General features: G+C 63.4%; 56 protein-coding genes and 3 pseudogenes (1 of these 59 cut by a window edge). 41 read left to right on the top strand and 18 right to left on the bottom strand.

What is annotated here, in order from left to right; translation table 11 throughout:
* Positions 1–1,066 carry the 5' portion of an acid phosphatase gene (locus A9K71_RS14645; protein ID WP_245299628.1) on the bottom strand. The gene continues 485 nt to the left of window position 1, outside the view, so 1,066 of the gene's 1,551 nt are visible here — the first part of the coding sequence; its start codon is at positions 1,064–1,066; its stop codon lies off the left edge, out of view.
* Positions 1,067–1,209: 143 nt separating this feature from the next.
* Between A9K71_RS14645 and A9K71_RS14640 the strand changes: the two genes are divergently transcribed.
* Positions 1,210–1,764 (top strand): HdeD family acid-resistance protein, encoded by a 555-nt coding sequence (locus A9K71_RS14640; protein ID WP_066996639.1) that lies wholly within the window; start codon positions 1,210–1,212, stop codon positions 1,762–1,764.
* A gap of 192 nt (positions 1,765–1,956) precedes the next feature.
* Here A9K71_RS14640 and A9K71_RS14635 read toward each other — a convergent pair whose 3' ends face one another.
* Positions 1,957–2,940, bottom strand: coding sequence for a bifunctional riboflavin kinase/FAD synthetase (locus tag A9K71_RS14635; RefSeq protein ID WP_066996636.1), 984 nt, complete (start codon positions 2,938–2,940; stop codon positions 1,957–1,959).
* Positions 2,941–2,982: 42 nt separating this feature from the next.
* Positions 2,983–3,843, bottom strand: coding sequence for a TIGR01459 family HAD-type hydrolase (locus A9K71_RS14630; RefSeq protein ID WP_066996633.1), 861 nt, complete (start codon positions 3,841–3,843; stop codon positions 2,983–2,985).
* Positions 3,844–4,141: 298 nt separating this feature from the next.
* On the opposite strand from A9K71_RS14630, the gene A9K71_RS14625 reads away from it, so the two are divergent.
* From A9K71_RS14625 to A9K71_RS31515, 4 genes and pseudogenes are all read left to right on the top strand, one after another.
* Entirely contained in the window at positions 4,142–6,103 is a 1,962-nt protein-coding gene (locus A9K71_RS14625) for a TadE/TadG family type IV pilus assembly protein (RefSeq protein WP_066996631.1), read from the top strand.
* A gap of 26 nt (positions 6,104–6,129) precedes the next feature.
* Positions 6,130–8,103, top strand: a complete 1,974-nt coding sequence (locus tag A9K71_RS14620) for a pilus assembly protein (protein WP_066996696.1) — start codon at positions 6,130–6,132, stop codon at positions 8,101–8,103.
* A gap of 100 nt (positions 8,104–8,203) precedes the next feature.
* Complete coding sequence (locus A9K71_RS14615) at positions 8,204–8,632, top strand: DUF4440 domain-containing protein (RefSeq protein ID WP_066996626.1); 429 nt, start codon at positions 8,204–8,206, stop codon at positions 8,630–8,632.
* Positions 8,633–8,775: 143 nt separating this feature from the next.
* Positions 8,776–8,862 (top strand): annotated as a pseudogene (locus A9K71_RS31515) (LysE family translocator); the annotation flags it as partial.
* A 76-nt stretch (positions 8,863–8,938) separates the two neighbouring features.
* On the opposite strand, the gene A9K71_RS14610 reads toward A9K71_RS31515, so the two are convergent.
* On the bottom strand, positions 8,939–10,054 hold the full coding sequence (locus tag A9K71_RS14610) for a site-specific integrase (protein ID WP_066996623.1): 1,116 nt from the start codon (positions 10,052–10,054) through the stop codon (positions 8,939–8,941).
* Between the two features lie 13 nt (positions 10,055–10,067).
* Positions 10,068–10,481: a hypothetical protein gene (locus A9K71_RS14605; protein ID WP_156752677.1), complete on the bottom strand. Its 414-nt coding sequence runs from the start codon at positions 10,479–10,481 to the stop codon at positions 10,068–10,070.
* Positions 10,482–10,812: 331 nt separating this feature from the next.
* Here A9K71_RS14605 and A9K71_RS14595 point away from each other — a divergent pair, with 331 nt between their 5' ends.
* From A9K71_RS14595 to A9K71_RS31490, 19 genes are all read left to right on the top strand, one after another.
* On the top strand, positions 10,813–10,998 hold the full coding sequence (locus tag A9K71_RS14595; protein WP_066996613.1) for a hypothetical protein: 186 nt from the start codon (positions 10,813–10,815) through the stop codon (positions 10,996–10,998).
* Positions 10,998–11,879 (top strand): hypothetical protein, encoded by an 882-nt coding sequence (locus tag A9K71_RS14590; protein WP_066996610.1) that lies wholly within the window; start codon positions 10,998–11,000, stop codon positions 11,877–11,879. The genes A9K71_RS14595 and A9K71_RS14590 overlap by 1 nt, the downstream gene beginning before the upstream one ends.
* Positions 11,876–12,148 carry a hypothetical protein gene (locus A9K71_RS31510; RefSeq protein WP_156752676.1) on the top strand — a complete coding sequence of 91 codons (273 nt, stop codon included), beginning with the start codon at positions 11,876–11,878 and terminating at the stop codon, positions 12,146–12,148. The genes A9K71_RS14590 and A9K71_RS31510 overlap by 4 nt, the downstream gene beginning before the upstream one ends.
* On the top strand, positions 12,145–13,401 hold the full coding sequence (locus A9K71_RS14585) for a bifunctional DNA primase/polymerase (protein WP_066996607.1): 1,257 nt from the start codon (positions 12,145–12,147) through the stop codon (positions 13,399–13,401). The genes A9K71_RS31510 and A9K71_RS14585 overlap by 4 nt, the downstream gene beginning before the upstream one ends.
* A complete protein-coding gene (locus A9K71_RS31505) occupies positions 13,398–13,670 on the top strand; it encodes a hypothetical protein (RefSeq protein WP_156752675.1) in 273 nt (90 codons plus the stop codon). Before A9K71_RS14585 ends, A9K71_RS31505 begins: the two co-directional genes overlap by 4 nt.
* Positions 13,667–13,918 carry a helix-turn-helix transcriptional regulator gene (locus A9K71_RS14580; protein ID WP_066996604.1) on the top strand — a complete coding sequence of 84 codons (252 nt, stop codon included), beginning with the start codon at positions 13,667–13,669 and terminating at the stop codon, positions 13,916–13,918. The genes A9K71_RS31505 and A9K71_RS14580 overlap by 4 nt, the downstream gene beginning before the upstream one ends.
* Positions 13,915–14,121 (top strand): hypothetical protein, encoded by a 207-nt coding sequence (locus A9K71_RS14575; RefSeq protein WP_066996602.1) that lies wholly within the window; start codon positions 13,915–13,917, stop codon positions 14,119–14,121. Before A9K71_RS14580 ends, A9K71_RS14575 begins: the two co-directional genes overlap by 4 nt.
* A complete protein-coding gene (locus tag A9K71_RS14570) occupies positions 14,118–14,390 on the top strand; it encodes a hypothetical protein (protein WP_066996599.1) in 273 nt (90 codons plus the stop codon). The genes A9K71_RS14575 and A9K71_RS14570 overlap by 4 nt, the downstream gene beginning before the upstream one ends.
* A gap of 80 nt (positions 14,391–14,470) precedes the next feature.
* Positions 14,471–15,019 (top strand): hypothetical protein, encoded by a 549-nt coding sequence (locus A9K71_RS31500; RefSeq protein WP_156752674.1) that lies wholly within the window; start codon positions 14,471–14,473, stop codon positions 15,017–15,019.
* The gene (locus A9K71_RS14560) at positions 15,016–15,222 is read left to right on the top strand and encodes a hypothetical protein (protein ID WP_066996594.1); all 207 of its coding nucleotides are present in this window, start codon (positions 15,016–15,018) and stop codon (positions 15,220–15,222) included. The genes A9K71_RS31500 and A9K71_RS14560 overlap by 4 nt, the downstream gene beginning before the upstream one ends.
* A gap of 124 nt (positions 15,223–15,346) precedes the next feature.
* A complete protein-coding gene (locus tag A9K71_RS14555) occupies positions 15,347–15,991 on the top strand; it encodes a hypothetical protein (protein ID WP_156752673.1) in 645 nt (214 codons plus the stop codon).
* The gene (locus A9K71_RS14550) at positions 15,988–16,218 is read left to right on the top strand and encodes a hypothetical protein (protein WP_156752672.1); all 231 of its coding nucleotides are present in this window, start codon (positions 15,988–15,990) and stop codon (positions 16,216–16,218) included. The genes A9K71_RS14555 and A9K71_RS14550 overlap by 4 nt, the downstream gene beginning before the upstream one ends.
* A complete protein-coding gene (locus A9K71_RS31495) occupies positions 16,215–16,373 on the top strand; it encodes a hypothetical protein (protein ID WP_156752671.1) in 159 nt (52 codons plus the stop codon). Before A9K71_RS14550 ends, A9K71_RS31495 begins: the two co-directional genes overlap by 4 nt.
* A gap of 382 nt (positions 16,374–16,755) precedes the next feature.
* Positions 16,756–17,097, top strand: coding sequence for a P27 family phage terminase small subunit (locus tag A9K71_RS14545; RefSeq protein ID WP_066996585.1), 342 nt, complete (start codon positions 16,756–16,758; stop codon positions 17,095–17,097).
* Positions 17,097–18,881 carry a terminase TerL endonuclease subunit gene (locus A9K71_RS14540; RefSeq protein ID WP_082980517.1) on the top strand — a complete coding sequence of 595 codons (1,785 nt, stop codon included), beginning with the start codon at positions 17,097–17,099 and terminating at the stop codon, positions 18,879–18,881. Before A9K71_RS14545 ends, A9K71_RS14540 begins: the two co-directional genes overlap by 1 nt.
* 5 nt (positions 18,882–18,886) lie before the next feature.
* The gene (locus tag A9K71_RS14535; protein WP_348626989.1) at positions 18,887–19,225 is read left to right on the top strand and encodes an HNH endonuclease; all 339 of its coding nucleotides are present in this window, start codon (positions 18,887–18,889) and stop codon (positions 19,223–19,225) included.
* Positions 19,225–21,012 (top strand): hypothetical protein, encoded by a 1,788-nt coding sequence (locus tag A9K71_RS14530; protein ID WP_156752670.1) that lies wholly within the window; start codon positions 19,225–19,227, stop codon positions 21,010–21,012. Before A9K71_RS14535 ends, A9K71_RS14530 begins: the two co-directional genes overlap by 1 nt.
* 117 nt (positions 21,013–21,129) lie before the next feature.
* Positions 21,130–21,810: a hypothetical protein gene (locus A9K71_RS14525; protein WP_156752669.1), complete on the top strand. Its 681-nt coding sequence runs from the start codon at positions 21,130–21,132 to the stop codon at positions 21,808–21,810.
* 521 nt (positions 21,811–22,331) lie between these two features.
* On the top strand, positions 22,332–22,484 hold the full coding sequence (locus A9K71_RS31490; protein WP_156752668.1) for a hypothetical protein: 153 nt from the start codon (positions 22,332–22,334) through the stop codon (positions 22,482–22,484).
* 193 nt (positions 22,485–22,677) lie between these two features.
* Here A9K71_RS31490 and A9K71_RS14520 read toward each other — a convergent pair whose 3' ends face one another.
* From A9K71_RS14520 to A9K71_RS14510, 3 genes are read right to left on the bottom strand one after another with little or no spacing between them, the layout of a single operon-like run.
* Positions 22,678–22,911, bottom strand: coding sequence for a hypothetical protein (locus tag A9K71_RS14520; RefSeq protein ID WP_066996572.1), 234 nt, complete (start codon positions 22,909–22,911; stop codon positions 22,678–22,680).
* Positions 22,912–22,930: 19 nt separating this feature from the next.
* Positions 22,931–23,224, bottom strand: a complete 294-nt coding sequence (locus A9K71_RS14515) for a hypothetical protein (RefSeq protein WP_245299627.1) — start codon at positions 23,222–23,224, stop codon at positions 22,931–22,933.
* Positions 23,224–23,586, bottom strand: a complete 363-nt coding sequence (locus A9K71_RS14510; protein WP_156752667.1) for a hypothetical protein — start codon at positions 23,584–23,586, stop codon at positions 23,224–23,226. The genes A9K71_RS14515 and A9K71_RS14510 overlap by 1 nt, the downstream gene beginning before the upstream one ends.
* A gap of 409 nt (positions 23,587–23,995) precedes the next feature.
* Between A9K71_RS14510 and A9K71_RS14505 the strand changes: the two genes are divergently transcribed.
* The 3 genes and pseudogenes from A9K71_RS14505 to A9K71_RS14495 all read left to right on the top strand — a co-directional run.
* Positions 23,996–24,670 carry a hypothetical protein gene (locus tag A9K71_RS14505; RefSeq protein WP_156752666.1) on the top strand — a complete coding sequence of 225 codons (675 nt, stop codon included), beginning with the start codon at positions 23,996–23,998 and terminating at the stop codon, positions 24,668–24,670.
* A 203-nt stretch (positions 24,671–24,873) separates the two neighbouring features.
* Complete coding sequence (locus A9K71_RS14500; protein ID WP_156752665.1) at positions 24,874–25,422, top strand: hypothetical protein; 549 nt, start codon at positions 24,874–24,876, stop codon at positions 25,420–25,422.
* 282 nt (positions 25,423–25,704) lie between these two features.
* Positions 25,705–26,259: pseudogene (locus tag A9K71_RS14495) on the top strand (LysE family translocator); the annotation flags it as partial.
* 25 nt (positions 26,260–26,284) lie between these two features.
* Here A9K71_RS14495 and A9K71_RS14490 read toward each other — a convergent pair.
* Positions 26,285–27,166 carry a dienelactone hydrolase family protein gene (locus tag A9K71_RS14490; protein ID WP_245299626.1) on the bottom strand — a complete coding sequence of 294 codons (882 nt, stop codon included), beginning with the start codon at positions 27,164–27,166 and terminating at the stop codon, positions 26,285–26,287.
* 55 nt (positions 27,167–27,221) lie between these two features.
* Positions 27,222–28,045 (bottom strand): annotated as a pseudogene (locus A9K71_RS14485) (DUF2189 domain-containing protein).
* Between the two features lie 168 nt (positions 28,046–28,213).
* Between A9K71_RS14485 and A9K71_RS14480 the strand changes: the two are divergent.
* The gene (locus tag A9K71_RS14480) at positions 28,214–28,720 is read left to right on the top strand and encodes a CAP domain-containing protein (protein WP_066996688.1); all 507 of its coding nucleotides are present in this window, start codon (positions 28,214–28,216) and stop codon (positions 28,718–28,720) included.
* 324 nt (positions 28,721–29,044) lie between these two features.
* Here A9K71_RS14480 and A9K71_RS14475 read toward each other — a convergent pair whose 3' ends face one another.
* From A9K71_RS14475 to A9K71_RS14465, 3 genes are all read right to left on the bottom strand, one after another.
* Positions 29,045–30,577, bottom strand: a complete 1,533-nt coding sequence (locus A9K71_RS14475; RefSeq protein ID WP_066996558.1) for a DHA2 family efflux MFS transporter permease subunit — start codon at positions 30,575–30,577, stop codon at positions 29,045–29,047.
* Positions 30,578–30,875: 298 nt separating this feature from the next.
* Positions 30,876–32,060: an HlyD family secretion protein gene (locus A9K71_RS14470; RefSeq protein ID WP_066996555.1), complete on the bottom strand. Its 1,185-nt coding sequence runs from the start codon at positions 32,058–32,060 to the stop codon at positions 30,876–30,878.
* Complete coding sequence (locus A9K71_RS14465) at positions 32,057–32,536, bottom strand: MarR family transcriptional regulator (RefSeq protein ID WP_066996685.1); 480 nt, start codon at positions 32,534–32,536, stop codon at positions 32,057–32,059. Before A9K71_RS14465 ends, A9K71_RS14470 begins: the two co-directional genes overlap by 4 nt.
* Before the next feature lie 273 nt (positions 32,537–32,809).
* On the opposite strand from A9K71_RS14465, the gene A9K71_RS14460 reads away from it, so the two are divergent.
* The 11 genes from A9K71_RS14460 to A9K71_RS14410 all read left to right on the top strand — a co-directional run bounded on the left by A9K71_RS14460 (position 32,810) and on the right by A9K71_RS14410 (position 45,631).
* Positions 32,810–33,418, top strand: coding sequence for a CDP-alcohol phosphatidyltransferase family protein (locus tag A9K71_RS14460; RefSeq protein WP_066996552.1), 609 nt, complete (start codon positions 32,810–32,812; stop codon positions 33,416–33,418).
* 36 nt (positions 33,419–33,454) lie between these two features.
* A complete protein-coding gene (locus A9K71_RS14455; protein WP_066996682.1) occupies positions 33,455–35,242 on the top strand; it encodes a bifunctional alpha/beta hydrolase/class I SAM-dependent methyltransferase in 1,788 nt (595 codons plus the stop codon).
* Positions 35,243–35,254: 12 nt separating this feature from the next.
* Positions 35,255–36,586 (top strand): phosphatase PAP2/dual specificity phosphatase family protein, encoded by a 1,332-nt coding sequence (locus A9K71_RS14450; protein WP_066996549.1) that lies wholly within the window; start codon positions 35,255–35,257, stop codon positions 36,584–36,586.
* A complete protein-coding gene (locus A9K71_RS14445; RefSeq protein WP_066996547.1) occupies positions 36,583–37,026 on the top strand; it encodes a hypothetical protein in 444 nt (147 codons plus the stop codon). Before A9K71_RS14450 ends, A9K71_RS14445 begins: the two co-directional genes overlap by 4 nt.
* A complete protein-coding gene (locus A9K71_RS14440; protein ID WP_066996544.1) occupies positions 37,023–37,682 on the top strand; it encodes a lysophospholipid acyltransferase family protein in 660 nt (219 codons plus the stop codon). The genes A9K71_RS14445 and A9K71_RS14440 overlap by 4 nt, the downstream gene beginning before the upstream one ends.
* Positions 37,682–38,617, top strand: coding sequence for a phosphatidate cytidylyltransferase (locus A9K71_RS14435; RefSeq protein ID WP_066996678.1), 936 nt, complete (start codon positions 37,682–37,684; stop codon positions 38,615–38,617). The genes A9K71_RS14440 and A9K71_RS14435 overlap by 1 nt, the downstream gene beginning before the upstream one ends.
* Positions 38,618–38,832: 215 nt before the next feature.
* Positions 38,833–39,969, top strand: a complete 1,137-nt coding sequence (locus A9K71_RS14430; RefSeq protein ID WP_066996540.1) for an efflux RND transporter periplasmic adaptor subunit — start codon at positions 38,833–38,835, stop codon at positions 39,967–39,969.
* 2 nt (positions 39,970–39,971) lie between these two features.
* Complete coding sequence (locus A9K71_RS14425; RefSeq protein WP_197504230.1) at positions 39,972–41,552, top strand: FAD-dependent monooxygenase; 1,581 nt, start codon at positions 39,972–39,974, stop codon at positions 41,550–41,552.
* Between the two features lie 120 nt (positions 41,553–41,672).
* Complete coding sequence (locus A9K71_RS14420) at positions 41,673–44,858, top strand: efflux RND transporter permease subunit (protein ID WP_066996533.1); 3,186 nt, start codon at positions 41,673–41,675, stop codon at positions 44,856–44,858.
* Positions 44,855–45,268, top strand: coding sequence for a hypothetical protein (locus A9K71_RS14415; protein ID WP_066996530.1), 414 nt, complete (start codon positions 44,855–44,857; stop codon positions 45,266–45,268). The genes A9K71_RS14420 and A9K71_RS14415 overlap by 4 nt, the downstream gene beginning before the upstream one ends.
* Before the next feature lie 30 nt (positions 45,269–45,298).
* The gene (locus A9K71_RS14410; protein WP_066996527.1) at positions 45,299–45,631 is read left to right on the top strand and encodes a hypothetical protein; all 333 of its coding nucleotides are present in this window, start codon (positions 45,299–45,301) and stop codon (positions 45,629–45,631) included.
* A 112-nt stretch (positions 45,632–45,743) separates the two neighbouring features.
* Here A9K71_RS14410 and A9K71_RS14405 read toward each other — a convergent pair whose 3' ends face one another.
* Positions 45,744–47,237, bottom strand: coding sequence for a winged helix-turn-helix domain-containing protein (locus tag A9K71_RS14405; protein WP_066996524.1), 1,494 nt, complete (start codon positions 47,235–47,237; stop codon positions 45,744–45,746).
* A 146-nt stretch (positions 47,238–47,383) separates the two neighbouring features.
* Here A9K71_RS14405 and A9K71_RS14400 point away from each other — a divergent pair, with 146 nt between their 5' ends.
* Positions 47,384–48,217 carry an AraC family transcriptional regulator gene (locus tag A9K71_RS14400; RefSeq protein ID WP_066996522.1) on the top strand — a complete coding sequence of 278 codons (834 nt, stop codon included), beginning with the start codon at positions 47,384–47,386 and terminating at the stop codon, positions 48,215–48,217.
* 164 nt (positions 48,218–48,381) lie between these two features.
* Here the strand turns inward: A9K71_RS14400 and A9K71_RS14395 are convergent, their stop codons facing one another.
* The 4 genes from A9K71_RS14395 to A9K71_RS14380 form a co-directional block, all read right to left on the bottom strand.
* Complete coding sequence (locus tag A9K71_RS14395; RefSeq protein ID WP_066996519.1) at positions 48,382–49,317, bottom strand: bifunctional helix-turn-helix transcriptional regulator/GNAT family N-acetyltransferase; 936 nt, start codon at positions 49,315–49,317, stop codon at positions 48,382–48,384.
* Between the two features lie 136 nt (positions 49,318–49,453).
* The gene (locus A9K71_RS14390; RefSeq protein WP_066996516.1) at positions 49,454–50,590 is read right to left on the bottom strand and encodes an alanine racemase; all 1,137 of its coding nucleotides are present in this window, start codon (positions 50,588–50,590) and stop codon (positions 49,454–49,456) included.
* Positions 50,587–51,867, bottom strand: a complete 1,281-nt coding sequence (locus tag A9K71_RS14385; protein ID WP_066996675.1) for a D-arabinono-1,4-lactone oxidase — start codon at positions 51,865–51,867, stop codon at positions 50,587–50,589. The genes A9K71_RS14390 and A9K71_RS14385 overlap by 4 nt, the downstream gene beginning before the upstream one ends.
* Positions 51,868–51,880: 13 nt before the next feature.
* Positions 51,881–53,065 (bottom strand): MFS transporter, encoded by a 1,185-nt coding sequence (locus A9K71_RS14380; protein WP_066996513.1) that lies wholly within the window; start codon positions 53,063–53,065, stop codon positions 51,881–51,883.
* Positions 53,066–53,175: 110 nt separating this feature from the next.
* Between A9K71_RS14380 and A9K71_RS14375 the strand changes: the two genes are divergently transcribed.
* On the top strand, positions 53,176–53,835 hold the full coding sequence (locus A9K71_RS14375; RefSeq protein ID WP_066996510.1) for a TetR/AcrR family transcriptional regulator: 660 nt from the start codon (positions 53,176–53,178) through the stop codon (positions 53,833–53,835).
* Positions 53,836–54,088: the final 253 nt, after the last annotated feature.

Genomic DNA, 54,088 nt, shown 5'->3' with positions numbered 1-54,088 from the left:
CGCGCCTGGCCTCGGTGCCCGGAGCGTAATTGGCGTAATAGTTGAACGGCTGATGATGATATTGGAAGTTCGGGATCGGTGTTTTGTTGCCGTGGTCGAGCGTGTACTGCCAGGCTCCGGAATACCACGCCCAGTTTATGTGCTTGAGGCTGAGCATGTCGCCGATGGTCGGTTCCGTCTGCGGCGGCAGCGTGGTGGGCTTGGTAGGATCCGCGAGCAGCCGATCGCCGCCGGGCGCCGGATCGTTGCCGCTCGGCTGGTATGGCGGCTGCATGGTGTTCACCGCGTAGAAATCCGGCGTCAGGTTGCCGTCGGAGACGAATTTCGGGATCCCGTCGCGCGCCGATTTCGGCGAATTGTCGGCGATCTTCAGCGCTGTGCCGCTGGCGTCCGTCACCGCGATCGACGGCTTGGCCGGGCTCTTGTCGGCATTCGCGTAGTACGGCGCGCAGGCGCAGATCAGCCACTGGTGATTGAAGAAGGAGCCGCCGAAGCCGCCCATGAAGAAATGGTCAGCGAGCACGTATTTTTGCGCAATGGCCCACATATCGGTCTTGGAGGCGTCCCAGTTGCTCATCGGCATGGCGCCTGAATCGGCCCAGGCGACGAACATGTCGTTCTTGCCACCGTTCATCTGCATCTGGTTCTGGTAAAAGCGATGCCACAGATCATGCGTCACGACGCTGAGCGGCACGTTGAACCCTTTCGGGTCGTTCACCGTGAACGGTTCGTTCGGAAGGTGCTCGGTCATTGCCTGCGTCACCGGCGGCGTGACGCCCTTGGCGGTCAGCCCGTCCCAGACCGGCGGCAGCTCTGACAGGACCGAGCCGTCACGGTCGCGCTGCTGCAAGCTTTCCTTGCTCGCCTTGTCGATGCCCTCGGCACCCGGAAAATGGCCAAAGAGATTATCGAAGGCGCGGTTCTCGGCGAAGATGACGACCACCGTCTCTATCTTGGCGATGCCGTCCGGCGGATCGCCGGGCTGCGCCGCGAAGGCGGGAGGCGAAGCGACAGTGGACAGGGCGAGAGCCGAGGAAAACAGGGCGAGCCCATAGGATCGCTTCATCGCCGTACCTCCATTGCGCAAAGTCAAATGACACCAGCTTCGGTGCATCTTGGCAATAGCCACCGCGCTGGACGGGTGATCACATCGGGATTACCTTCCTTCAACCGCAGGATGCGCGGCGAACTCTGCAGGGAGACGAAGCCATGAGCTTGCAAGGCAATACCCTGGAAGACGCGATCGGACGCACGCGCGACAAATGGGGATGGTTCGTGGCGCTCGGCGTGCTGCTGCTGATTTTCGGCGGCATCGCCTTCGGCAATCTCTTCATCGCCACCGTCGCTTCGGTCTATGTCGTCGGCTGGCTGATGCTGATGGCGGGCGTCATCGAGATCATCCATGCTTTCGGCGTCAAGACCTGGGGGCGCTTCTTCTACTGGTTGCTCAGTGGCCTGCTCTATGCCGTCGCCGGCTTTTTCGCGTTCTACAACCCACTGCTCGCCTCGGCGGTGTTGACGTTTCTGCTCGCCGTCGCCCTCATTGCTTCCGGGCTGCTGAGGGCCTGGGTCGCCTGGAACCACCGGCCGCAGCAAGGCTGGGGATGGCTGCTGGCAGCCGCGATCATCACCATCCTGCTTGGCCTGATCATCGCCATGGGCTGGCCGGTCAACAGCCTGTGGGTGCTCGGCATGTTCCTGGCCGTCGACCTGGTCTTCCAAGGCTGGAGCTTCATTGCCACCGGGCTGGCGCTCAAGCGGTAGGGAACTCGACCTTCGCGATCGGCCGAAGCCTGCCTAAGATCGTCATCCCAGGGCGAAGCAGGAGCGAAGCTCCGTCGCGAAGACCCTGGGATGACGACATGAGAGGGCGTTTCGCCAATCGCCAAGGTTTGCAATCTGCTAGCCGGACGCAGGCGCTCTGACGCTTCTCTTCGCCACCGCGCCTGCCAGACCTCAGCAACAGATGGCGGCGTCCAGCTCCGATAGCGGACGCACACCTGCAAGCAGCGCCCTCGCCTCGGCCTCGTCGCGCTTCATCTGCACGACCAGCGCATCGAGCCCATCGAATTTGAGCTCGGGGCGCAGATAGCTGAAGAACGACACCTGGCAGATCTCGCCGTAGAGATCGCCGGAGAAGTCGAAGACATAGGTTTCGAGCAGCGGCGCGCCATTATCGTCGACGGTCGGACGGCGGCCGAAGCTGGCGACGCCGTCATGGAGCGTGCCATCGGCGCGGCGCAAGCGGACGGCGTAAATGCCTTCCTTCAGAGTGGCTTCCGGCGAAAGTTTCATATTGGCGGTTGGAAAGCCAAGCGTGCGGCCGAGCTGCTGGCCGCCGATCACCTCGCTCTCGACGGTGAAGCGATAGCCGAGCAGGCCGGCTGCTTCCTCGACCTTGCCTTCGCAAAGCAGGGCGCGGATGCGGCTGGACGAGACCACCTCGGCACCCTCGTCGCGGAAGGCGTCGACCAGCGTGACGCCGAAGCCGTGGCGCTCGCCTGCCGCCATCAGGAAGGCCGGGCCGCCCTGGCGGTCCTTGCCGAAGTGGAAGTCGAAACCGGTGACGGCATGGCTGACGCCCAGCCTGTTTTCCAGCACATCGGTCACGAATGCCTCGGCCGAGAGCGAGGCGAAGTCGCGCGTGAACGGCTGCTCGACGAGGGCGGCAAAGCCGAGCCTGGCCAGGAGCCGCGCCTTCATCGGCGGCGGCGTCAGTACGAAGAGCGGCACGTCCGGTCTGAACACCTTGCGCGGATGCGGCTCGAAGGTAAGCACCAGGGCCGGCACGCCGCGGCGGCCGGCTTCGGCCAGCGCCCGCTCCAGCACCGACAGATGGCCGCGGTGGACGCCGTCGAAATTGCCGATCGCCACGACGCCGCCGCGCAGATGCCCGGGCAACGGCGTGACCGCCGAAATGCGTTCGAAATCGTGCGTCATGTCGACCTGCGTGATGTCGGGGCGCCCGTCATGGTCCGGCGCCTATTGCAGCCGCGGGATGACGGCGGCCGGCCGATATCCGTACGTTGCTAGGAATCCCGCCAGCCTTTCGGGATCCGGCCGCAGCGGGTCGCCATAGTCGCGGGCGTGAATCCCGCCCGAGACATAGAGCACGTCGAACCCGTTGTCGGCGGCACCCTTGACGTCGGTCATCATGCCATCGCCGATGGCGAGAACCTGTTTGCGCTCGACCGCGTGGCCGAGCAGCCCGGCGACCTCCTTCATGGCGAGGTTGTAGATCGGCGCGAAGGGCTTGCCGGCGATCAGCGTGCGGCCGCCAAGCTGCGCGTAGTCGCGCGCCAGCGCGCCGGCGCACCAGATGGTGCGCTCGCCGCGCTCGACCAGGATGTCGGGATTGGCGCAGATGAAGGGCAGATTGCGGGCACGCAGCCGCTGCAGCAGTTCCGCGTATTCGGCGGGCTTCTCCACCTCGTCGTCGTAGAACCCGGTGCAGACGACGCCGGAGGCTTCGAATTCCTCCACGATTTCGACGTCCAAGCCGTCATAGAGGGTGAAGTCGCGCTCGGGCCCGATGTGGAAGATCTTTCTCGGACCCTCGGCGATCAAGTCGCGCGTGACGTCGCCCGAGGTGACGACACGGTCGTAGGCTTCAGCCGGAACGCCGATCGCATGCATCTGCGCAACGACGTCGGCGCTGCGCCGCGGCGAATTGGTGATCAGCACCACCGGCACTTTTGCCGCGCGCGCCCGGGCAAGCGCCTCCGCGGCGACGGGGAAGTGCCATTCGCCATTGTGCACCACGCCCCATACGTCGCACAGGATGGCCGCGTAGTTTTCCGTCAGATCGGTGAGCGAAGCGATGATGTTTGGCGAGTCCGCCATGCCGTTATCCTGAGACTGGTCTAGGCAAAGCCGCGACAGCCATCCTTTTAGTTCGGAGGCCGCCACGGCCGGTCCCGCATAACCGAAGCGCTCCGTCCTGTCACCAGCTTTCGCCATCGCCGCCGGGACGAGCCGCGACCACGCCCGTTCGGAAGCGCAGGGTTAACACCCCGTCAAAATGGCGGTGCGTGCTTGAACGTTTCGGGCAAGCTGAAATTTAAGGATCTATGACCATGGTAGCACCGAACTAGGACCATGGTCGTATACCGGTATGGGTCTTTTGCGGGGGCTGAGCGCAATGATCGGCAGATTTATAGGCGACAAGCGGGGCAACTACGCCCTGTTGACAGTCATCACGATGGTGCCGCTGATGGGTGCCGTGGCACTGGCCGTCGATTTTACGGAACTGGTTAGAGAGAAGCAGGAGACGCTCAACGCCCTAGATGCTGCTGGGGTCGCGACAGCGCAACAGATCGTCAGCGGAGCGAGCGACGCGGACGCGAAGGCCTACGCCAAGCAGTTCTTCGAGGCCAATCTCAGGCACGTGTCTCCGGCCAACACGACGCTGACCGTCACGCTGCCCAACAACAATGCCGGCGGCGGCACCCTGGTCCTGGAGGCGTCCCTGAAATATCACCCCTATTTCCTGCCGGCGGCGGCGATGCTGCTCGGCGGGACTGCGGGCGACCACGTAGTCAATGTTTCGGCGAGGTCGGAAATCCGACTTAAGAACACGCTGGAAGTGGCGCTCGTGCTGGATAATTCCGGATCGATGTCGACCCTGGGCTCGGGAACCGGGCAGAAGCGTATTGACCTGCTAAAAGCCGCCGCCAAGCAGTTGGTCGACACGCTGGCGCTGCAGGCCCAGCAGATGAAGCAGATCTCCAAGCCAGTGCAGTTCTCGCTGGTTCCGTTCTCTGCCTCGGTCAATGTCGGGCCGACGCATGACGGCGACAGCTGGATGGATCAAGATGGTATCTCCCCGGTCCAGCACGAGAATTTCGACTGGACGACGATGAGCGCCGCCAACGATCCGAACAAGTACGCCGAGAAGGTCAATGGCGCCTGGTACAAACGCGGTGACGGTTGGGGCGATACCAAGGGTGAGCCCCTGACCCGCTTCAGCCTTTATGCCGACATGACCGTGGAATCGGGTCGCGAAGAGGTGCCGAACTCAAAGCAGTACATCTGCGACGCGTACAACAAAAAGGGCAAATGCACCGACGGACATTGGACTGACCCGCAATATGTCTACACCACCAGCCGCTATGCGAGTTGGCAGGGGTGCGTCGAAGCGAGGCCTTATCCCTACAACGACGACGACACGACGCCGACCACGTCCAATCCTGCGACGCTCTTTGTGCCCATGTTCGCTCCGGACGAACCCGGCACGCTGTGGCGCGACTTCAACCGCGACGGCACGAACGATGTCAACAGCTTGAGCTACGGCTACGAGAACAATTGGTGGGCAGACTGGCCCTATTCATTAAACCCAACCGCTGTTCAGCGGCAATCGGACATGCGGAAGTACTTTCTGGTGAAGCCTTACGGTTCGACTTCGGCCGGTGCTGGTGACGGCCCGAACGCAGCCTGCACCACCAGTCCAATCACGCCCCTCAAGGACGTCACGGTGAGTGCGCAGAAGCAGCAACTGACTGACGCCATCAATGCTATGGCGCCAACTGGCAATACGAACGTACCCGAGGGGCTCGCCTGGGGCTGGCGGACAGTCTCAAGCAACGAGCCCTTCACCGAAGGTCGGCCAAACAACGAAAAGGGCAACGACAAGGTCGTAATCGTGCTGACCGACGGCGCCAATACCTACAGCGCAATCAGCGATGGCAGTTACGCCAACAACCGTTCCACCTATGCGGCCTATGGCTATACAGGCAAAGTCAATTCCGCACTGGCAAGCGTCACGCGCCTGTTCATGAATACGAGCACCGCGGTGCCTAAGACCACCTATACGGACGGCAACTACACCGCCGCGCTTGACGAACAGATGCAGACGCTGTGCGCCAACGCCAAGGCGGCCGGGATCATGGTGATGACGGTCTCGCTCGACCTGGTCGACACCAAGGCGGACGAGAAGAAGGCCATGGCTGCGCTGAAGGCTTGCGCTTCCGACTCCCGCTTCCGCAGGGACCCGGCCGACCCGAGCAAGCCCGCGAAGCTATTCTGGAACTCGACCGGCGCCACGCTTTCGGACGACTTCAAGGCGATCGGCAACGAATTGTCGAACCTGCGCATCGTCAGTTGATCCGAAAGAGCAACCGCTTGCTGAAGATGCGCGAATTCTGGCTTCGCTTTTGCCGCGACCGGCGCGGCAACTATGCCCTGATGACGGCGATCGCCATGGTGCCGCTCATGGGCGCCCTGGCAATCGCGGTCGACTTCACCGAACTCAACCGTCAGAAACAGATGGTGCTCAACGCGCTCGATGCGGCGAACTTTGCCGCCGCGAGGCGGTTGGCGGAGGGCGCCACCGACGACCAGATCAAGGCTTATGCCGTCGACTTCTTCAACGCCAACCTCAACACCATCGACCCCGCGGACGTAGCGCTCAACATCACCCTACCCACCAGCCAGGCCGGCGGCGGCTTGCTGACAATGAGCGCCACGCTTACCTACCATCCCTATTTCTATCCGGCTTCGGCAATGCTCGTCGGCGTCGACGAAGTCGACGCGAAAAAGCCCGTTGAGCTCGAGATGAAGTCACAGGTGCGCTTGAAGAACACACTGGAAGTGGCGATGGTGCTCGACAATTCGGGCTCGATGTCGACGAAAGGATCCGGCACGGGGCAGAAGCGCATCGACCTGCTCAAACAGGCCGCCAAGCAGTTGGTCGACACGCTTGCGCAGCAGGCGGCGCAGATCAAGCAGATCGACAAGCCGGTCCAGTTCAGCCTGGTGCCCTTCGCGGCTTCGGTCAATGTCGGGCCGGACAACGACAACGCCTCCTGGATGGATGTCTACGGGCTGTCGCCGATCGCCAACGAGAATTTCGACTGGTCGACACTCAACGCCGCCGACAAGAACGCCCAGAAGATCAACGGCATCTGGTACAAGAACGGCACCGGCTGGGGGACCGAGGAAGGCCAGGCGCTGACCCGCTTTTCGGTCTATCGCGACATGAAGGTGGTCACCAGCCACGAGCGCATCGTCGGCAGCAAGCGCGTCGTCTGCGACGAATACCGGTCCAACAACACCTGCAAGCGAAGCCACAACGAATACGACTACAACGACACCTACGGCCCGTTCGCGAGCTGGCAGGGCTGCGTCGAAGTGCGTCCCTACCCTTACAATGTCGACGATACGCCTGCGTCCGGCGGGCCGAACAACACCGGCATCGGCGTCGGCGACCCGGCAACAATGTTCGTGCCGACGTTCGCGCCCGACGAACCCGGCAACCACTGGAAGGTGACGCAAGATCCCGACGAGCCGAACCCGGTGACCTACGGCGCTGCCAACAGCTGGTGGAACGACGATCCGTCGAGCACCACCGGCAAGACGCGCCAATCCAACATGGCGAAATATTTCATGCCGCGGCCGATCAATGCGCCTGTGCTGGCAACGGGCGCCGGTCCCAACTTTAGCTGCACCACGACGCCGGTCACGCCGCTCACCGACGTCACCACCGCGGACGGGCTGGCCGCGATCAAGGCGGCTGTCGACCTGATGCAGCCCAACGGCAACACCAACGTGCCGGAAGGCATGGCCTGGGGCTGGCGCACCGTGTCCAGCACGGCGCCGTTCACCGAAGGGCGGCCGGAGACCGAACGCGGCAACGACAAGGTCGTCATCGTGCTTACCGACGGCGAGAACACCTATTCGACGGTGAACTCCGATCCGGCCGGCAACAAATCGACCTATGCGGCCTACGGCTATACCGGCGTCGGCTACAAAGGCACCTCGGTCACCCGCCTGTTCGGCGGCACCTCCAGCGACATCGGCCAGTTCAACTATTCCTCGGGCAACTACACCAACGCGCTCAACGAGCAGATGGCCAAGCTCTGCGACCACGCCAAGGCGGCCAACATCATGGTGATGACGGTTGCGCTCGACATGTCCGCGACCGACGCCGGCGACAAGCAGGCGATGGACGCTCTGAAGACCTGCTCATCCGACTCCCGCTTCCGCAAGGATCCCGCCGACCCCAGCAAGCCCGCCAAGCTTTTCTGGAATGCAACCGGCGCGACGCTGTCCGACAATTTCAAGGAGATTGCGAACGAGCTATCGAATTTGCGCGTGGTGGGGTAAGGGACATAAACTGACACCGGCGCGCCAAGAAGCGAAAAGGCAGGATCAGGGGCTTGATTTCAGATAGTATTCTCTTTCCCCTTCATCGGAGGATGCTGAGATGCTGTCAGACCTCGCGAAACTCATCGAGCAGGATCATTTAGCCCTGGATGCCTTCGTCAAGGGCAATCCCGAACCATTGAAAAGTCTCTTCTCACAACGGGATGACGTCGTCATCGCCAATCCATTCGGCCCGCCGGCAAAAGGATGGAAGAAGGCTGCCGAAACGATGGACCGTGCCGCTACCAACTACCGAGACGGAGAGATTATCGGCTTCGACCGAATTTCCGAGTACGCAACGACCGACTTGGGTTACATCATCGAGATCGAGCGGGTCCGATCCAAGGTCGGCGGCAGCGACAAGCTGGTTCCGATCGCACTTCGAACCACCACTATATTTCGGCGGGAGAAAGGCGCGTGGAAGATCGTCCTTCGTCATGCCGATCCTATAACCTCGCCTCGTCCGGCAGCCTCGATCGTCGGTGAGTAGAAAGGCTGCCAAAGCCTGCGGCACTGCCCGCCCTGGCGCAACGAACGGCGCCGGCAAGTCCCTTGCGCTCGTGCGCGGCACAAGGCACATGTCCGTACCCGCCGGCATCGGGCCTTCCCTGCCGCAGGTGCTGGAGATCGAGCATGCCCAACGCCGCCAACCATTTGACCTTCGCGCTGATCTGCCTTGGCATGGTGCTCACACCCGGCCCGAACATGATCTATCTGATCTGCTCATGAGAGCGAAAAGCGCTTTGTTTTCAATGGCCATGTTGCAAAACAGGCCTTTTGTGTCGCAGTGAGTGTTCTACAGACGTTTCGCCAGGGCCTCGGCGCGGTCCTTCTGCTTGGCGTTGCTGTCCTTCGATCTGAGCAAATGGCCGTACAAGTCATAGGTCATCTGGATCGAGGAGTGGCCTAGCTCGGTCTGTATCTCTTTCGGATTCGCGTCACTGTCGATGAGCATGCTGGCATGGAAATGCCGCAGGCTATGGAAGCCGACAGGCTTGACCCCGGCATCCTTCAACAGCTTCGTCCAGACGCGGGCGTAGAAGTTCGACAACAGCCAGGGCGTACCGGCTTCAGTCGGGAACACCAGTTCGTTTTTGCCTGCCTGGAGCCTTAGCTCTTTCAGAAGCGACACGAGGTCGGCCGGCAGAGTGATGGTGCGCTTCCCTGCCCTCGACTTCGGCGGGCCGATGACGCCGTATTCGTCTGCGCGTTGTCGGACCTCGATCGTGCCGGCTTTCAGGTCGACAGCATCCCAAGGCAGCCCCCTGATCTCGGACGCGCGCATACCGGTGTGAATGGCCGTCTCGATCATGCCGCGGCGCACCAGCGGCAATTCCTTAGCCTTGGCGCGGATGAGCTTGATCTCGGCGATCGACGGGATCACAACCTCTTCCGCGTGACGGCCACCGATGCCGATCTTGACCGCAGACGCGATGTTAACCCCGACGCGATCCTGATGGACCATTTCCGACAAGAGACCCTTAAGGCTCTGCAGCACCTTCTTTGCCGTCGCGCGCGTCAGCTTGGTGAGCAGATCGTTGCGGAACGTTACGACATCGGCCTTTGCAAGGTCTGTGAGTTTCTTAGTGCCAATAGCGGGCGTGATATACGCATCGAGGTGATGCTTATAGCCTCGTAGCGTCGCCTTCTCTGCCGGCTCCCGATCGTCGCGGCCATGCTCGACCGCCTTCAGCCATTCGGCGCCGGCCTCTGCCACGGTCAACGATTTGGACGCGATGACGTGGCGCTTCTCCCTCACCTCCCCGCGCATGGTGGTTTCCCACTCTCGGGCTTCTTTGCGGGTCGCGAACGTCTTAATTGCGCGCTTCCGGTCCTGGTCGAAGTAATCGATGATCCAGGACTCTCTCATCTCGCCCTTGGTGGTCGTCCACGTCCGCTTGCGTATCGACATAGCTTCTACTCACCTAAAAAGGAATCTCGTCTGTGGTGCGGGTGCCGTCAGTGTTTATATTGAAGCTTCGCTTATGCCTGTCCTGCACAGAAGCGGTGCCGTCCTGATAGACGGTGACAACGTCGCCGGTCGTCATGCCGAACGTTATTGTGGACGTGGTCATCTTGATCTGATTTATCAGTGGGTGGCCCACTAATACGTCCTTCGCGATATCAGACATCATCCGCGTGTCCTTCAGGCGCTCGATAAATCGGCGCGTGATGGCTTCAGCATCGTCCCGGTGTTTCAGTGCCTCGTCTAGCAGACGACGTGCAGCCTCCACCTCTGACTGTAGCTTCATATCAGCCTGAAACTTGGTGATCCGCTCCACCAGTTCCGTGGGTAGGACGTACACCCGCCGTTGGGTGCTCTCTTTGTCAGCCGCCATTGCAATTATCCCCAGAAAGTTTCCGCAGTGGTTGCACACGCCTTGAACCATTGCAAGTGACTACTGTATGGTAACAGCAATTGACATTTATTGGTACATGAACAAAATAAGAATCGTTATCAAATGGTGAAAGGCGCAGGATGACGGCAGTGTCAGAGCCCAGCGGGATCGACGTAGTTTGGGGCGCAGTCGAGATCGGGAAAGAGATCAACAGGACGCCCCGACAGACCTTCCACATGTTGGAGCAAGGTTTGCTGCCGGCCAGGAAGGTCGGCAGTCAGTGGGTAGCTGAGCGCGGCAAGCTCCGGGCGTTTTTCACCGGGGATGCCGCATGAGCTGTCTCGACGAGGAACACAACCCGCGCATCGACGAGGCTGCCGTATGGCTGGCCTCCACTCCCCGGCGCCAGCGCGAACGGCCGACAGTGCCGCTGTTGAGAGAGCGCTTCGGCCTTTCGGCTTCCGAAGCCTGTAGGGCCATTGCCGCCGCCAACATGATCTTGGCGAGGGCGGCATAATGACGACGACCGAGTATTTTCAACCGGGATTGAAAAAAGGTCGCGGCATGGCGAAGGCCTCGCTCGATCTGATCGAAGAGATGCGGAACATCGCCGAGGCGGTGCAGCCGATCACCGGACGCGGCATCGGCTACAAGCTGTTCACGGCCGGGCTGATCTCGTCGATGTCCACCAACGACATGGCCAAGGTCTACCGCCTGCTGCGCATCGCGCGAGAACAAGGTGATATTCCCTGGGACTGGATCGTTGATGAGACGCGCGAGCTGGAACGCGTTTCGACCTGGGACGATCCTGCACAGTATGCCAGGGCGGTAGCGCGGTCTTACCGCCGCGACTTCTGGAACCAGCAACCCTATCGAGTCGAGGTGTGGTCGGAGAAGGGAACCGTTCGCGGGGTGCTTAAGCCGGTGCTCGACCACTACGCGGTCGGCTTCCGCGTCATGCACGGCTTCGCCAGCGCGACAGCCGTCAACGACATCGCCAAGGATGATGACGGGCGCGACCTGGTCGTCCTTTACTGCGGCGACTTCGATCCGAGCGGCTTGTACATGTCCGAATGCGATCTGCCGCGGCGGCTCGAGGAGTATGGCGGTCACCACGTCAAGTTCGTTCGTATCGCCCTGAGGCCGGAGCAGACGCCCGGACTTCCATCGTTCCCGGCGGCCGACAAGCGCGCCGACAAGCGTCATGGATGGTTCGTTCAGAACCACGGGACGAAGTGCTGGGAATTGGACGCGATGGACCCTCGCGACCTGCGCGAATGCGTCGAGCGCGAAGTCGAGAGCCTGATAGAGCCCGAAGCCTGGGCGCGCTGTGAAACCGTAAACGCAGCCGAACTGGAGTCCCTGCAGTCGATCCTATCTGGCTGGAGGGCGTCATGATGGTTCCTGAAAAGATCCCAGAAAAGGTCTCACCCCAAGAGCGGTGGCGGCTCAGGCACCCGCTGGAGCGCTGGTCGCATGTCGCCGTCGCCAGTGCGATCCGCCGAGGCATCCTGGTCAAGCCTTCAAGTTGTGAAAGCTGCGGGGAAGAGAAGCCGCTCGATGCTCATCACGACGATCACCGCCGCGCACTGGACGTGAAATTCTGGTGCAGAGCCTGTCACGCCCGCCATCATGCGCGTCTGCGCCGAAATGGCGGTGCGGCATGATCGCGGCGCGAAAGCAAAACCGCCGGCCTGGTGGCACAGAGCCGGCGGCAGAAGGAGTTCACAACCAACTGGTAGGTCCCGAAACATATTCCGATGGGGCTGTCCATGCAAGCTTACCCTCAACTCTCACAGCGGAAATTGGACGACTGTACGGCGCCGGGTTTTCGCTCCTGCCGCTCGGCGGCGATGACGGCAAGAAGCCTATCGTCGCATTCAAGGATCGCGGCCGCCTCCCTCTTGCGCGTGTCCTTGATCGACTGGCCGCCGCCGGCAGCAGGACATTTGGGATCCGGCTCTCCGGCATGCTTGTCATCGACGTCGACACCGACACACCCGAGGCGCGGGCCTATGTCGAGACACGGTTCGGATCGTCGCCTGCACTCACCAAGACCAGCCGCGGCTTCCACCTCTATTTCCGGCATGAGGGGCCGAAGCCGCCGACGATCGACCTCCCGGGCATCCGGATCGATTTCAAGGCTGGCGGTAATGACTTCGTTGTTGGTGCCCTCTCTCAACGACCCGACGGGACGATCTATCGACCGCTCGGCCGGCTTGTGTCCGTCGCGGAACTTCCAAATTTCCAAGATCGCGGTGCCGATGACGCACCAGTTCAGCGCAATGCCGATGGCCGGTTTCCCGTCGGCTCTAGACAGAAGAGTCTCAAGCGTCGCGCGCACCAGTTGGCCTTGGTCGCCGATACTTTCGATGAGGTCCTCGCCGATCTGTTGGGATTTCGGGACTGGGAGGTCGAGCAGCCCGAAGACTTTCCCGATGACAAGGTCGCATCGATTGCCGCTTGGTATTGGGATCTGCGCGAAAAGCGCGAACTCTGGAGCGGAAGGAGGTCGGCCGTGAAAATTCAGAGATCAGCTATCGACCTGATCGCGACGGCGAGAAAAGGCAAGGCCACGCTTAGAGCCATAAACATCGTAAAAGGCACCGCCTCGCTGCTCTACAACTTGGTCTTGGCCGATCACGGGCACAAGCCAGGGGCAACATTTGCGTTGGTTCCCGACGCACTTCGCAAGTCGGGCCGCATGAGCAACGGCCGCCGGCAGATTTATGACGCGATAGACCTTCTCATCGACCTGGAACTGCTGATCTGCGTAAGCCAGCCCAGGGGGAACCGTGACCATTACATCTATCGGCTTGGTCCGGGCAGGCAGGTGAGAGGCAGGATAGAAGAAGGGGAAGGGTCTAATCTTACATTAATATCCGTTACGGACACACACTCTGGAGGGCTGGCAGCATGACAGAAACGCTGCGTAACGTTACCGATGCTAGCAAACCGGAGCATCTGCTAGCAAAAGCCTCCCGACCGTTCGGCGACCGTTCGGCGAATTGTCCCTGTCAGCTCGATCTATTCGAATGGGCAGCGGCACGGCCAACAGCTCGCATCTACGATTGGTGCGAACCTTTCGCCGCCAAGTTGATGTCCCGCATTCATGAATACGACGACGCCTGGCCGAAGCAGCGCTACGACGCGCCTGTGACCTATTTGCCCGAGCGGAGGCGCGCATGATCACTGGATCTCAAATTCGGGCGGCCCGCGCTCTTCTCGGCTGGACAACTCAGAAGTTGGCCGACGCCTCCGGCGTTCACTACGCTACCCTTTCCCGTGCCGAACAGACCGATGGGATTCCCAACATGCGCGCGCACACGCTGGCCACCGTGCAAGCGGCTCTTGAAGGTGGCGGCTGCCAATTTTTCGACGGCAACTATTCAGGCAACGGCGGTCCTGGTGTTCGCCTCGTTTCGGAGTCTGCATGAAGCCAGCCAACGACAATTTCCAGATCATTGTCGAACCTGTCGGCCGGCCCGATGGCGCTTATGCGCTAACGGTTCCTGGTGGTGGCTACACCGAGGAAGATTATAGGAGCGCTCATCCCAATCGGGACAGCGCCCTGTGGGAAGCTCACGACCTCCGGAAGGATTCCTTCCCGCATGCGCTCATCGTGGAGATCGTCGGATGACGGAGGCGCGAAGCTGTCAGCAATGCAACGCCAGCCTCGCCGGCAAGAGGAGCGATGCAAAGTTCTGTGGCGTGAACTGCCGGAACTTGCACTTCAAGCACCGTGTCGGCCGTCTCGAAACACTGGCGGCTGAGGTGATCATCGACAAGCCGCTGCGAGAAGCAATGATCGAGGCCGGCGACCTCAACATGCAAGATGAACACAGTCCCGCGAAAGTTCGAGAGGCATTCGAACGCGCATGGACGACCTTCCTCGATCAATACGCATAATTACGGTTGGCGGTTACGCTTATTGCCTTCGTGGTAGAATCTCCGGCGTGATTGGAATTCCATCTTGCCTGGAGCCCTGAATGCTTGCCCGACTGAAATCAGCAGAACATGACGCAGCCTATTTTCGGCGCACTTTGAAGCTTCCACGACCGAGTGCGGGATATTCCATCGCTGCGGAGGAGGCCAGGCGAGCATCATCGGATCTGCGGCGTCTGACCGAACGGCGAGAGACTTTCAAACTAGAAGCCACGGTCCAGCATTCTGCAAAGCCCCGGCTTACGGACGATGTATTGCGCGAGACGCTCGACAATCTCGCCACTGAGATCATCGCGGCCACAGCCCGCGATCAAGAGGCACGTGCCGATTTGGACGAGCTTAGGGCGGCTTATCGCGAGCATGTAGGCGTTACCCTCGCCAGTGACATCGAAGGCCTCGGCGTGCTGATCAAGCATCACATCGATGAGGTACTGGGGCTGCTGGACGTCGCCACCGCGCTCGGCGCCGAAGCTCGCGAAGTTCGCGTCGAGATGCCAGCCCTTGTCAGTGGCGCGCACGATGCCAAGCGACTCATACAGCTAGCCGTCGACACGACCATCACCAAGATGATTTCGAAAGGACGCCGCGCATGAAATCAGTTCGACCGAAGCCTGTTCGCGTGGTGCGGCTCGACGGCCGACAGCAGGTACGATCAAAGATCATCGATTGGGCAGCGAAATACGCAGATCGAGAAAAGATCCGCAATTTCGATCGCGCCGGCTTCGACGAGTTCAACAGCCCTGTCGTGGCCAAATTGAAGCGGGCCTATTTCCGGGCCTACGGCGAGAAGATCTGAAGCCATGGCAACGCGCAAACCGCCCATTGTCGATCCGCGACAAGCCGACCTTGCGAAGGTCGATAGCGAGATCGCGCGCCTCGATCGCCAGAAGGCTGAGAAGAAGGCGGTACTCGATGCCGACATGCGCCTGCATGCGCTCGACCAGAACACTGATCTGCAGAAGCGTCTCGGCACCGAGATCGGCACGATCAGCGGCCTGATCGATCAGCTACGCGACAAGCGGTTCGGGATCGAGATCGGTGAAGCAGCGGAGATCATCTCTCCCAAGTCGAAACAAGCGGCTCCTTCCCAGCATCGTGCATGGCAGATCGATGAGAAGCTTCTTCGCCGGCAGCAGCCCAAATACCCCAGCGTTGTCAGGACAGAGGACAATCACAGCACCTTCGCCGAAGGGCTGTTGGACCTGGTGGAGATTTGCGTCGCCCAGGCCATGGACAACTTCCGGAAGGATGGTCTGCATCCGGATACGCGCATCGGCCTGGACTTTGCCTGCACCACCATCGGCGTCTCGAAGGCGCAGTTCATTTGGCTGGGTGAGCGATGCAAGGCGCTCGAAGAGCGCGTCAAGCAATTGGAAGAGCGGTCCTTCGAATACAAAGGGGTTTGGAAGGCAGACGAAAGATACAAGCGCGGCCATTTCGTCACCCATTCAGGCAGCCTCTGGCACTGTGAACTGGCGGGATCGGGGATCGTGCCCGGCAATGGCGCTGCAGGGTGGCGGCTTGCCGTCAAAGCAGGACGAGACGGGAAGGACGCGTCGCGATGACAAAGCCAGCAACTATCGAGAGCATGCACATCACCGGCAGGGGCGAGGATTGGAAGGAAGATCCGAAGATCCTTGTCGCCACGATGAACGGTTGCCTCAAGCGTTTCATTGCAACCCAAGGCCGATGCCCGAGCGAAGATGAAAGCATGCTGATGTGGGTCGCTACCCAGCGCTTTCACCACGTCCCCGAGAACGCCATTGAGCCAGCGGGGCTTCGCCGCCAATGACACGCGAGCAGATCAAGCACATCGCCAAGTCAGTCGTGAACGCCTTCTACGAGAAGTACGAACGCCGGCCGAACGAGAGCGAGCAAGCCATGATCGTCGATACCATCAAGCGGTATGCGATCGATCCCAAGGCCGCAGCGCTCAAGGTGCAATGATGCAGGCGACCAACGACAACAAACCCGCAGGCAGCGGACACCTGGCCGAAGCCATCACATGGTTTGTGGAGCATGAAGCCGATAGGCGCGGGCCAGCCGGCTCACCCTATGAACTGATGAGGCGCAACTTCGGCCTGACCTTCGATGAGGCATGCACGGTCTGCCGCGAGGTCCGAGAGAGGGTTGGGCCATACCCGGCGGGGGGGGCGATCAGGTCCGAAGGTCGATCCCCTCGTGGACCGCTGCGGCCGTTTTCCGTTGCGTTCCCGTGCCCCGGTTCAACGCAAACCAGCATTTGAGGTGAGATAAAATGGGCGCTCGCGGACCTCGTTCACAGGCAGACCTCTCGGTTGTAACCGACAACTCAACCGGTGTCGATTATATGGCCACGGCCAAGGCGCCGGCTGCTCCCTCGCACCTGTCCGCGCCGACAAAGCGCTGGTGGGAGCAGATCGTCTCCGAATACCAGCTTGAGAGCCATCACCTGCGGCTTCTGCAGGCTGCGGCCGAAAGCTGGGACAGGATGCAGGCAGCCAGGAGCGCGATCGGCCGGCACGGTCTCACCTACGTCGATGCAAGGGGCTGCCCAAAGGTGCGGCCGGAAATTGCCATTGAGAGAGATAGCAAGATCGGGTTCGCCAGGCTGCTTCGCGAGTTGGACCTGGACTTTGAGGCGCCTACCGAAGGCACTCGTCCACCGGCCATCAGGAGCAATAGACGCTGATGCCAGTGAAGAGGCGGATCTCGAAGAAACAGACCATCTCGGCGCAGGCAGTCGCAGCATTCAAGGCTGGCGACCACGAGGCGCTAGGGACGGTTCTGGGCCTTCGCCCGTGGCAGCCGAGCCCCTTGGACGTTGACGGCCCGCAGCCGCCTTCCTGGGCAGCGTATGACGGCACGGCATGGTCCCAGGCTTGGCCGGAAGCCTTCGAGCTACGGCAGCAGTTGGCGCCCGAGCACCGGCTCGGCAGCGGCCCGGAATCGAGGGCCGAGCGCAATATCCGGTGGATCGAATCCTTCTGTCGCGTGCCAGAGGGGAAGGACATCGGCAAGCCGATCAAGCTTCGCGACTGGCAGCGGGACGATCTGCGCAAGATCTACGACAACCCGCACGGCACGCGCCTTGCGATCATCAGTTTCGGTAAGAAGAACGGCAAGACCTCGCTCGCCGGCTGCCTTCTGTTGCTGCACCTCTGCGGCCCGGAAGCCATCCCCAACACTCAGCTGCCATCGACGGCGCAAAGCAAGGAACAGGCTGCCGTGCTGTTCAACCTCGCTGCGAAAATGGTGCGGCTGAATCCCGTCATGGACCGTGCCATCGTCATCCGCGACGCGAATAAGCAACTTCACTGCCCAGGCTTGGGAACGCTCTATCGTGCGCTCTCGGCCGACGCATCCACCGCCCACGGGCAGAGCCCCATCTTTGCCGTTCACGACGAGCTAGGCCAGGTGCGCGGCCCGGTCTCGGAACTCTACAATGCCATCGAAAACGCGATGGGCGCGCATGACGCTCCTATGTCGGTCATCATCAGCACCCAGGCACCGAATGATGGCGATCTGCTCTCGATCCTGATCGATGACGCGCTGGCCGGGCATGATCCCCACACCGTCATCAGCCTGTATAGCGCGGACATGGCAGCCGATCCGTTCTCGGTTGAGGCATTGCAGCAGGCCAACCCTGCATTCGGCGATTTCCTCAATGCCGACGAGATCCGCAAGCAGGCCGAAAATGCCAAGCGGCTGCCGAGCCAGGAACCGCTGTTCCGCAATTATACCTTGAACCAACGCGTCGAGGCATCGAGCCCGTTCATATCACGCGGTGCATGGAGTGACTGCTCTGGGCCAGTGCTCGACGACTTCAAGGGCCGTCCGGTCTATGGTGGGCTCGACCTCTCCGAAGTGTCCGACCTCACCGCCTTGGTGCTTGTTGCGCCCGTGGATGGTGTCTGGAACGTGAAGCCGACGTTTTGGCTGCCTGGGGCCAACATCAGGGAGAAGGCGCGCGCCGATCGCGTCCCATATGACGTGTGGGCCAAGGAAGGCCACCTTCAGACGACACCAGGACCGACAGTCGATTACGAATATATCGCCGACGAACTGGCGGCCATCTTCGATCGGCTAGACGTGCGCAAGATTGCCTTTGATCGCTGGAACTGGCGGCACCTGAAGCCCTGGCTTTCCAAGGTTGGCTTCACCGATGCCCAACTCGAAGGCGATAAGGCGGTTTTCGAGCCGATGGGCCAGGGATTCCAATCCATGTCACCGGCCTTGCGGGATCTCGAAAGCGTCATCCTCAACCGCAAGCTCGCCCATGGCCATCACCCCGTTCTCGGCATGTGCGCAGCCAATGCAACGGTGCAGATCGATCCGGCCGGCAACCGTAAGCTTTCGAAGCAGAAGTCCCACGGTCGCATCGACGGAATGGTGGCGCTCGCCATGGCGATGAGCGTAGCCAGCACGCACACCGAGGCGCCGGCTCCGAAATATCAAATGTTGTTTGTCGGGTGATGACCATGAGCGATCACCGCAGTCAGGAAGCACAGGCCTATAGGAAGCTCTACGGAACCGCGCGCTGGCAACGGCGCCGCAGTAGCCAGTTGAAGGCTCATCCCCTCTGCAAGCTCTGCCTGGGCAAGGGACATGTCATCGTGGCGACGGTCTGCGATCACGTCATCCCCCACAGGGGCGATGAGCGGCTGTTCTGGGATGCTGGCAACCTGCAGAGCCTTTGCGGCCCGTGCCACTCATCCGAAAAGCAGCAGATCGAGTTGCACGGCTATTCGAATGAAATCGGCCTGGACGGTTGGCCCGTTCATCCCCTGCACCCAGCTAACCGAGGATCGAGGGCATAATGGTCAACATCCATAATACCGGGACTCTTGGCCATTATGGAGGGTATGGAGGGACAACCTCCCCAACTGTCCCCGAAGCATCGCCTATCCAAACGACGCTGCCGACATCGGCTTATGGCCAGACGATCCCGGTTGTCTATGGCAAATGTCGCCTTCCTGGCGCCTATATCTGGGTTCCACCGATCGTCACGGTGACATCGACCCACATGGAATGGTGGGACCAGATCACCACCACGACAAGCAAGATGTCGTGCCGGCTTCGGTTCGCACGTCCGCTTGTCGCGAATTCGACGTGGGCTCTCAGGAAGATCTACTGCAACGGCACACTGATTTACGACGCCTCGCAGGGCTACCGTGCGAAGGGCCTGAAGTTCCGCGCCTACGACGGGCGAAGCACGCAAGACCGCGACCCGACGATGACAAAGGAGGAGGGGACGACAAACGTCTCAGCCCATCGCGGCTATCTCGATATTGTCCTGACGGACTTCGACATCCAAAGTTTTGGTTCTCCGCCTACCTTTGAAGCCGAATGGATACAGGACGGTGCCGCGACGCATGATTACGACACGTTTTCCACCTTCGACGGCGGCGGTCTCCTGTTCGATCCTGAATGGACGAGCGGAGTTCTCTATGCTCGTGGCCCCTCGTTTCTAAAGCGCTATTCGATCTGGACGACGGGTGAGTTCTACAGTGTTGATAATCCGATCGTGGCCAATTATTTCCTGGGCCTCCGCTACAGCCCCCGACTTGACCGCATCGTCTACCTGGCTGGCTTCTCCGCCCCTGGAGCCGCCTATCTGATCGATCCGACTTCGGGTGCGGTTTTAGCCCAAGCTGCAGATGTGGCTGCATTGGGGCTGGTGCAAAATACCGTCGCGTTTTCGGACATAAACAACGGCGCCATTCTCGTCGGTTTTGCCGATAATGAACAGATTTTTTCCTTCTACTTCGCCGAGTCCTCCGCTGTACGTGCCTATCAATCGAGCGCAAGCTGGGGTGGCTATTCCTCAATCCAATGCGTCACGCCGGGCGAAGTCAGAGGCAGTGAGCTTGATTTTTACTTTTGCGCCGATGCTGATTTGGTGAAGGTGACGCTCACGGCAACCGGCGCCCTCAAGAGCAGTGTTGTCCTGGCTACGCTCGCTGACGATCTGCGCTATGCGGTTTATGACGACGACGGCGATCTTATCGTCTGGACGGATGCCGCAACGGTAAGCCGTGTCGATGGCACCACCGGAACCGTCGAATATACAAAGACCGTCCCCTATCAGATCCCCGCCGTCGCGTCCCGCAACATGGGCGACCCGGATCAGCACAGGCTGACGGAAGAACTCTACTTCACATCTGGCGGGGTTTCCTATTTCACCGATCTGAAGACCGGCGTCACGCGCTCTCTGTCCGGTGCCGTAGCCTCACCCCATACCTTTTTCTACGACGGGCAGACGGACACTGTCATCACCCGCGACAATGCCGCCGTACCGCAGCGTCTCAGGTTCATCGCCGGCAATGGCGAACTCAGGCAGCTATCGGACTTCCTGGAAAAGCTGATGATCGCTGGCGGGTTTGAGTCCTCTCAGGTTCAAACCATCAACATTGACGATGTGATCGAGGGCGCTGTGATTGACCTCACCGCCGGGACTAGGGATATCGCCCGCGCGATCATCGAGCCCTATTCGATCGCCATGTTCGAGCGGTCAGGCCAAATCATCTTCAAGCGCGCATCGACTGACGGCACCTTCGCGGTTGACCAGTCAATCGCCGCCGCTGGCGACATTGTTGACCAATAACGGAGAAATTCCACCATGTTTTGCTCGACTGGCTCTTTCTTCAACAATCCAAATGCCGGCGGCGGAGGAGCCCCAGCCTTTAGCCTCGATGGTCTGGGCGCGACCGGCGTCTGGTCTATGTCGCGTGATCTGCTCTCATCCTTCGCCGGCAATGCCCGGTATACGACAGCAACCGGCGTCGATTCCTTCAAGGACCAGACCGGCAACGGCAACCATTTTGGACAAGGCAACACGTCACTGCAGCCTGCCGTCACGACGGCCGGTCCGAACAGCCGCAACTGCGCAGATTTCGATGGGGTTGATGACTGGATGTCGACCTTTGCGGCCCTCTCGACCTTCATCGCCAACAATGCAGGGTTCGTCATCGTTTCCTGCCTGATCGACACGATCGGGAGCAATAACACGGGCACGCCTGGTGGCAATCAGACCATTTTCAGTGATACCGGGGTCAGCACGGGGATGGAGTTGCTGTCGACGGGACCATCCGCCAAGGCGCTCAATTTCGACGGCAATTACGACACGCAGACGGTGACCATCGCGACGGCTACGGCTCTTGTCCTGACGTGGCGCCACGAAGGCGGCAATCTCTACATATCCAAGAACGGCGGCGCTGAGGCATCGGTGGCGTCAGGCAACACAAGCAGCCTTACCAACCAGTTCCAGCTCGGCCGCGCTACCGGAGCGTTTTGGTTCCTAGACGGGAAGATTTTCGAAATCGCAACATGGTCGGCGGTGCCGGATGCCACGACGCGGGACACCATCGTATCCGGCTTCATGAGCCATATCGGCGCTACCTAAAGGCCTGGGCAGGCGCCTAGTTCCAAGAGACCCGGACAAGACCTTGGAAATTCTCGGCCTGCTCAATGCTGCGGGTGAGCTGTTTTCGGTACCGGCCGTCGTTTCCAGCGGCATCCCAGACGAAGAAGGCAGCCACCGCTGTCACGATCAATAGGAAAGATCGCATTGGTCTAGGCCGGTTGTAGCTGTCCGACTGAGTGTGCGCGCATCCTTAAGACGAGCAGGCGCGTCGCGGCAAATGGCGCCATGACGATAAACGCCATCGCAATGTTGCCGACGATTGAAGCAAGACAAATCCCACCGGGGATGTAGCAAACGGCTTCCATAGCTTATGCCCCTTTGAACCACCTTAAGCTCTGGTGGCCTCCCTCCGTCGTCCGCTTCATCAGCATGATCCTGCTTCGGCTCAAATGCAAGCGGTCGCTAATGTACGCTATCGGACCAAGTTCGCGCACGTCGCCGCTGGGTTCGGGTTCGACACGCGCAGCTCCCGGATGCACGACTGATAGGGGCCGAAATAGATGACCATGGCGGTGGCGATCAGGATTGCCGCCGCCACGATCAGGGCGCCCTTTATCGTGGGATTCACCTACCGCTCATCCGGCGAAGGCGTGAACGATGGCGAAGCCTACGCCGATTGCAATGCCGGTGAAGAACTTGCCGGCGGCGTCTAGGGCGATGGGTCGGAGCTTACCCCAAACGTCTGTACGGGGCTCTCTGAGTGCAGTGGCGATATCATCGAAGATCGCGTCCATGGGTTGAATCTTAGAGCAAGAGCCAGTAGAGCTGACGATCAGCGGCGCCGCGCTTTTTCCCACTGGAGCAGCACCCATTCCGTCGCAAGGCGAATGAGGGAGCGTATCAGCCTCATGGCTCGCCCGCGTCGTCGCCAAGGTAGGCCAATACTTTCCCAAAATCTCGCTTGTACATGCCACCTCGGGAGCTTTCATGCCAGTCCCCGACCTCCCACAGGCCGGTTTCCTTCAGGTCGTCTAGCGCTCGAACGTGATCGTCTGGGTTCGGGAATTGCCTCTTTAGAAGCTTGTTGACGGCGTCCACTCCGCCTTGCCGATAGGCCTGCACGTAAACATCATCTGACATGGCCTATCCCTGCAAAACGTCAGTTCTGCGGTGGCGGCGGAGGCGGAAGCTCTGACACTGCGGCGGCAACCGGTGCGCCTGAAGCTCCGCCCGGCCCTTGCTTGTACTTCTGGACGACGGCGGCGCTTCTGGCGCCGTCTCCCTCGATCTTGGTGTTGTTCGAGGCGGGATTGTAGGGATCGATCGTCTGAAGCAATTGGTTCTGCTTGTTCGAGTCGCCGGAAGCCAGCGTCATGGTATCGTAGTTGTTCAGATAATCGGCCGCGCAGCCGTTCAGGGCCAGCAGCGCGAGAGCGCAAAACAATTTCCTCATCAGCACGTCCCCTCGAAAACCTGGCCCTTGCGGGCGCGCAGATAGCAAAGCCGTTTCCCGCTCGCATTTCCAAAAGCCGAATGTTGCTCTACCGCCAACAGCAATACAGGCGCCGGGCTCATCAGACTTGCCCGCTGCGCTGTATCCCACATGACATCGCTGAAGTTGGACACGAATCTGTCTACGCCAACGATGACTTGAGTACGAACACCTTCGGCGCGGACTTCGAGGCTCTCAATTCCGTAACCGACTTTTAAGTAAGCCAGCTCGCTCTCAATTTGGAACTGCAAACCCTCGTCGTTCGCGAATGCCAGAGTCGGCATCAAAGACACGACAAAACCCAATGCTGTTTTGAACAACATCCCCAGATCCCCCCGGATCAACTGGCGAGACCGTATCACCTCTTAGCCGGTGCTGAAAAGCACCTTGCACAAAGAAATACTTCCCCCAGGAAGGGGAGCATTCTTGACGAAATCAGCAAATCAGATGATCGTGTCCGTGGGCTGAACACCCGGACCTGGAATACGGCGTCGCAACCCTTGGCGGGGGAGCCTCACCGAAATCGCGAGCATGGAGGCCCTGGCAGGCTTCCTACGCGCACGTGGAGCGCCTTGGCGGGCGTCCCAACTCGGCTCTTATGGCCGGGGGCGGACGCTATGTCCAGAGGGAAACCTTAAAAGCGTTCGGCCTGTCTTCCAGGCAGGTGTTCACCCCCGGCTTCGGCGCCGATCGCCGTGTGGGCCTGAACAGCCCTTACCTGGGGACTTGGAAATGAACTCTCATGCAGCAATCAGTCGTCGTGCCGCTCTCGGCGCTCTAGCATCGCTGCCGGCCATGGCAGGCGCAACAGCGCTGCCGGTGGCTCTGGCAGCAGCTTCCGAACACCCGGATGCCGAACTCCTCCGGCTCGACGCGGAAATGGATGCCCTTCAGGCGCGATCAGACCAGATCGGGCGGGATCTGGCAGAGATCGAGGAAATGGCCGAGGAAGCGGCCGGGCCTCGGCCTATCAATCCGAGCGACTGGAAATACGGACCTCAGCCGGACGATATCAGGGAAATGAAAACCGCTTGGCTGGATAAAGCCCGGCATCTCAGTGTGGAGGAAGGGCGCGCTCTATGCCCGGTGCGAGTGAGGGAATGGCTTGACGCCTGGCAGGACGAGAGGGACCGCGTTCAAGCGACATGGGATGCCTACTCCAAGCGTCGCTTTGGCCATGCGCAAAGGCTCGGCCTTAGTGCAAAGGAAGAGGAGGACGATGCATGCGCGGCAGATGAGTGGGAGATCGGCCAGCGCATCCTTGCCACACCGGCCAGCACGTTGGCGGGAATCGCGGTCAAGTTTCGAACGTCTGATCGGCTCGGCTTGGATGACTTCCCGAAGAATGAAGCGCTGGCCTCGATCGCGGCCGACATCCGCCGGATGGTGGAAGGCGGTGCGGCATGAGCAAGATCACCAACGCCGAGGAGATCGAAATCCTGTGGCTTTTCCGCCGGCTCTCGCCAGAGAAGCGGCGCGCGTTCGTTCAGATCCTCCAGCTGCTCGAACAGGTGGCGTCATGAACGCGCCAGTTGGAAGCCTCCAGCCCTTTGGCATCCCTGACGGGCTAGATCCTCGGGAATGGCGGATTGCCGTCCAGCGGCGCGTAAATGAACTTCTGGACCAGTCCATGGCGCTCATCACCGCGCTCTGACCTCATGGAGGCCGACACGGAAGACCTGGAAGACGGCGCCGACGCCGAGCCTTGGCTTGGCTGGACCGATCGCGGGCCGCAAGCCAGCAGCAACATGTTCATGGATGGACGTGGCAGCGCCTACGACGATCGAGAGGCTGAAGACGAGCACGGCGGCGACATCAACGACGAGCCGCAGGCCGACGATAGCGACGACGAGCACTCACTCGGCTGGACGGAAGTCGCCTCGCAAACCGGCAACCTGGGCTGCTACGGCAGCGAAGGAGATCTAGAGGAAGACATTCAGGACATGCCTCACGATGACGACGAGCGGGAGCCGACAGGTGAAGACGATCCCATCACCTACGGTGACGGCTCCGGCCGTGCCATCGCTGAAACGCTGCTTAAGAAGGCGCGGGCGCCCGCCACGCCGGAGAGGTTGAAATTGGACCCGCCGTCCATCCCGCCGCTCGATCCCGACGCGATGGACCTCCGCGCGCATTACTGGGCAGCGAAGGGGTTCTAGTGGGTGCGGCAACCCCACGTTTGTGGCGCTCAACCGGATCCCAGGATACAGTTGAAATACGTCACACCTGAGCTTTCTTTGGGGCTCTCTTGGCTCGGCGGCCTTCTTCGGCTTCCGGGCCATTTTCATGTCGCATTCCATGTTGCATGGAGTTGCCGACAGCGTCTTGTAATCGTTGGAAATCAAGGGAAATGGCTTGCAACATACGCAACATGAAATTGCGCCTATTATCTCAACTAAGCTATTGATTTTTCGTCATATTCTTAAAAATCGAAAACGAGATATCTGATCTCGCGCTCGCTGTCGCAAGGGCCGAGGGCCGGGCTGATCTCGCTGGGCGGCGTGGCGCTGGGCTTCCTGTTCTATGTGGTGTCCGCGGCCTTTGGCATCACCGCGCTGATCTTCGCCGTGCCTTATGCCTATGACGCGCTGCGCTTTGCCGGCGCGCTCTACCTGCTGTGGCTCGCCTGGCAGGCACTAAGGCCCGGCGGCCGCTCGCCATTCCAGGTGCGCGAGCTGCCGAAGGACAGGCCGCGCAAGCTGTTCGTCATGGGGCTGATGACCAACCTGCTCAATCCGAAGGTGGCGGTGCTCTATCTGTCGCTCTTGCCGCAGTTCATCAACCCGTCCAAGGGCCATGTGCTGTCGCAGCTTCTGGTGCTCGGCGTGACGCAGATCTCGATCAGCCTGACCGTCAACGCCATCATCGCGGTGACGGCGGGCTCGATCGCCACCTTCCTCGCCGGACGGCCGTTCTGGCTGGTCGTCCAGCGCTGGATGATGGGCACGGTGCTGACGGCGCTGGCTTTGAAGATGGCGACCGAAGCGCAGCGCTGAGATCGGATGATCAGGGCTATGGCTGTTATCCGCTGAAGGCCTGCTTCAAAAACGTGTGGACGTCGCTTGCCGATTTTTCGGCCGCAGCTGCGTTGTACTCCACCCGGTGGCCATACTGCTCGGTGCCCGTCTTGAATGACGGGGAGGCAAAGGCGTGGCGAGCGCCCTTGAAGACATCAAGCTGCACGGCGCTGCCCTTGCCGCTGCGCTGCGCCATCATCTCCCGGCAATTTTTGGCAGGGGTCCAATCGTCGAGCTCGCCGATCAGGATCAATGTCGGGACCGCCACGTCGCCATTCGTAGCCGAACAATTCGGATAGTAAGCGACAGCCGCCTTGAACTTGCGATCCATCAGCCGCTCGGCGCCGCCAAGTTGCACGGCCGCGAGCGTTGCGATCCCACCGGCGGAGAACCCCATCAACGCTGTGCGCTGCGGGTCGACGAAACTCAATTTGGACAGGAACTCCAAGGCGCCGTAGGCGTCATAAACGCGATCAGCAAACAGGCTGCCATCAGCGAGCAGGCCGTGATCACACGTCTCGCGAATACCGCGCGTGCTGAAGCTGTCGACAACGAGTACGACGTAACCCCAGGAAGACAGCCGCTGCGACCAGGTTTTCTCTACAGTTGGGAATAGGCCCGAACATCCATGGAGAACGACGACCGCCGAGAACGGCCCCTCACCCGGCGGTCGCGTCAGATACCCATTCAATGGCGTGCCAGGAATGGCCTGGAGCGCTCGCCCGTTTTGTTGCGCAATGCGCTGCTGAAACGGCGTCGGCTTCACGGCCGCGCTTTCAAAGTGCACCAACTCGTCAGCGTTGGCACGCATAGTATCAATGCAGCCGACAGCCCAAAGCCCGGCCACGAATGCCGCCCCCTTGAGCGACCTCAAGAACATCTTCATGAACCAGGCTCGGTAAACCGCTTCGGGCCGTCTGCTTTGTTCGAGCCGGCGCGGCCTACATCGGCCGGCGGATGGGCCGGATATCCTGCGGCTCCACCACCTTGCGATAGAGATGCCAGGTCGCGTGGCCGAGGACCGGCATGACGACGGCCAGGCCGGCAAACAGCGGGATCGAGCCGATCACCAGCAGCACAGCGACCGTCAGGCCCCAGAGCGCCATCTGCAGCGGGTTGACTATTACGGCGCGCGCCGAAGTCTCGATCGCCGAGACGGCGCCGACATCGCGGTCGAGCAGCAGCGGGAAGGCAATCACGGTGGTGGCGAGCACCACGATCGCGAAGACGAGGCCGGCAGCGTTGCCGAGCATGATCAGCGTCCAGCCCTTGCCGGTCGTCAGCACGTCGCGCAGGAAGGTTCCGACGGAGGCCGGCGGCTCCGCGCCGAACAGGCTGGTGTAGATCGACTGCGCGGTGAACAGCCACAGAAGGAAGAGCGCGAAAAGCAGGACGCCGATCGCCGCGATCGAGGGCAGCGCCGGCGAAGGCGCACGTCGAGCGCATGGTGCCAGCGGCTGCTCATGCCGAGCTCGCGCCGGCGGCTGATCTCGTAGAGGCCGATCGCCGCAAAGGGACCGATCAGTGCAAAGCCCGACATCAGCGGATAGACGAGCTGGATTGCACTCGAGCCGGAGGTCCACCGCGTCAGGATCAGGCCGACGACCGGATAGATCAGGCACAGGAACACGTAGTGCGAAGGCTTGGCCCAGAAATCCTCGGCGCCGAGCCTTAGCGCGTCCCATAGATCCGACGTGGTGATGTGGCGCACCGTGGGCTGCACATGCAGCCCTTGCGCGTCCGCCATGACATGAAAACCAGCCATAACCGTCCTCCGTATCGCTCGGGGGGCGGTCACCGCCTGGGTGGCCCGCCCGTGGCTGCCACTTCTAGAACGCCGGGATGATAACCGATCTCCCGGACGATGTCGCCGCATAACGCGATTTTCATCGACTGCCCGGCAAAAGCCACGATCGCCGGTATCAGAGGCCGGATGACCAGCCTGACCACCGATTCCCCCCATCTCGACAGACGCACATTGCTCAAGACCGTCGGCCTTGCGGCGCTCGGCGGCATTGCCGCCTGCACCAGTGTCCAGCTGCCGACCGGCGAAGCCGCCGGCGTGTCGTCTTCCGCCACAGGCACGTTGAGGACAATCCGCACATCGGCCGGACTGCCGGCGCTCATCCCGGACGCGCAGCTCGAGCAGGCGGCGCTGCAGCAGGCCGGCTATATGGCGTCGCGCGCCCGCATGAGCCACACGACCGGCTGGGGCAAGGATTTCGCCTCGCGCATGAAGGGCAACGGCGTGCGTGGCGCCGCGGGCGAAAACATCGCCGAGGGACGTTTCGACCTGCAAAAGCTGTTCGACATCTGGATGCATTCGGACGGCCACCGGCGAAACATGCTCGACCCGGACTTCAGCCGCTTCGGGTTGGCTTACGTGCGCGACGGCCGCGATCCCAGCCTGCGCTACTGGGCACTGGTGCTGGGCCGCTAACTGAAGCGCCGCCTCCGGAAAAGCCCGCGTGCTCTTTGCATCCAGGGACACTGATCCGCAGGCCGGACGTTACCCCGGCGGCTATCCATTCTGACCAGCCGGCGCGCGTCGCCGGGCGATCGTTGGCGTGGCCTCAGAGCGGCTTCACCAGGAGCGGAACGCTCCTCTGCGGACCGCAATGCATGTAGCGATTGCACACTCAGCGACAACCAGTTGCGTTCGCCGCCGCCCGCTTAGCGGTCAATTCGGCGGACATAACCGAGCTGCATTTATGGCCGCAATGTCAGCGTGATTGGGACTGGCACGGAGACCGCCACCAAAACATCAATCCATATGCGCGGCCGGCGCGCCGCCCGCGGGCGCGGCCTTCGGCTTGCGCAGCAGGATGACGAACGGGACGGCCAGCAGCGTCATCACCATCAGGAGTTTGAAGTCGTTGATGTAGGAGATCATCATCGCCTGAACGTTGACCAGCCTGTCGACCTGCGAAAGGGCCATGGGATCACCGCTCGCCGCCGCGGGCGAGGCTGCCCATAGGTTGGGATTGTAGGGGTTGATGAAGGCTCCGAGCTCGCTGTGGTTGATCTGCGTGTTCTGCACCATCAGCGCCGCAACCACCGAGACGCCGATCGACGAGCCGAGATTGCGCACCAGGCTGAACAGCGAGGTGGCGTCGGTGCGGTAGCGCGCGTCGAGCGTGGCGAAGGCCACCGCCGAGAGCGGCACGAACACCATGCCCATGCCGAGACCCTGGATGACGCCCGAAGAGATGATCAGCCAGTTGTCCATCTGCGGCGTGAAGCTCGCCATGGTGTAGAGCGACTGCGCGGTGAGCAGGAAGCCGATCGCGACCAGAATACGCGCGTCGATCCTGTGCATGATGCGGCCGACGAACAGCATCGAAATCATCGTGCCGATGCCGCGCGGGCCGAGCACCACGCCGATGGTGACGGTCGGGTAGCCGAAGATGTTGGCAAGCATCGGCGGCAGCAGCGACATCGAAGCCAGGATCAGCACGCCCATGACGAAGATGAAACCGAGCCCGGTCACGAAATTGCGGTCGAGGAAGATTTTCGGGTCGATGAAAGGACGTTCGGACGTCACCGTGTGGATGATGAACACCCAGAAGCCGGTGATCGACAGCGCAAGCTCGATCCAGATCTCTGTCGAGGAGAACCAGTCGACCTCGCCGCCGCGGTCGAGCATCAGCTGCAGCGCGCCGACGCCGAGCGAGATCATGGCGAAGCCGAAGAAATCGAAGCTGCGCACGCGCTTGGCGACGACAGGCAGATAGGCCGCCATGCCGATGAAGGCGAGGATGCCGACCGGCAGGTTGATGAAGAACACCCAGCGCCAGTTGAAATTCTCGGTCAGCCAGCCGCCGAGCGTCGGGCCGAGGATCGGCCCCAGCATGATGCCGGCGCCCCAGATGGCCATGGCCTGGCCATGGCGTTCGCGGGGATTGATATCGAGCAGGAAGGTCTGCGACAGCGGCACGATCGCCGCTCCGAACACACCCTGCAGCAGGCGGAAGAGCACCATCGTCTCGAGGCTCCACGCCATGCCGCAAAGCATGGAGAAGATGGTGAAGCCGACGACGGACGCCAGGAACAGCTCCTTGCGGCCGAGGCGGTCGGCGAGCCAGCCGGTGACCGGCGTCATGATGGCGGCGGCGACGATATAGGAGGTCAGCACCCAGTTGATGTTGTCGGGCGAGGCGCCGAGGTCGCCGGTCATGGTCGGCAGCGCGACATTGGCGATCGTGGTGTCGAGCGCCTGCATGACCGTCGCCAGCATCAGCGCGACCGTGATCAGGCCGCGGTGCGGTACTTCCTTGAAGGGTTCGGGCGTGCTCATAGTGCTGAACTTCCAGCAGGTAACAAAAACGGGTACATTGGGTTTCCGGGCGGCGAGGCCTTCCTTTGAGACCCTCGTCGCGGTGGGACGCGAGGATCGATGTGGGGGTTACATCGACCGAAAGTCTCTGATGGAGCGGATGCGTGCCGCCCGCAAACCTGAGGACCGACAGGTCCGTGTCGAAAGCCTCTGCCTGGGATCGACCCGCGACGCGGCTAGCCTCAAACGCTCGGCTTTCACCCCCCTCCCTTCAGAGCATTCCCTTGCGGCCGCTCATGCCCGCGGGCTTCACCTTGCGTTATTGCGCGTGCTCGCCGGCCGTGGCGTGACCGAAGATCGACGGCAGGCCACGCGCGACGCCGGTATCGACGGTGACCGTCGCGCTCATGCCGGTGCGCAGCGCCATCTTGGCGTCGGGGTCGGTCAGTTCCAGGCGCACGGGAATGCGCTGGGTGACCTTGACCCAGTTGCCGGTGGCGTTCTGGGCGGGCAACAGCGAGAACTCGGCGCCGGTGCCGGCGCCGATCGCCTTGACGGTCGCCTCGAAGGTCCGGCCCGGATAGGTGTCGACCACGATCTCGGCCTTCTGGCCCGGCTTCATATTGGTGAGCTGCGTCTCCTTGAAGTTGGCGTCGATCCAGGTGTCGTCGGTCTCGACCAGCGCGAACAGCGGCGTGCCGACGGAGACATACTGGCCGACCTTGAAGGACGAGGCCTGGTAGACGATGCCGTCGGACGGCGCCTTCACCGTGGTCTGCGAGAGGTTGTAGGCGGCCTTGTCGCGCGCGGCGAGCGCCGACATCACGCTCGGATGCTTGTCGGTCTCGATATCGGGGTTGCCGCCAAGCGCGGCCTTGGCGCTGATGATGCCTTGCTCGGCGACCGCAAGCTGCTGCTTGGCCTTGTCGAGGTCGTTGCGGGCCTCGTCCAGCGACGACTTGGCATTGATGCCCTTCTCAGCGAGATCGGCGGCGCGGTCATATTGCGACTGCGCATAGTCGACCTCGCTCTTGGCCGACTTCTGCTGCGCCATCGCCTGGCTGTAGGCGGCGCGCAGCTGCTCGACATTGAGCCGCGCGGCGGCAACAGCCGCGTCGGCCTGGGCCAGCGCGATCTTGTAAGGCTCGGGGTCGATGACGAAGAGAAGGTCGCCCGACTTGACCGTCTGGTTGTCGGCAATGCCGACCTGGACGATGCGGCCGGCCGTATCCGAGGCAATCGAAATCCGGGCCTGCTGCAGGTTGGCGTTCTCGGTCTCCTGGTAGCGACCGCCGGTGACCCAGACATAGGCGCCGCCGGCGAGCAGCGCCAGCGGCAAGGCGACCATCAAAAGGAAGCGGCCGGTGCGGCGCTTCTTCCTCGGTGCTGCCGGTGCGGGCTGCGGCTCCGCTGCCGCGGAGACTGGCGCAGCCTCCGGCTTCGCCGGCGCCTCGATCTCGAGCTTGGTGACGTTGTCGTCTGCTTTCTTGGCTGCCGCGTTCATGCTGCCCGCCCTTCCGTATTCTTGATTTTTTCGAGGGACGACGTCTCGCCGTCGGTCAAATTCTGCACGATGGTGTCAAGCACCTGGATCAGGATGCGACGGTCTTCCGGCGACACGCCGATGAGCGATTCCTCATAGACCTCGCCGGCAAGGCTTTTGACATCGGCGTAGGCTGCGTTGGCCTTTTCGGTCGGGAAGATCATGCGCACACGCCGGTCGGCCGCGTCGGCGCGACGCTCGATCCAGCCGCCCTCCTCCATCCGGTCGACGAGGCGAGAGACGCTGATCGGCTCGATCTCGAGCAGCTCGGCAAGCCGCGCCTGCGCGACACCGGCCTCCTTGGCGACGCGGACGAGAAGCCGCCATTGCGCCGAGGAAAGGCCCAACCCGCTGGCGCGCGCCTCGAAGCGCTTGCGCATGAGGCGCTGCACGTCGTGGATCAAAAATCCCAATCTGTCGATGCCGTCTGAAACCATGAGCGGCATATATAATAAGCGTGCTTACTATTCAAGTGGCATGCGTTGTTCCAGAAGCCGGCAACCGCATGCGGCCATGCGAGGGCTGCATGGTCGAAGCTCGCCAAGGCGGGCATGAGAGCGCCACAGAGCGCCGGCTCCGGCGTCGTCTTCAGGCAATGGGTGCATGGCACAGTGCCAACCGCCTGGCATCCAATGTGTTTTAGCAGCTGTGCTGGTGCCGTTCGGCATGTTTGTGATACATCTGACGGCGAGGATCGGGGGATCATCGCAATGCCGACGCTCTATGCGCTGAAGCCGGCTTTCCAGGACAGGCTGCGGCCGCTGGTCAACAGGCTGGCGGCGATGGGTGTCACGGCCAACGGCATAACGGTCGCGGCTGCGCTGCTGTCCCTCGCGGCTGGATCGGCGATCGCGATCCTCCCCGGTTGGAGCCCGCTGCTCTTCCTCATCCCCCTGGTGCTTTTCCTGCGCATGGCGCTCAACGCCATTGACGGCATGCTGGCGCGCGAGCATGGACAGGCCTCGACGCTCGGCATGTACCTCAACGAGATCTGCGATGTCGTCTCCGACCTTGCGCTGATCCTGCCGTTTGCCGCCCTCCCCCAGTTCGGCGCCTGGGGCGTCGTCGCCTTTGCCATCGCCGCGGCGCTCACCGAGTTTGCCGGCGTGCTCGGCATCGCCGCCGGGATCGGGCGAAACTATGCCGGGCCGTTCGGCAAGAGCGACAGAGCGCTGGCGGTCGGCGTGGTCGCCGTGCTCGCCGCCGCCGGGCTCTGGCCGGAGGCAATCGCGCCGTTTGTGTTTCCGGCCATGGCTACGCTTTCGCTGCTGACCGCCATAAACCGGATACGCGCCGGTCTTATTGGCAGCACCGGCTGAGCACCGAGACTCGCCATGCCGCCCGGGGGAACCACCATGCTTCACGAACAGGTCGCCAGCGCGCCGGCGGAAAGCCTTGCGCGGCAGGCGCAGGAACGCACCTTCCGCAGCCATGACGGCACGCAGATCTTTTACCGCTACTGGCCGGCGATGCAGGCCACGGCCAAGGGCGCGGTCGTGCTCTTCCATCGCGGACACGAGCATGGCGGCCGCATGGCGCATCTCGTCGACGAACTCAGCCTGCCCGACTACGCCTTCTATGCCTGGGATGCGCGCGGCAACGGCCGCTCCGCCGGCGAGCGCGGCTACGCTCCGTCTTTCGCCGCGCTGGTGCGCGATATCGACTGTTTCATGCGCGAGATCGCCGCCAGGGACGGTTTTGCCGCGCAGGACATCGCGTTGATCGCGCAGTCCTTCGGCGCGGTGCTGGCGGCCGCGTGGGTGCACGACTATGCGCCCAAGCTGCGCGCCATGGTGCTCGCCTCGCCCGCCTTCTCGGTGAAACTCTATGTCCCTTTCGCCAAGGAAGGCATCGCGCTGTGGCAAAAGATCAAGGGGCGCTCCTTCGTCAATTCCTACGTCAAGGCGAACCTTCTCACTCATGACCCTGTGCGCATTGCTTCCTTCGAAAACGACAAGCTGATCACAAGGCCGATCGCCTCGAACATCCTGGTCGAGCTCTATCAGCACGCGGCGCGCATCGTTGCCGATGCGCGCGCCATCACCGTGCCGACGCAGCTTCTCCTGTCGGGCAGCGACTGGGTGGTGCGGCACGCGCCGCAGCACGAGTTCTTCGTCAATCTCGGCAGCCGCGCGAAGGAGCGCCACGTGCTGCCGGGCTTCTTCCACGATACGCTGGGCGAGCGCGACCGCGCCAAGGCGCTCGACCTGATCCGGCCGTTCCTCGAAGCGCAGTTCGCGGCACCCGCGGAAGCTGTAGACCTGAAGCAGGCGGACATCGCCGGCTACACGCGCGACGAGGCCGACCGCCTCGCCTCGCCGCTCGATCTGCTTTCGCCCAGGGGCCTCTACTGGGCGATGAGCCGCGCCTTCATCCGCATCGGCAGCTGGTTCTCGCAAGGCATGAAGGTCGGCGTTACCACCGGCTTCGATTCCGGTTCGACGCTCGACTATGTCTATGAGAACGAGCCGCGCGGCCTGGGGCCGATCGGCCGCATGGTCGACCGGGCCTTCCTCGACGCCATCGGCTGGCGCGGCATCCGCCAGCGCAAGCTTCACATCGAAGAGCTGATCGGCTCGGCGCTGGCAATGCTGAAGGCCGCTGGGCGGCCGACCAACATCCTGGACATTGCGTCTGGTCACGGCCGCTACGTCCTCGATGCGATCGACATGAGCCGGGAGCAACCGACCAGCGTTCGACTGCGCGACTATTCCGACCTCAATGTCGAGCTCGGCCGCAAGCTGATCGCCGAGCGGCAATTGCCGGCCAGCGTGTCGTTCCAGCGCGCCGACGCCTTCGACGGCGACGGGCTCGCCGCGATCGATCCGGCGCCGGACCTCGCCATCGTCTCCGGCCTTTACGAGCTCTTCTCCGACAATGCGCTGATTGCGCGCTCGCTCGGCGGCCTTGCCCGCGCCATGCAGCCAGGCAGCCTGCTCATTTACACCAACCAGCCCTGGCACCCGCAGCTCGAAATGATCGCGCGCAGCCTGACCTCGCATCGCGGCGGCCAGGCCTGGGTGATGCGGCGGCGCACGCAAGCCGAGATGGATCAGCTGGTCGAGGCGGCAGGCTTCGAGAAGCTCGACCAGCGCATCGACCAATGGGGGATCTTCACCGTCTCGCTGGCAAGGCGGCTTTAGGACCACCGCCGCATGCCTTCCAGTGCCGAGCCCCCGCCACTTTCACCCAGCGCCGAGCCCTATGGGCGTGTCGTCCTGCGCGCAGCGCTGTGGCTCGCTTTCCTCGCGCCGTTCTTCTATTCGACCTACGGCTTCGCCAATTGGCTCGCCTCGACGCGCGATCATGTCGGCAGCATCGTGTTCTCCTGGGAACACCATGTTCCGTTCGTCGCCTGGACGATCGTGCCGTACTGGTCGATCAACCTGTTCTACGGACTGTCGCTCCTGCTCAACGACAGCCGCCAGGGCGTCGACCGGCTGGCCGGCCGCTACCTCACCGCGCAGATCGTCGCCGTCGCCTGCTTCATCCTGTTTCCGCTGACCGCCACCTTCGTGCGGCCGGAAACGAGCGGCCTGCCGGGTTTCCTGTTTGCGGTGCTCGGCGGCTTCGACAAGCCGTTCAACCAGGCGCCGTCGCTGCATATCGCGCTGTTGGTGATCATCTGGGATCATTGGCGCCAGCGCCTCGCCGGTCCTTTGCTGGGGCTCTGGCACGGCTGGTGCCTTCTGATCGGCGCCTCGGTGCTGACCACCTGGCAGCATCATTTCATCGACATCCCGACCGGCGCGCTGCTCGGCTTCTTCGCCCTGTGGCTCTTTCCGGCACAGGGCGAGCTGCCGTTCGCCGGGTCCCACCTGACTGCCGACGGCAAGGCACGGCGGCTTGCGCTATACTACGCGCTGGGCGCCGCTCTGGCGCTAACGGGCGCTGCGGCCGGCGCCTTCTTCTCCGCCCTCGCCTTGTTGCTTCTATGGCCTTCGCTGGCGCTGGCCATCGTCGCCTTCGCCTATGCCGGGGCCGGCGCGAAAGTGTTCCAGAAGACCGCGGATGGCCGTGTGTCGCTGGCGAGCCGCATCCTGCTTTGGCCCTATCGTCTGGGCGCCAGGGTCAACGTCTGGGCATGGACGCGCAAGCTGCCGCCGGTCGTGCCGGTCAGCGACGGCGTCTTCCTTGGGCGGTTCCCGAACGCCGCCGAGGCTGACGGCTTCGGCACGGTGATCGATCTCGCCGCCGAGCTTGAGCGACCGGGCGACGCGCCGGGTCGCTGGCAAAGCTTCGGCATGCTCGATCTGCTGCCGCCGCCGGCGGACACGCTCGACCAAGCGGTGGCGGCGATCGAGCCGGCGCGCCGGCATGGCACGGTGCTGGTCTGCTGCGCGCTCGGCTTCCAGCGCAGTGCCACCGTCATCGCCGGATGGCTCGTCGCGAGCGGCCGCTCGCACACGCCGTCCCAGGCGCGCAAGCAGCTCGCCGCGTCCGGACGACCGGTGCATCTTCAGGTCGGACTGGACGAGCCGGCATGACGGACGAGACCTACCAGCGGCGGACAGCCGCCTTTGCCGACATGCTGATCAAGCACGCCGCATGGCCGGCCGCGATCGTGCTCGTCTGCGACGGCTTCGCGCCTTTGGTCGCTTCGGCGCGCGGCGCGCTCCAGGCGCCGATCGCGGTGCTGGCGCTGCTGGTCGCCGCGGCAAGCGCCGTCGTGGTGCTTGGGTTTTCGGCGCTTCTCGCCTTCGACGCGCTGTTGTTCCGGCTGATGGCGAGCCATGACAATGAGCGTTCGGGATGCGCCGCTGTCGACGACGTGCTGGCGCGGATGCGGCTCAAGCCGGCCTCCTCGTCTCCGCGCCCGCTCGACGACCGCATCGCCGGAACGCGCCGCCTGCTTGCCCGGCAGCGCATCGCCTTCGCGATCTTCGTCCTCGCGTTCCTGACAGCCGGATTCTGGATGCCGGGATGAACAGGCTGTCGCTCCGGACCTTCCCCCTGTTGCAGACGGCGACCTCGGTCGGCCTGTCGGCTCTGGCCCGGGCGGTGACCGGCGTGCGTCCGATCTGGAGCGGCTGCCAGCCATCGGACCGGCAGCGCATCTATTTCGCCAACCACACCAGCCATGGCGATTTCATCCTTTTGTCGGCCTGCCTCAGCGAAAGAGAACGCGCCACCACACATGCGATCGCCGCCGCCGAATATTGGCGAAAGTCGCGGCTGCGCCGCTTCATCGCCGAGGACATGCTTTCCTCCGTGCTGATCAGCCGGCAATGGACGAGGCCGGAAGAGAACCCGATCTCCGTCATGCTTTCCGTCCTCGACCGAGGTCATTCGCTGATCATCTTCCCGGAAGGCACGCGCAACATGAGCGACGAGCTGCTGCCGTTCCGCTCCGGGCTCTACAATCTGTCGATGGCGCGGCCGGAAGTGGAGCTGATCCCGTGCTGGATCGAGAACATGTCGCGCGTGTTGCCCAAGGGCCAGTTCCTGCCGGTGCCGCTGCTTTGCCGCGTCGTTTTCGGCGCGCCGGTGGCGGTGGCGCCGGGCGAGGAACGCCGCGCCTTCCTCGAACGCGCCCGGGCCGAACTTCTGGCCCTCAATCCCCGTCCTGATCGAGACGAATGATGCGCCACGAAATCAGCATCCTGATCATCGGCCTTTTCGTGGTGCTGACCACCGCCAGCGCCACCGCCGCCGTGCTGTCGGCGCGGGCGCCGAAGCCGCTCAGCGCGACGCTCACCAACCTCACCCAGCGCATCAATGCCTGGTGGGTGATGGTGGCGCTGATGACGGTCGCCTTCTTCTTCGGCCGCTACGGCATGACGATCCTGTTCGCGCTGATCTCGTTCGCGGCGCTGCGCGAGTTCGTGACCTTGACGCACAGCCGCCGCAGCGACCATTGGGTTCTGCTCGGCATGTTCGGCATCGTCATTCCGTTCCAGTACTGGCTGGTGTGGACGGCCTGGTACGGGCTGTTCGTGATCTTCATCCCGGTCTACTGCTTCCTGCTGATGCCGGCGATCACGGCGCTGCACGGCGATACCGAGCGCTTCCTGGAGCGCGTCTCGGCGCAGCAATGGGCGATCATGATCGCGGTCTATTGCGTCAGCCACGTCCCTGCCCTGCTGACCCTGAACGTGCCCGGCTTCGAGGGCCGCAACCTGCTGCTCGTCGCCTTCCTGATCATCGTTGTGCAGGGCAGCGACGTGCTGCAGTACATCTTCGGCAAGCTGTTCGGAAAACACCGCTTCTCGCCAAAGGTCTCGCCGTCGAAGACCTGGGAGGGGCTGATCGGCGGGCTCGTCGCCTCGAGCCTGCTCGGCGCGCTGCTCGCCTTCATCACGCCGTTCTCGCCATTGCAGGCCTCGGCCGTCGCCTTCGTCGCCTGCACGATGGGGTTTCTCGGCGGGTTGGTCGCTTCCGCCATCAAGCGCGACCAGGGCGTCAAGGATTGGGGGCATCTGATCGAGGGCCATGGCGGCATGCTCGACCGCACCGACAGCCTGGTCTTCGCCGCGCCGATCTTCTTCCACCTGGTGCGCTATTTCTGGACGGTTTGAGCGTCCGCGCATCGGCGTCTTCCCTGCGCCATTCCAAGGCCGCCTCACCCAAACATCGGAAAATTTTCAGAAACCGTTCGGGATTTCCGGAGCCGGAAGCGCCAAGAAGATCGGGCTGGCGAAAGACAGGCAGCGAAGCCCGATTTCCTCTAGCCAATTGATTTCCCGGTCGCCGCATCCTCCCCGCGCGGCCGCAACCTGGTCATGGAGACAACATGATTGCACTTTTTCATAACAGGCCGCTGCGGCGCCGCCTTGTCGCCGGATCGATCGCCGTTCTTGCCTGCGGCGGCGCCATGGTCTGGCACGGCGCCAGAAGCGAGGCCTCGAACGTGAAGCCCGCCGTGGCCGAGACAAAGCTTGTCAAGGCCGTCGCGGCCGTCCCGATGCTCAGCGCGGATACCCGCATCGCCATCGGCGAGATACGGCCGAGGCTCGAAAGCGACCTCGGCTTCCGCGTGTCGGGCAAGCTGCTCGAACGCGTCGCCGAGATCGGCTCGACGGTGAAGAAGGGCGAGGTGCTCGCCCGCATCGAAGACCAGGACTATCGCAACCGGCTCGCCAGCGCCGAGGCCGATGTCGCGGCCGCACAGGCCGTGCTTGTCGAGGCAAAAGCCGCGGAGGCCCGCATCGGCGCCCTGCTCGCCAAGGGTTTTACCACCCGCGCCAATTATGACGCGACACTGAAGAACCTGCGTTCGGCGCAGGCCAAGCTCAAGTCGGCGAACATCGCCTTCGACATGGCCAAGGACCAGCTCGGCTATACCGAGCTGCATGCGGAATTCGACGGCATCGTCACCGCCACCGGAGCCGAAGCCGGCCAGTCGGTCAATGTCGGACAGATGGTGGGGCGGGTTGCCGATCCGGAGAGCCGCGACGCCGTGTTCTCGATCGCCGAAGCGGTCTTCGCCAACGCACCCGATACGAAGCACCCGCCAAAAGTGACTGTCTCGCTGCTCAGCAATCCGGCGATCACCGCGGTCGGCACCATCCGCGAGATCGCGCCTATGGCCGACGCCGCGACCCGCACCTTCCAGGTAAAGGTCTCGATCGAGAATGCGCCCAACGAGATGCGCTTCGGCGCAAGCGTCGCCGGCCGCGCAGAGATGGGCGGCGCGCCGGTCATGGTGCTGCCGGGCAGCGCGCTGTTCGACAAGGACGGCAAGCCGGCCATGTGGGTGGTGTCCGCCTCGTCGGCGGTGGAGCTCAAGCCGGTCACGGTTGCCCGCTACGAGACCGACCGTGTCGTGGTCAGCGGCGGGCTCGCCAAGGGCGACCTGGTCGTCACCGCCGGCGTGAACCGGCTGCGGGAACACGAAAAAGTGCGTATCGTTGAAGGAGAGGAAAAATGACCATGTCCAAGACAAAGGTCCTGATTGCCGGCGCCGGTCCGACCGGGCTGACGCTCGCTCTCTGGCTGACCAGGCTCGGCGTCCCGGTCCGCATCTTCGACAAGGCCACCGGTCCGGGTGAAACCTCGCGCGCGCTCGCCGTCCAGGCGCGCACGCTGGAGTTCCATCGCCAGATCGGCATTGTCGAGGACATCCTTGCCGAGGGCATCCGGCTGGAAAGGCTTACGTTGCATACGCCGGCCGGCGTCGCAGCGCGGCTGCCGCTTTCCGATTTCGGCCGCGGCATCAGCCCCTACTCCTTCGCCTTCGCGCTGCCGCAGGATATCCATGAACGCGTGCTGATCACGCATCTGGAACGCGCCGGCGTCGAGGTCGAGCGCGGTACGGAGCTCGTCGCCTTCCAGGACAAGGGTGACGCGGTCATCGCGACCCTTTCGCGGAACGGCAAGACCGAGACCGTCAGCGCAGCCTATCTCGCCGGCTGCGACGGCGCCCGCAGCACGGTACGCCATGGGCTGAACATCGGTTTCCCGGGCGGTACCTACGAGCAGGCCTTCTACGTCGCCGACGTCAAGGGCACGGGCAACGTCACCCGCAATGGCATGGACACGACCATCAGCACCTATGGCTTCGCCATCGTGATGCCGGTCCGGCAGTCGGGCTCGCTGCGCCTCATCGGCATCGTGCCGAAGGCGCATGAGGCCGACGAGACGATCAGCTTCGAGGCGATCCGCGCCGATGTCGAGCGCGACACCGGCGTCACGGTCGAGGAGGTCAACTGGTTCTCGACCTATCGCGTCCATCATCGCGTCGCCGAGCGCTTCCGCGCCGGCCGCGTGTTCCTCGTCGGCGATGCCGGACACATCCATAGCCCGGCCGGCGGCCAGGGCATGAACACCGGCATGGGCGATGCTGTGAACCTCGCCTGGAAGCTAGGCGCCGTGGTGCAGGGCCGTGCCGATCCGCGCCTGCTCGACAGCTACGAGCCGGAGCGCATCGCCTTTGCCCACAAGCTGATCGAAAGCACCGACAAGGTGTTCCGCTTCATCACCAACCGCTCGCGGCTGGTCAGCCTGTTCCGGCGTTACGTGATGCCGAAGGTCATGAACATCGGGCTCCACACCTCGTTCGGGTCGCGCGCATTCTTTGGCGTGATCTCGCAGACGGCGATCGAGTACCGCGCCGGGCCGATCAGTTCGGGTATGGCGGGCAAGGTCAGCGGCGGCGATCGCCTGCCCTATGTCGCCGGCAGCGTCATGGGCGCGGGCGGCGACAATTTCGAGCCGCTGCGTTCGCTCGACTGGCAGGTCCATGTCTATGGCGAGGTCAATTGCGATTTCCGGGCGATGCTCGCACCGACAGGAATTGCAGTGCATGCCTTCGCCTGGACAGACGCAGCCGGGAAGGCCGGCCTGCAGCGCGACGCAGCCTATCTGGTGAGGCCGGACGGCCATGTCGCGCTCGCCTCGCCGGTCCAGGAGGCAGCCGCCTTCCAGCGCTTTCTCGCCGGCCTCGCCATCAGGCCGAGAACCGCCGAGCGCGCGCCCTACCGTGTGCCGGGCACCATGCACAGCCTGGCCTGAATTGCTATGGCGCGCCCGCCAAGCGGCGGGCGCTGACCGAACCCAAACCGTCATTTGTTTTGGCCAGCCGGCAGGCGCCGGCGGAGCGCGCTTGCGCGCGCCCTGAAAAGGAACCGCATCATGACCAGCTTCAATCTTTCCGAATGGGCGCTGCGGCACCGCAGTTTCATCGTCTACCTGATGATCGCGGCCGCACTTGCCGGCCTCTACGCCTATGGCGGCCTCGGCCGCGAGGAGGACCCGCCCTTCACCATCAAGACCATGGTGGTGAAGACGATGTGGCCGGGCGCCAGCACCAGCGACACGGTGGAGCAGATCACCGATCGCATCGAGAAGAAGCTCGAGGAGTTGCCGGACCTCGACTACGTCAAGAGCTACACCAAGCCCGGCGAATCCGTCGTCTTCGTCAATCTCAAGGACACGGTCGCGGGCGACCGGGTGCAGCCACTCTGGTACCAGGTGCGCAAGAAGCTCGACGACATCAAGCCGACGCTGCCGTCCGGCGTGCAGGGCCCGTTCTACAATGACGAGTTCGGCGACACCTATTCGCTGATCTACGCGCTCACCTCCGACAGCCTCAGCCATCGCGAGTTGAAGGATCTCGGCACCAGCCTGCGCGCCGGGCTGCTGACGGTGAAGGACGTCGCCAAGGTCGACCTCATCGGCCAGCAGGACGAGAAGATCTATCTCGAATTCTCGACGCAGAAGGTGGCGGCGCTCGGCCTCGATGTCGGCACGCTGTCGCAGGCGCTGCAGGCGCAAAACGCGCTGACGCCGAGCGGCACGGTCGATGCCGGCCCCGAGCGCATCGCCATCCGCGTGTCCGGCAGCTTCACCTCCGAGGAAAGCCTCAAGGCGATCAACTTCTACGCCAACGGCCATTACTTCCGGCTGGGCGACGTCGCCGAGGTCAAGCGCGCCTATTCCGACCCGCCGCAGCCGATGTTCCGCTTCAACGGCAAGCCTGCGGTCGGCATCGCCATCTCGATGACTTCGGGCGGCGACGCGCTGGCGCTGGGCGAGACCGTCAAGGAGAAGATGCATGAGATGCAGGCCGAGCTGCCCCTCGGCGCCGAGCTCGGCCTGGTCGCCGACCAGTCGCATGTGGTGGAAGAATCCGTCGGCGAATTCACCAAGAGCCTCGGCGAGGCGATCGCCATCGTGCTCGCCGTCTCGCTGCTGGCGCTCGGCTGGCGTCCCGGCGTCGTCGTTGCGGTCGCCATCCCGCTGGTGCTGGCGATCACCTTCGTCACCATGGAGTATTTCGGCATCTCGCTGCAGCGCATCTCGCTCGGCGCGCTGATCATCGCGCTCGGCCTGCTGGTCGACGATGCCATGATCGCGGTCGAGATGATGATCTCGCGCATGGAGGAAGGCTACGACAAGATCTCGGCCGCCACCTATGCCTATACCTCCACCGCCTTCCCGATGCTCACCGGCACCCTGGTGACGATCGCCGGCTTCGTGCCGGTCGGCTTCGCCAAGAGCGGCGCCGGCGAATACTGCTTCTCGCTGTTCGCTGTCGTGGCGATCGCGCTCGTCGTCTCCTGGGTGGTCGCGGTGCTGTTCACGCCGCTCACCGGCGTCTTCCTGCTGCCCGATCGCATCAAGGGTCATGGCGGCAGCCATCAGCCCTCCCGCATCGGCCGCGGTTTCCAGGCGCTGCTCGAGATGGCGATGCGGGCGAAGTGGCTGGTGCTGTCGGCGACGGCCGGACTGTTCGCGCTCTCCGTCGTGGCGATGGGCTTCGTCGGCCAGGAGTTCTTCCCGAAGTCCGACCGGCCCGAGGTGATGCTCGACCTCACCCTGCCGCGCACCGCTTCGATCAAGTCGACGGATGCCGTGGTCGAGCGCGTCGAGAAGCTGCTCGCCGCCGATCCTGACATCGACCACTGGAGCTTCTATGTCGGCCAGGGCGCGGTGCGTTTCTACCTGCCGCTCGACGCGCAGCTCGCCAACGACTTCTTCGCCCAGGCGGTGGTCGTGACCAAGGGCCACGCCGTGCGCCAGGCGGTGATCGACCGGCTGGAGAAGCAGCTGTCGACCGGCTTCGACGACGTCATGGTCCGCGTCACGCCGCTGGAGCTCGGCCCGCCGGTCGGCTGGCCGCTGAAGTTCCGCGTCAGCGGTCCGGATCCGGACAAGACGCGCGGCCTCGCGCAGCAGTTCGCGCAGGTGCTGGGCAGCGACGCCTCGGTGCGCAACATCAACTACGACTGGAACGAGCCGGCCAAGGCGATCAAGGTCGATGTCGACCAGGACCGGGCGCGCGCGCTGGGCATCTCCTCGCAGCAGCTGTCGGAGACGATCAACGCGGTGCTCTCCGGCTCGAAGATCACGCAGATGCGCGACGACATCTACCTCGTCGACATCGTTGCCCGCGCGGTGGAAACCGAACGCGCCAGCATCGACACGCTGCGCGGCCTGACGATCAGCGCCTCCGGCGGACGGCGGGTGCCGCTCGAGCAGGTGGCGAAGCTCACCTACCAGACCGAGCCGCCGCTGATCTGGCGCCGCGGCCGGCTGCCGACCGTGACCGTCCAGGCCGATGTCGCGCCGGGCGAAAATGCCACGCTGGTCACGCGGCGGCTGGAGAGCGCCATCGCCGCCTTCAAGGCGGAACTGCCGGCGCGCTACAGCGTCGAGCAGGGTGGCGTGATCGAGGACAGCGCCAAGGCGCAGGCCAGCATCTTCGTGGTGTTCCCGCTGATGCTGTTCATCATGGCCACCGTCCTGATGGTGCAGCTGATGAGCTTCCAGCGCCTGGTGCTGGTGCTGCTCACCGCTCCGCTTGCGATCATCGGCGTCGCCGGCGCGCTGCTCCTCTCGGGCGCTCCGATGGGCTTCGTCGCGATCCTCGGCGTGATGTCGCTGATCGGCATGGTGATCCGCAACTCGGTGATCCTGATCGCACAGATCGACCAGCACATCGCCGCCGGCGAGGAACCATGGGCAGCGGTGATCAGCGCCACCAGGCATCGGTTGCGGCCGATCCTGCTGACGGCGGCGGCCGCCATCCTCGGCATGATCCCGATCGCGCCGACGGTGTTCTGGGGGCCGATGGCCTATGCGGTGATGGGCGGCCTCTTGGTGGCGACCGTGCTGACGCTGGTTTTCCTGCCGACGCTCTACGTCACCTGGTTCGGCATCAAGGCGCCGGCTGAGAGCACCCCCGCGGCCGAACCGACCGCGGGCCGCAGCCGAGCCCCAGCCGCTGGTGGCCTGAGCGGCGCCCTCCCAGCAGCCACGGCGGCGAACGCCGCCGTAGCGACCTTTATCACCCAAAACGGAAAGGAACGATCATGACACCCTTCTTTGGAAATCTTCTCGTTCGCGTGAATGCCGGCTTCTTGGTCCTTGCTTCCGCAGGCGGGCTCGCCACCGACATTGCCGGCTCGTTCTTCGGGCGCGGGGCTGAAGCCGCGCTGCTCAACAACGCACCCGGCACCGGCATCGGCTTCATCGAGGCGCACGGGCTGGCCCTGATCATCGGCGTGACGCTCTGGCGCATCGCCTACTCCCGCAACTGGCACGCCGTGCTGGCTGCCGTGCATGTGCTGCTCGGAACGGCCAACCTTCTGTTCTGGCAGTTCTTCATCGCCGCCGACGTGCTCGTCGTCGGCTACGTAACAACCGCGGCGCACTGGCTGTTCGTGGTTGCTCACCTGGCGGCGCTGACGGGTTCGACCCGGCTGGCCGCTTCATCCTCCCACTAGAACTGAACACCAACCTCAGGAGAAACGAAAATGCCTGTGAAATCTTTCAGGAAAATGCGCTCGGCCGCTGCGTTGCTCGCCATCGGCCTCGCCGCCGTCGAGATTGTCGGCATGGCCGTGCCGGCCCTGTCGCTGGTCGGTACCGCCGAAGCCCGCATCGGGGCGCCCTGGACACCGCACAGCGCCGCGGGCGTCGCTCGGCGCGCCACGACATGGCGTGTGCTGAGGCACACCACCGCCTGGGTCGCCACGCTGCCGGCAGGCTGCGTTCGCACCAAGGTCAACGGCTTCGACGTCTGGCGCTGCGGCCGGACCTACTACCGGCCCTATCAAGGCCGCTACATCGTGGTCGTCGTCGATTGAGGCGGCTCGGGCACAGCCCAAAGCGCGTCGCGCTGAAACGGATTCGGGCGACGCGCTTTAAGTTTTTGTTTTGATATCCCAGAACCGCTGCACATTTCCGGGGCGAGATGTTTTAGCCGAGGGCAAGCCTGACGCCTTCGCAGAGATGCTCGGCATCGGCCGGATTTTCGAACGGCACGCCGTGCAGCGCATAGTCGAGCGGCGAGAAGGAAGCGCCCTCCTCGATGAGGGCGATCTGCCGCCGCGCCTTGTCCCTGTCGCCCATCTGGGCATAGCAGGCGGCCAGCCTCGTCCTGATCCAGGGCGCCGGCCGCGTCGCGAGCTCCAGCGCTTCCGCCGCCTGCCGGTACTCCCCCATCATGTAGAGCGCCAGGGCGCGGTCGAACTGGTACCAGTGCGGATGCAACGGATCGATGCGGATGCCGCGCGCCAGCCAGGTCAGCGCTTCCAGCGGCCGGCCGCGCATGGTGAGCAGCATGCCCATCTGCTCGATACTGTCGGCGTCATAAGGGTTGAGCTGCAAGGCGATGCGCATGTGATGCTCGGCCGCCTCGTGATCGCGCATATAGAGGCGGATCAGCGACTGCACGCGGTGGCCGGTCGGCTGGTCGGGCGACAGGGCCAGCCCTTTGTCGGCAAGGTCGCGCGCATTTTCCAGGACAGCATCGCTGGCGCGGCCGAACTCCCCGTCCAGCGAGCGCGCCAAAGCGAGATAGGAATAGGCAAGCCCGTAATTCGGATCCTTTGCGATCGCCGCCTCGAACAAGGCCTCGGCGCCGCGCTGGTCGGTCTGAGCGGGATCGCGCAGCAGCGCGAAGCCGCGCAGCAGGAGCTCGTAGGCGGCAAGGCTGGTCACCGGCTTGCGCGAGGCCTGCTCGAGGCCGGCGTTGGTGACCCGCGTGACCAGGCGGCTGACGATCTGCTCGACTATGTCGCGCTCGATCTCGAACAGGCCGGCGCCCTGCGACTGGTAGCGGTCGCCCCAGAGCTGGCTGGCGCTCGCGATGTCGACGAGGCTGACGGCCACCACGACATGCTCGCCCTGGCGGCGCAGCGATCCTTCGACCAGATAGTCTGCGCCGATGCGGGCGCGAATCTGCGGCCATTCGGCGCGGCCGAAAGAGGCGAAGGAAAAACTCGAATTGCGCGCCAGCACCGTCACGGTGCCAAAGCGCGCCACGCCGTTGATGAGATCCTCGGCAAAGCCGTCGACCATCGCCTCGTCGGCCGGATCGCCGCTCTCGTTGCGGAAGCGCACCACCGCCACGATCGGTTGGCTGCTGATCTCGGGCGCCGCTTCGGCTTCCGCGGCAAGCATATAGCCGCGCTTGGAGACGGTGCGCACCATGTCCTCGCCCAGCACCTTGCGGATCTCGCGCACCGACTGGGTGAGCGAATCCTCGGTGACATAGACGCCGGGCCAGACGACATCCATCAGCTCCGACTTCGGCACGACGCGGCCCATATTGCGGGCGAGATGCGAAAGCAGCGCGTAGGCTTTCGGCCGCAGGAACAGCGGCTCGTTGATGCCGCGCAGCGTTCCCTTGGCGAGGTCGAGCGTGAACCCGCCAAACCGGAAGACCTGATCGGCCGTCGCCGTCGTCATCGGGACACCCCTTCCCGCGTGCCGCTAATGCCGAGTCGATCCCACTCAACCCGGCATGCACGTTGCTATTATTGCGCACTGCGCAATTTCGATCAAACTGCCCGTCGGCGCGCCGACTAGTGTGGCCGCGCCAAATGCGAGGAGCCATGAACCCGACCGAGAAAGCGCTGTGGTTTGTCGAAAGCCATCTGCCGGATGCGATTTCGCTCGACGATGTCGCGGCAAGCAGCGGCGTGTCGCGCTTCCATGTGACGCGCGCCTTCGGCGCCGCCACCGGCCGGTCGGTCATGGGCTATATGCGGGCGCGGCGGCTCAGCGAAGCGGCGCGCAAGCTCGCCGGCGGCGCGAGCGACATCCTGGCGGTCGCGCTCGATGCCGGCTACGGCTCGCATGAGGCTTTCACGCGGGCCTTCCGCGACCAGTTCGGCACCACGCCGGAACTGGTGCGCGCTGGAGGCTCGACCCAAAACCTCGACCTCGTGGAGCCCATCCTCATGGACAGTTCGCTTCTCACCGCGCTCGGGCCGCCGCGCTTCGAGACCAGCCGGGCGTTTCTCATCGCCGGGCTCGGCGAGCGCTACAGCTGCGAGACCAGCGCCGGCATCCCAATGCTGTGGCAGCGCTTCGGACCCTACATCGGCAACATTCCCGGCGAGGTTCCTGACGTCGCCTACGGCGTTTGCACCAATGGCGACGATGCCGGCAATTTCGACTATGTCGCCGGCGTCGAGGTGTCGGATTTTTCCGATCTGCCGAAGGATTTTTACCGGGTTCGAGTGCCGGCGCAGAAATATGCCGTGTTTGCGCATCGCGAGCACATCTCGACCATCCGACGCACGGTCAATACCATCTGGAACAGGTGGCTGCCTGCATCCGGACATGAGATCGCCGACGCCCCGGACTTCGAGCGCTACGGTCCCGAATTCGATCCGCGCAGCGGCAATGGCGGGCTGGAGGTCTGGGTGCCGATCAAAGGTTGAGACGCCTTCCTCCTTCTCCCCTTGCGGGAGAAGGTCTCGCCGAAGGCGATGGATGAGGAGTGTTCCAGCGGAGTGAGACGCCGGCGTTCCCTGGAACACCCCTCGTCCGTCTCGGCGCTGCGCGCCGATCCACCTTCTCCCCACAAGGGGAGAAGGAAAAGGCGCTACAGTTCCAAATTCCAGGTCTGGCCGACAAGATCCTTGCCGAAGGAATGGTGGCGCTCTTCCTCGGCCAGCTTGAAGCCCGCCGCCTGGTAGATGCGGCGGGCCGAGCCCAGTATATCGTTGGTCCACAGCGTCAGCGTCTTGTAGCCCTTGGCGCGCGAGAACGCGATGCACTCGTCTACCAGCCGTCGGCCGATGCCGAGGCCGCGCGCCGACGGCTCGACATAGAGCAGCCTGAGCTTCGCCACCTTGGGCGACTTGCGCATGACGAAAACCGAGCCGACTACCTCGCCTTCGCGCTCGGCGATCCAGCTGCTCTCCCATTGCGGAACGAAGTTCTTGACGAACTCGCCGAGGATCTCGGCAACCAGCGCCTCGTAGGTTGCGTCCCAGCCATAGTCCTGCGCGTAGATGAGGCCCTGGCGATGCGTGATCCAGCCGATGTCGCCGACCTGCAGCGGCCGCAGAATATAGGGTATTTTGGGTTCGGGTTTGTCGCCGAGCAGGTCCTGCACCGTGCGCATCGCCTTGACCAGCCGCTCCTGATCGGTCGGCGCCAGGCGATCGAGCAGCGCGCGCACCTGGTCGTGCGAATCCTGGTTGAGCGGCGCGAAGGCCTCCCTGCCCGCGGGCGTCAGCGCGATCGAGGACCGCCGCGCGTCGGCCTCCGTGGCGGCGCGTTCGACCAGGCCGCGCTCCTCGAATTTTTTCAGCAGCCGGCTGACATAGCCGGGGTCGAGGCCGAGGTCGCGCACCAGGTCGCTGGCGACCAGCCCGTCGCGATGGGCAAGCTCGTAAAGCACGCGCGCCTCGGTCAGCGAGAACGGGCTCTTCAGGAGGCCTTCGTCGAGCAGGCCGATCTGGCGGGTGTAGAATCGGTTGAAGGCGCGCACGGCATCGATGCGCTTGTTGCCGGGGTGATCGTGGATGGTCATGGGGAGTTCCTCCTGTCGCGGACAGGATCGACCATTTAGTTGACTGAGTCAAATAACATGGTTGTGCCGAGCTTCTTTGGGCCGGCGGGACAGAGGGGCGCGCGAAGGATCGCGGCGAAGACAGTTGGCGCGCCCCTCACCCCATCGGCAGTACCGGCCAGAACTCGACGATGCGCCCACCGGCAAACACCGCGAGCGAGCCGAAATGCTGCAGCACCGCCTCGCTCTGCGTCGGCCGCAGGAAGGCGTGGTCACCCGGCTTCACCTCCGCGCCCGCCGGCAGCCCCATGAACTGCTGGTTGGACGACAGCCCGATCAGGCCGTTCGGCTTCATGCCTTCGGGGAACACTGGTTCGGCCATCCACTTGCCGCCATAGAGATAGCAGGCCCTCTTCGGGAAGAGGCCGAGCGCCTGCAGCGTGCGGGAGATAGCCGCCGGGCCGGGCAGCACCGGATCGAGCGCCTTCAGGATCGGCGTCGCAATGAGAGCGGCCGGCCGGAAGCCGTCGAGGCCGGGCGTGTCGAAGTCTCGGGGCAGCACGAAGGCCGAGCCGATCGACACTTCGTTGGCCACGCCGCCGCCATGCAGCAGCGCCGTCTTGGAACCGCCGATGTTGAGGATGCGGCGCTGGTCCGCGTCGAGGGCCGCGACAAACTCGGCAGCCCTCGCCGAGGCCTTTTTCAGCGCGCCGGCCGCGCCGCCGAACAGCCCGGGAATTTCCGGCGCATGCGCCTCATAGGCCATGATGCCTTCGCAGCGCAGGCCCTTCGGTATGGTCAGCGCCCCGATCTCGGTAGGACCGGAAAAGCCGCCGCGATGCAGACCGACATCGACCTCGAAGGCGAAGCGCAGTTCGGTGCCGAACGCGTCGGCGAGCGCACCGTATTCGGACAGGCGCTCCGGCGTGTCGATCAGCCAGCAGACGCGCGACCACCCGCCGGCGTCGCCTCTAGCCAGCGCCGCTTTCGCAGCACCCACCGGCATCGGCTTGCCATAGAGGAGATCGGCCGCGGGAAAGGCGTCGAGCACCGCCTGCGTCACCGGCGAATGGAAGGTCATGAAGCGGCTGGTTTCGAGCCTCTTGGCGATATGCGAAAGCAGCGGCAGGCAAGGCAGCGACTTGTCGACCAACCGCACGGCAAGACCAGGCGCCAGCCTCTGCTTCACCAGGGCGATGTTGGCGTCCAGCCGGTCGCGGTCGAGCACCAGGCAGGGCCGAAAGATTTCGGCGGCCTTGAGTGCCTTCGACAGCTCGGCGAAATAGGCGCTCATTGTTGGATGCCGAACAGGCCGGCCATATAGGGCGACACGAAGCGGTTCTCTGGATCGATGTCGCGGCGCACCGCCATTGCGTCATCCCAGCGCGGATAGAGTTTCTTGAGATCCGCCGCCGTCAAGCTGTGCATCTTCCCCCAATGCGGCCGCCCACCATATTTGCGGAAGATCGGCTCGGCGGCGCGCATGAAAGGAAGCGGGTCGTTCGCCGCGTCGTGATGAATGGCGATCGAGCAGGTCAGCCTCTGGTGGAAGGGCGAAAGCCAGAATTCGTCCGGCGCCACCGAACGCACTTCCATCGGAAAATAGACTTCCGGGAAATGCTTCTCGCTCAGCTCGATGATCTCGGCCAGCGCCTTCGGACCGTCCTCGTAAGGCAGGTGATACTCCATCTCGTTGAATTTGGTGCGACGGTCGCTGGCGTAGACGTTGAGCCAGTCCTGCACATAATCCTCGGCCGGCACGTTCTTGACCGCACCCTTGATCAGCGCCCGGCGGAGCGCCGGCAGCCGGCGCAGCACGGTGCGCAGCTTGCGCAACGTCGCCAGGCCCTCCTCGTCATCCTCGGTCGGCCGCGGCGAAGGCCGAGCGTCGCTGAGATCGCTGGCGATGAACTGCGCATGGCCGGAAAACGGGATGTAATAAAACTCTGCCGAACGGTGTGCGCCCATCATCGCCTCGAAATCGCGCAGCATATCGCCGATCGGCAAAACCCATTTGCGGCGCCGCAGCCGGTAGGTCGGGATGTTGTTCATCGTCACTTCGGTGAGCACGCCGAAAGCGCCGAGCGCGACGCCGGTGGCATGGATCATATCCTGGTCGCCCGCCCGGCTGTATTCGCGCAGCTTGCCTTGCCCGTCGACGAACTGCACCGTCTCGAGCTGCGTATGATAGGCGCCGAGCGTCGGGCCGGAACCATGCGTCGCGGTGCCCAGCGCGCCGCCGATCGCTTGCTTGTCGATGTCGCCCATATTGGGCAGGCCCTGGCCGATGTCCTGCAGGATGTGCATCAGCGCGCCAAGCCTTGTGCCTGCCCTCACGCGTGCCCGATTGGCTGCGGCGTCATGCGAAACCAGCCCTTCGATCTTCGCCAGCGAGATGATGGTGCCGTCGGACTGCACCAGCGGCGTGAAGGAATGGCCGGCGCCGGCGACGCGCAGCGGACCGGGCGCGGAACGCACCAGATCGGCCAGCTCGCCGACATCGGCTGGCGTGGCGATCAGCTTCGGCGCGGCGTTCACGAAACCCGACCAGTTGCTCCAGGCGTTTGCCATGGTCACCTCCCGCTCAGGCTCGAACGCGGCGCCCGGCAACCAACACGAAGACGCCGACCAGCGCCACGCTGGCCAACGCGCTTGCCGCGGCGAATTCCGGCACCGGCCGGAAATTTTGGCCGTCGATCAGCAGCGAGGCGGCGACCGGGCCGATGGCGAGGCCGAAGAGCTGCGCCGCCGGCACGAGCAGTACCGCATTGCGCGTCTCGTCGGCGGTGATCGCCAGCCGGATCTGATAGGGCACGATAAAGAGCAGGATGAAGCCCATCACCAGCGCCACCGACCAGAAGACCGAAAGCCCGGGGCCGGAAGCGAGCAACACCGAGCTGATCGTCGCGACCGCGCCGATGACGGTGATGGCGAAGCGGTAGTCGATGCGCGCTTCGAAGACGGTGGCGGTCATGGCGCCCATGACCTGCGCGGCGAGGCTTGCCGAGACCATCAGGCCGACGGTGCGGCCGTCTATGCCGAACTCGGCGCCGAGCGGCTCCAGAAATGCCCAGACGGCGCCGAAGAACATGAAGTAGCAGAAGATCGACAGCAGCGCCGTGATCGCCGGCACGGTGAGCACATTGGCAAAATGCTCGTCCTTCGGCAGGTCGGCGTAGTCGTCCGGCACGATCCACGCGACGACGAGCGACAGCAGGCAGACAACGCCAAGCGCGACAAAGCCGCCGACCGAGCCCGCGGTAGGCACGGCATAAAGCGCGAGCAGCAGCGCCAGCGCGCATTGCGCCAAGGTCTGCAGCGTGACGAAATAGCCGCCGATGCGCTCGGCCCGGCGCGAGCGGGCGATCAATTCGGTCGCCACGGCGACCAAGCCACCCTCAGCAAGCCCGGCGAGCGTGCGCGCGCCGATCAGCGCATTAGAGCTCATCGTATAGGCGGTCCAGAAATTGGCGAGCGCCAGCAGCACCAAAAGCGCTGCGCTCTTCCAGCGCATGTTGCGCGCCGGCAAGAGCATCGCCACGATCGCCGAGCCGATGGCGATCGCGATCATCTCGGCGGTGGCGACCAGCGCCAGCTCGTCACCGGTGACATGACCCTCGCTATAGAGCGCGCCGAGCAGCACCGGCTGCAAGCCCAGGATGAGCAGGCCGACCGAGCCGATCCAGAGCGCCGCGGCGAGTTGCAGGCCGGTCGGATTGCCGACCAGCCAGTCGCCATTTTCCGCATGCGCGGCATCGGTTGCAGTCACGAGGCGCCCTCCCTTGCAGCCCGGTGAAAAAACTGACAAGTTGTCAGCATTCACGAAACTGATACTTGATCAGTTTCCTGTCAACCGAGAATCCACGACGCCCGCGCGAGATGAGGCAAGCAAGGCAAACGGCGACGGAACCGAGACGCAGGCCCAAGCAAGAGCGCAGCCGCGAGCGTATCGACGCGATCCTCGCCACGACCATGCGGCTGATCGGCGAGAAGGGCATAGATGCGGTCACGATGAAGGAAGTCGGCGCGCTGGCCGGCGGACCGATCGCCACGGTCTATCATTATTTTCCAAGCAAGTCGGCGATCCTGGCGATGCTCTACGAGCGATTCTCGGAGGAGAGCCGGGCCCGTTTCGGCGCGATCATCGCCGATATCCGCGGGGTGGATGACGTGACCGCTGCAGCCGATCGGCTGCTCGACGATTACTACGGCCGTGTCGCGGCGGATCCGGCGATCCAGGATCTGCAGAACGCGATCCAGGCCGACAAGGCGCTGCAGCATCTCGACATCGCCGAGACGCGGCATCAGGCGCAGATGTTCTGCGGCCGTGTGGCGCCGATGCTGAAGCCTAAGCAGCGCGAGGCGTTCGGGCGCGTGGTGTTCCTGATCTTCCAGCTCGCCGGCGGCGTCGTGCGGCTGGCGCTGACGCAGGACGAGGCGGAAGGCCGGCGCACGATCGAGGATTACCGGTCGATCATCCACGCGCAGTTGCGGCTGTTTTTGCAGGCATGCCCTAACGGTCGTCATCCTCGGGCTTGACCCGAGGATCCATGCCGTGACCTCCGTTATAGAGCGCAACGGCGCAGAATTCTGCAATCGTTGCAACGCCTTAGCGTCACGGCATGGATCCTAGGGTCTGCGCGCGTCGCTTCGCTCCTTGCTCCGCCCTAGGATTGTTTGAGAAGGATCGGGTAGTTTGGCGGCCGGGACTGCGGCCCATCACAGCCAGCAGTCCCGGCGGCAGGCGACCGTCCCTAGGATCGGGTAACGCCCGACGTCATCATGGTCCCTG

The sequence above is a fragment of the Mesorhizobium sp. WSM3873 genome, from assembly GCF_001672445.1.
Taxonomy (GTDB): Bacteria; Pseudomonadota; Alphaproteobacteria; order Rhizobiales; family Rhizobiaceae; genus Mesorhizobium.
Note: the sequence above shows the minus strand (reverse complement) of the source record. Positions and strands in the feature narration are given on the sequence as shown.

What these genes read in the sequence shown, in the direction of transcription:
- A9K71_RS14590 (WP_066996610.1), top strand. Translation starts at nt 10,998, where the DNA reads ATGACGACGACCGAGTATTTTCAACCGGGATTGAAAAAAGGTCGCGGC.
- A9K71_RS14585 (WP_066996607.1), top strand. Translation starts at nt 12,145, where the DNA reads ATGATCGCGGCGCGAAAGCAAAACCGCCGGCCTGGTGGCACAGAGCCG.
- A9K71_RS14630 (WP_066996633.1), bottom strand. Translation starts at nt 3,843, where the DNA reads ATGGCGGACTCGCCAAACATCATCGCTTCGCTCACCGATCTGACGGAA.
- A9K71_RS14550 (WP_156752672.1), top strand. Translation starts at nt 15,988, where the DNA reads ATGACAAAGCCAGCAACTATCGAGAGCATGCACATCACCGGCAGGGGC.
- A9K71_RS31490 (WP_156752668.1), top strand. Translation starts at nt 22,332, where the DNA reads ATGACCATGGCGGTGGCGATCAGGATTGCCGCCGCCACGATCAGGGCG.
- A9K71_RS14570 (WP_066996599.1), top strand. Translation starts at nt 14,118, where the DNA reads ATGACGGAGGCGCGAAGCTGTCAGCAATGCAACGCCAGCCTCGCCGGC.
- A9K71_RS14470 (WP_066996555.1), bottom strand. Translation starts at nt 32,060, where the DNA reads ATGAACGCGGCAGCCAAGAAAGCAGACGACAACGTCACCAAGCTCGAG.
- A9K71_RS14390 (WP_066996516.1), bottom strand. Translation starts at nt 50,590, where the DNA reads ATGAGCGCCTATTTCGCCGAGCTGTCGAAGGCACTCAAGGCCGCCGAA.
- A9K71_RS14575 (WP_066996602.1), top strand. Translation starts at nt 13,915, where the DNA reads ATGAAGCCAGCCAACGACAATTTCCAGATCATTGTCGAACCTGTCGGC.
- A9K71_RS14580 (WP_066996604.1), top strand. Translation starts at nt 13,667, where the DNA reads ATGATCACTGGATCTCAAATTCGGGCGGCCCGCGCTCTTCTCGGCTGG.
- A9K71_RS14450 (WP_066996549.1), top strand. Translation starts at nt 35,255, where the DNA reads ATGCCTTCCAGTGCCGAGCCCCCGCCACTTTCACCCAGCGCCGAGCCC.
- A9K71_RS31500 (WP_156752674.1), top strand. Translation starts at nt 14,471, where the DNA reads ATGCTTGCCCGACTGAAATCAGCAGAACATGACGCAGCCTATTTTCGG.
- A9K71_RS14540 (WP_082980517.1), top strand. Translation starts at nt 17,097, where the DNA reads ATGCCAGTGAAGAGGCGGATCTCGAAGAAACAGACCATCTCGGCGCAG.
- A9K71_RS14635 (WP_066996636.1), bottom strand. Translation starts at nt 2,940, where the DNA reads ATGACGCACGATTTCGAACGCATTTCGGCGGTCACGCCGTTGCCCGGG.
- A9K71_RS14555 (WP_156752673.1), top strand. Translation starts at nt 15,347, where the DNA reads ATGCGCCTGCATGCGCTCGACCAGAACACTGATCTGCAGAAGCGTCTC.
- A9K71_RS14455 (WP_066996682.1), top strand. Translation starts at nt 33,455, where the DNA reads ATGCTTCACGAACAGGTCGCCAGCGCGCCGGCGGAAAGCCTTGCGCGG.
- A9K71_RS14415 (WP_066996530.1), top strand. Translation starts at nt 44,855, where the DNA reads ATGACACCCTTCTTTGGAAATCTTCTCGTTCGCGTGAATGCCGGCTTC.
- A9K71_RS14375 (WP_066996510.1), top strand. Translation starts at nt 53,176, where the DNA reads ATGAGGCAAGCAAGGCAAACGGCGACGGAACCGAGACGCAGGCCCAAG.
- A9K71_RS14505 (WP_156752666.1), top strand. Translation starts at nt 23,996, where the DNA reads ATGAACTCTCATGCAGCAATCAGTCGTCGTGCCGCTCTCGGCGCTCTA.
- A9K71_RS14560 (WP_066996594.1), top strand. Translation starts at nt 15,016, where the DNA reads ATGAAATCAGTTCGACCGAAGCCTGTTCGCGTGGTGCGGCTCGACGGC.
- A9K71_RS14445 (WP_066996547.1), top strand. Translation starts at nt 36,583, where the DNA reads ATGACGGACGAGACCTACCAGCGGCGGACAGCCGCCTTTGCCGACATG.
- A9K71_RS14460 (WP_066996552.1), top strand. Translation starts at nt 32,810, where the DNA reads ATGCCGACGCTCTATGCGCTGAAGCCGGCTTTCCAGGACAGGCTGCGG.
- A9K71_RS14530 (WP_156752670.1), top strand. Translation starts at nt 19,225, where the DNA reads ATGGTCAACATCCATAATACCGGGACTCTTGGCCATTATGGAGGGTAT.
- A9K71_RS14385 (WP_066996675.1), bottom strand. Translation starts at nt 51,867, where the DNA reads ATGGCAAACGCCTGGAGCAACTGGTCGGGTTTCGTGAACGCCGCGCCG.
- A9K71_RS14520 (WP_066996572.1), bottom strand. Translation starts at nt 22,911, where the DNA reads ATGTCAGATGATGTTTACGTGCAGGCCTATCGGCAAGGCGGAGTGGAC.
- A9K71_RS31495 (WP_156752671.1), top strand. Translation starts at nt 16,215, where the DNA reads ATGACACGCGAGCAGATCAAGCACATCGCCAAGTCAGTCGTGAACGCC.
- A9K71_RS14405 (WP_066996524.1), bottom strand. Translation starts at nt 47,237, where the DNA reads ATGACGACGGCGACGGCCGATCAGGTCTTCCGGTTTGGCGGGTTCACG.
- A9K71_RS31510 (WP_156752676.1), top strand. Translation starts at nt 11,876, where the DNA reads ATGATGGTTCCTGAAAAGATCCCAGAAAAGGTCTCACCCCAAGAGCGG.
- A9K71_RS14625 (WP_066996631.1), top strand. Translation starts at nt 4,142, where the DNA reads ATGATCGGCAGATTTATAGGCGACAAGCGGGGCAACTACGCCCTGTTG.
- A9K71_RS14500 (WP_156752665.1), top strand. Translation starts at nt 24,874, where the DNA reads ATGAACTTCTGGACCAGTCCATGGCGCTCATCACCGCGCTCTGACCTC.
- A9K71_RS14535 (WP_348626989.1), top strand. Translation starts at nt 18,887, where the DNA reads ATGAGCGATCACCGCAGTCAGGAAGCACAGGCCTATAGGAAGCTCTAC.
- A9K71_RS14425 (WP_197504230.1), top strand. Translation starts at nt 39,972, where the DNA reads ATGTCCAAGACAAAGGTCCTGATTGCCGGCGCCGGTCCGACCGGGCTG.
- A9K71_RS14490 (WP_245299626.1), bottom strand. Translation starts at nt 27,166, where the DNA reads ATGAAGATGTTCTTGAGGTCGCTCAAGGGGGCGGCATTCGTGGCCGGG.
- A9K71_RS14515 (WP_245299627.1), bottom strand. Translation starts at nt 23,224, where the DNA reads ATGAGGAAATTGTTTTGCGCTCTCGCGCTGCTGGCCCTGAACGGCTGC.
- A9K71_RS14610 (WP_066996623.1), bottom strand. Translation starts at nt 10,054, where the DNA reads ATGTCGATACGCAAGCGGACGTGGACGACCACCAAGGGCGAGATGAGA.
- A9K71_RS14545 (WP_066996585.1), top strand. Translation starts at nt 16,756, where the DNA reads ATGGCCACGGCCAAGGCGCCGGCTGCTCCCTCGCACCTGTCCGCGCCG.
- A9K71_RS14440 (WP_066996544.1), top strand. Translation starts at nt 37,023, where the DNA reads ATGAACAGGCTGTCGCTCCGGACCTTCCCCCTGTTGCAGACGGCGACC.
- A9K71_RS31505 (WP_156752675.1), top strand. Translation starts at nt 13,398, where the DNA reads ATGACAGAAACGCTGCGTAACGTTACCGATGCTAGCAAACCGGAGCAT.
- A9K71_RS14475 (WP_066996558.1), bottom strand. Translation starts at nt 30,577, where the DNA reads ATGAGCACGCCCGAACCCTTCAAGGAAGTACCGCACCGCGGCCTGATC.
- A9K71_RS14465 (WP_066996685.1), bottom strand. Translation starts at nt 32,536, where the DNA reads ATGGTTTCAGACGGCATCGACAGATTGGGATTTTTGATCCACGACGTG.
- A9K71_RS14510 (WP_156752667.1), bottom strand. Translation starts at nt 23,586, where the DNA reads ATGTTGTTCAAAACAGCATTGGGTTTTGTCGTGTCTTTGATGCCGACT.
- A9K71_RS14395 (WP_066996519.1), bottom strand. Translation starts at nt 49,317, where the DNA reads ATGACCATCCACGATCACCCCGGCAACAAGCGCATCGATGCCGTGCGC.
- A9K71_RS14525 (WP_156752669.1), top strand. Translation starts at nt 21,130, where the DNA reads ATGTCGCGTGATCTGCTCTCATCCTTCGCCGGCAATGCCCGGTATACG.
- A9K71_RS14410 (WP_066996527.1), top strand. Translation starts at nt 45,299, where the DNA reads ATGCCTGTGAAATCTTTCAGGAAAATGCGCTCGGCCGCTGCGTTGCTC.
- A9K71_RS14480 (WP_066996688.1), top strand. Translation starts at nt 28,214, where the DNA reads ATGACCAGCCTGACCACCGATTCCCCCCATCTCGACAGACGCACATTG.
- A9K71_RS14620 (WP_066996696.1), top strand. Translation starts at nt 6,130, where the DNA reads ATGCGCGAATTCTGGCTTCGCTTTTGCCGCGACCGGCGCGGCAACTAT.
- A9K71_RS14605 (WP_156752677.1), bottom strand. Translation starts at nt 10,481, where the DNA reads ATGGCGGCTGACAAAGAGAGCACCCAACGGCGGGTGTACGTCCTACCC.
- A9K71_RS14400 (WP_066996522.1), top strand. Translation starts at nt 47,384, where the DNA reads ATGAACCCGACCGAGAAAGCGCTGTGGTTTGTCGAAAGCCATCTGCCG.
- A9K71_RS14420 (WP_066996533.1), top strand. Translation starts at nt 41,673, where the DNA reads ATGACCAGCTTCAATCTTTCCGAATGGGCGCTGCGGCACCGCAGTTTC.
- A9K71_RS14430 (WP_066996540.1), top strand. Translation starts at nt 38,833, where the DNA reads ATGATTGCACTTTTTCATAACAGGCCGCTGCGGCGCCGCCTTGTCGCC.
- A9K71_RS14640 (WP_066996639.1), top strand. Translation starts at nt 1,210, where the DNA reads ATGAGCTTGCAAGGCAATACCCTGGAAGACGCGATCGGACGCACGCGC.
- A9K71_RS14435 (WP_066996678.1), top strand. Translation starts at nt 37,682, where the DNA reads ATGCGCCACGAAATCAGCATCCTGATCATCGGCCTTTTCGTGGTGCTG.
- A9K71_RS14595 (WP_066996613.1), top strand. Translation starts at nt 10,813, where the DNA reads ATGAGCTGTCTCGACGAGGAACACAACCCGCGCATCGACGAGGCTGCC.
- A9K71_RS14615 (WP_066996626.1), top strand. Translation starts at nt 8,204, where the DNA reads ATGCTGTCAGACCTCGCGAAACTCATCGAGCAGGATCATTTAGCCCTG.